Below are 56,847 nucleotides of genomic sequence, written 5' to 3'. Positions count from 1 at the left end.
AGACATTATTCCAGGCCGCTGGGAAACTGGTACGCAGAGTTTCGAAGGGCTAGCGGGTGTTGTTGCGGCGATTGACTACATTGCTTCACTTAGCGGAATGAGTTCAGATACCCCACGTCGTGAGAAACTGGTTGAGGCGTTTGCACGTACAAAAGCGCATGAGATGCAGCTTAGCCAGCACTTCTTAACGCGTCTAGCAGAGTTTAAAAAGATTAAGCTTTTTGGTATCGAGTCACTTGAGAGACTCGCTGAGCGTACACCAACGTTTGCTTTGACATTTGATGGCATCGAGCCACGTGCCGTGTCGGAATTCTTAGGTAAAAAGCACATGTGTGTATGGGATGGCAATTTTTACGCCCAAGGGCTTTGCGAGCAACTTGGCGTGATGGATAAAGGTGGTGTGGTGCGCATTGGTTGTATGCATTACAACACCATAGAAGAACTAGATAGCTTGTTTGATGCATTTAGTGAGCTATTAGCATAATACAAAGTGGGAGCTACGGCTCCCACTCCTAATTTAGGTTTCTTGCTCTTCAATAAATGCATTGAGCTTAGCAATGCGATGACTCATACCTTCAATAAGCTTATCTTTGATTTTTTCTCGGATCACATTGGGCAAGCGTGTTAGTGCATCTGGGGTTATCGCCAATATAATGCTGTCTTTTAACGCTTGTGCGCTGGTGCTGCGCTCTCTGTTAGTGATAAATGCGCCTTCACCTAAAAATTCTCCAGGACCAACCTTACCTAAATCATGGGCGGCATCCTGTTTAAAAATCAAAAACTCACCGCTTAACACAATATACAGGCGATTGTCTTTTTCAAAGCGTTTGAAAGCATGACGCTCTTGCTGCACCAGATATAAGTGGCCAAAAGACTCGAGTAACACTTGGCGTTCGGCAAGCGTAAACTCTTTAAAAAACGCTACGCGATTAATGATCTCTAGTTGTTTAAATAGTGGGACATTTTCAAGTAACTTCATGCAGACTATTCGTAAATCAAACTTATTCTTGAATATTGCGTTCTTTTAACTTGCGCGTCAACGTATTGCGCCCCCAACCTATCTTTAATGCCGCATCTTGCTTATGACCATGGCAGGCATTGAGTGCGGATTTGATCAGTCGTGTTTCTAATTGTGCCTGTACATCTGGCCAAATATGGTCTTTTCCTTTACGTAACTCTGAGTCTAACCACGTTTGGAATGCGTCCAGCCAATTACCATGCTCTAAGGTGTCAATCTGTTGTGGCTTTTCTAGCTCTTCGGGCAGATCCGCGGGGGTAACAAGTTCGCCCGGCGCCATTACGGTTAACCAACGGCAGGTGTTTTCCAATTGCCTAACGTTGCCAGGCCAGTGATATGCTTGCATTTTTTGCAGTGCATGTTTGGAGATGATTTTTGGCTCGGCTTTTAGCTCTTTGGCGCTTTTTGCAAGAAAGTGATCGCACAGTGCGGCGATATCTTCAGGGCGTTCACGTAAGGCTGGTAGTTTTAACCTGACGACATTTAGGCGGTGAAACAAGTCTTCACGGAATTTACCTTGCTTTACCAATGTCTCTAAATCTTGATGGGTAGCAGCGACAATACGGACATCGACTTTCACGCTGTTGTGGCCACCAACCCGATAAAACTCACCATCGGCAAGTACACGTAATAGCCGAGTTTGTACGTCCAGTGGCATATCACCGATTTCATCTAAAAATAAGGTGCCACCATCGGCTTGCTCAAAGCGGCCACGGCGCATGCTGTCAGCACCAGTAAAAGCGCCTTTTTCATGGCCGAACAACTCAGACTCGACGAGATCTTTGGGGATGGCGGCCATATTGAGCGCGATAAAAGAAGCGTCTTTGCGCGGACTGTGATTGTGCAGCGCGCCTGCCACAAGCTCTTTACCCGTACCTGATTCGCCGTTAATCAATACGCTCATGCTTGACGCGGAAAGTTTACCGATAGCACGGAACACTTCCTGCATAGCAGGGGCTTCACCAATTATGTCGGGACTATTGGCTTTTTCACTGTGTCGCTTTTGTTTTTTAGTTTGCTGGCCTGCACGAAATGCACGTTGCACAAGGGAAACAGCTTCATTTAAGTCGAAAGGTTTGGCGAGGTATTCAAACGCTCCCTTTTTAAATGCGTTGACCGCAGAGTCTAAGTCCGAGTGCGCGGTCATAATGATCACCGGTAGGCTAGGGTAGAGCCCTGCAATTTTATCTAACAAGGCCATGCCATCGATACCAGGCATGCGTACATCTGAAATCAGCACCGCGGGTTGCTCATATTCCAGTGCCGTCAATACATCTTGACCACTGGCGAAGCTCTCGGTTTCAAACTCAGCTCGCTTTAATGCCTTTTCTAAAACAAATCGGATTGAAGCGTCATCATCGACTAACCAAACTGATTTCATTGCACGTTTCCTGTTTCGGTGTTGTCAAAGGGAAGGTAGATACTGAACTCAGTGTGTCCTGGCCAGCTATCGCATTCGATAAACCCTTGATGTTGCTCTACCAAAGTTTGCGCGATAGAGAGTCCAAGTCCAGATCCACCTTCTTTATTCGTGATCATCGGAAAGAATAATGTCTCTTTTACCTCATCGGCGATCCCCGGACCGTTGTCGCTGATACGGATGAGCAATGCTTTTTTCAATAGTCGCTCACCATGATGAAGACGGTGTTTAATGCGCGTTGTTATAGTGATCGTACCATCATGCTGTAGCGCTTGTTGAGCATTGCGCAGCATATTCAGCAGAACTTGCTGAATTTTGGCTTGATCTATCACGATGGCTGGAATACTGGGATCATAATCTTTTACCAAGGTGATATCCGCATCGCGCTCCAAGGTGGTTAACTTAATCACCGATTCTAACGCCTGATGGATATTACACGGTTCTTTTTGTGGTAGCTGATTGGGTCCAAGCAATCTATCTACCAATTCGCGCAATCTATCTGCTTGCTCAATAATGAGCGTGGCACATTCTTCCCGTTCTTGTTGATCAGTTTCGTATTGCAATAATTGCGCCGCACCGCGGATCCCACCAAGTGGATTTTTTATTTCATGAGCAAGACCGCGAATGAGGTTTCGAGCCGCTTGAAATTGGTGCATTTGATTGGATGCTTGGTCATAACGCAGGGCATCATCAACACGGCGACATTCCACTAAAATATACGCCTTGTCCGCAAGGTAAACTCGTCTGGCATGCAGACTTAGTGTTGCAACACGATTATCTACGAATACCACGTCTACCCTGTGTTGCTGACAGTCTACGCCATCTTGTAGCACGTATTTAGAGAGCCTCGGTAAGTCAATATGATGATGATTAAACACGCTATCAATCGCCAGTCCGACAAGCCGTTTAGTGCTGAGTCCAAGTAGTTCACTGCTGCTGTAATTGGCATAGTGGATCATTAAATTTTGATCGAGCACTAAAATCGCGGTTGAGAGAGATTGCCAAATTTTATCCAAGTCAATCGAGTTATGTTGATCCATTTATGTTCACCGTGCACCAATATGGTGCAATGAGAATAGCACAGCTTTGTATGCTTTGAAGTAAATTATCACCTAAGCTCAGAAACTAGGGGTTTTCGAACTCGTATCCTAAACTTGTTATTAATAAAGCATGCCAACTTTAAGGTGCCGAGATTATTAGTACTTTGTGTCAAAAAATACATCTAGCTTGTGCCTGCGGGGGGAGCCTTTTTATCGCTATTTGTATGAGCGGTTGTGACTTTCAAGGCACTAGGTATGTTACCGAGTATACAGGCTGCTTCCCTCCTCACACCGCTAATTTACATCGAGCGACGAATGGCGAGAAAACCACCCTTACAGGTGTAATGCGAGTCGTTCAACCTAGCTGGCGAGATAAATATTTATTGCAAACAAAGGCTGAAGTCTACTATCAAGTCCAGGTGGGTGAGCAAAGGTTGTGGATTGACCATCTTGAGTTGTCAAATTCAGCCTCTCTAATACCAGAGGGGATAAGCATGGCGTGTTTACAATTACTAGTTGAAAGCCAGTGTAAGTAGAAAATAAACCATTAATTATTCACGGTATTTCGGTGCAAAAAGAATTTCTGGGTATCGCTTTGGGCAACTAACGTTCCCTTTTGGTTAAACACTTTGATAACCAAAGAATGTTCGCCGCGATTGATGCCACGTAAAGCGAACTGGGTATTCGTTTGTTTTGGACCTGTCGCTACACCGTCGAGAAACAGTTGGACACTCAACCCTTGGGTAAATCTTGGTTCTACTGTGCCCGTCACGTATACGCTGCCACTATTGTCGCGGATTGTCTGTTCATGCTCTGGAGAAGTGATTTTGGCTGTATATCGGATAGTTGGCGCGGTATCAACTTGCTCGAGGATTTGGGTATCAACACTTGGCATGGTTAAGGCGTTAGCGTTAAGTTTGACTTCTTTTGATCCAAGTCGTGGGACATCCGAATAAACCCAATGGCCATTTTTGTCTTTCCAGCGATAGATTTTTGGATTGGATTCTGCTGCAGCATCAATGCTTGTTAGGGCTAGCGTCATGCTAACCGACATTATAAGAAACCACTGACGCACCACAACTCTCCACAGTAAACCACTGTTCATACTTTAGTATAGAGCAGCTGGAATTGCGAGTTACAAATGAATAATTCCCATAATGAGAACATAAAATGGACTTTATTTAAGTTTTTGAATTTCATCAAAAAAGCCCGTAATTACGGGCTTGAGAACACATATGATTAAGAGTGCCAGAAACGCATAACGAGTTTTGGCTCTACAAGCTCAATACCGCAGCACTGAGCGCAGTAGTTGGATAGCGATTAAACGCTGTAATACATTTCGAACTCAACTGGGTGAGTTGTCATGTTTAATTTTTCAACTTCTTTCGACTTAAGTGCGATATATGCATCGATTAGGTCATCAGTGAATACGCCACCTTGAGTTAAGAACTCACGGTCAGCATCTAGAGAAGCAAGCGCTTCATCAAGTGATGCAGCAACCGTTGGGATTTCTGCTGCTTCTTCTGCTGGTAGGTCGTACAAATCTTTATCCATTGCATCACCAGGGTGGATCTTGTTGCGGATACCGTCAAGACCTGCCATCAACTGCGCTGCGAAAGCTAGGTATGGGTTAGCCGCAGGATCTGGGAAGCGTACTTCGATACGACGACCTTTCTCTGATGGGATCACAGGGATTCGGATTGATGCTGAGCGGTTACGTGCTGAGTATGCAAGCATAACTGGCGCTTCAAACCCTGGTACTAGACGCTTATAAGAGTTTGTTGCTGGGTTAGTGAATGCATTGATTGCTTTAGCATGCTTAATGATACCACCAATGTAGTAAAGCGCTTCTTCAGATAGACCGCCGTACTTGTCGCCTGCGAAGATGTTTTTGCCGTCTTTAGCAAGTGATTGGTGGCAGTGCATACCTGAGCCGTTATCACCAACGATTGGCTTAGGCATAAAGGTTGCTGTTTTACCGTATAGGTGCGCCATGTTGTGGATAACGTACTTCATCTCTTGGATTTCGTCTGCTTTGGTTACCATAGTATTAAAGCGAGTCGCAATCTCATTTTGACCAGCAGTTGCTACTTCGTGGTGGTGTGCTTCAACAACGTGGCCCATCTCTTCAAGTACTAAACAAGTAGCTGCACGCCAATCATTAGACGAATCTACCGGTGCTACTGGGAAGTAACCACCTTTTACGCCAGGACGGTGACCTGTGTTACCACCTTCGTAGTCTTTGTCTGAATTCCAAGACGCTTCTTCTGAATCGATTTTGTACATTGAACCAGACATATCAGTTTTGTACTTAACATCGTCAAACAAGAAAAACTCTGGCTCTGGACCGAATAATACGGTGTCTGCAATACCCGTTGAACGCATGAACTCTTCAGCGCGTTTAGCTACTGAACGTGGGTCACGCTCGTAGCCTTGGTGTGTGTTTGGTTCAACTACGTCACAACGAACGATAAGTGTTGTTTCTTCTGCGAATGGGTCTAGCTTGACACTTTCTGCGTCAGGCATAAGTACCATGTCGGATTCGTTGATGCCTTTCCAACCAGCGATAGATGAGCCGTCAAACATTTTGCCGTCTTCAAAGAAGTCTTCATCGGCTTGATGATGTGGGATCGATACGTGTTGTTCTTTACCTTTTGTATCTGTGAAACGTAAATCGACAAATTTTACGTCGTGCTCTTTAATAAAATCTAAAACCGATTGTGACATGTGTCCTCCGACTCGTTGGGTTATTTTTTGCTGCAATGTACTGCAATTGCACACAAGTAAGCTTGATCTGTGCCATATTTTTAAGTTTTTGATAAATATTGATTTTTAACTTTTGGGAAATTTAAGGATTAGCTTGTTGCACTAATTTGGTGCGTAAATGTTTCATGATGGTGCGCAATATTGGTGCAAGCAATTCCCTGTGATAGTCACTTTATCTTCGAGTAAGTGTTTGGAGTATTGGTATAGATTATGAAGCGCAACAAAGCAAAAATTAATTTAATTCGATAGCTGGGATCAGGGGTCGTGTTTTAATAAAAAAAGCAAGGCGCCTTGAGGGAGGCGCCCTGCCTTCAGGGAGTTAATTTTATCGAAGCTAGTTACTTCTCAGCGAGTATAATGCGGGCTTAGTAACAACCCCGCTGGCGGCTAATATTTTTGCCAAGCTTGATAGGACAATACCGCGACTGGCTGCATTGAATTAAGGCCTTCGTCTGCGCTCGGTCCACGACCTAAGTGAAAAGTAAATCCTAGCATCGGCATAAATTCAGGGGTGATGTAAGTGGTATTGACTTGTGGCGTTTCAACTTTACTTCTAATCACCTCTTCGGAATAGCCAAATAGGGCGGTTTGCGACTCCGGCGTTTTTTCATTTTCATAGATCTCAAGCAGCATAGGTATCGGAGTGAAATCATCAAACTCCACCCTATCCTTGATATAGTGCACTGCTTTTGAAACGTAAAGCTGCTCTGCATTGGGGTAAGGCAACGGCGCAGAGAGAATAGTAAAGTTTAAATTAAACATCGCCACGAGCGTACCTAGTGTGAGTGCTAGCGTAGAGATAATCGTGATGGTAAATACTTTTACTTTACTCAGAGAGTACAGACTGGCACTCATGTCTTTGACAAGCATATTACTTTCCTCGCTTCCATCATGGACTAGAACGTGTCAACGACTGCGTTGGCGTTAGTGTGTGATTGAGGGGCTAGTATTTTGCCATCTAGAAGGTGTAGTTTGCGTGTCGCCATATCGGCATATCTAGGGTCGTGCGTCACCATACATAATGTCGTCCCTTCTAGGTTTAGCGTTTTCAACATGTCCATAACGGCATCACCATTTTTTGAGTCAAGGTTACCTGTAGGTTCGTCAACAAGCAGTAATGCGGGGTTACCGACGAGTGCGCGGGCAATAGCAATCCTTTGCTGTTGCCCACCTGAAAGCTGGTTTGGGCGATGTTTTGCGCGGTGTGCCATATCTACTTTTGTCAGACAGCTCATTACTGCGTGATCAATATCGGCATTGCTCATTGGGTTTTTACGATAACGTAATGGCAGCGCGATATTATCGTATACTGTCAGCTCATCAATTAAGTTAAATGACTGAAAGATAAAGCCAATTTTTTCGTTTCGAATATGTGCAGCCGCCGCTAAAGTTAATTGGCTAACCTCAAGATCTTCAATTTTATAGCTACCATCTGTTGGCATGTCTAACAGGCCAAGTATTGACAGCAGGGTAGATTTACCGCATCCAGAAGGGCCACAAATTGACACGAAATCGCCCTTATATATTTCCAAGTCAATCCCACGCAATGCGTGAGTTTCCATTTCTTCGGTACTAAAAACTTTGGTGATCCCTGACATGGTTAAAATAGTTTCTTTCATAATCGTATCCTAATGATGATTTATTATTGAATGATCCGTACTTGTTTAGCGTTTTTATAAGTACTTGTATCAGAGAGTATGATTTGCTGATTTGGGGTGACACCGCTTTCAATTTGCAAAAATTTGCCTGCATCAATACCAAATGACACTAACTGAGGGGTTGCGATGTCATTGTTTAACACAAAGAGCGTTTGCTGGCTGTGTGATTGGGTGTTACTTGGACGCTCAACATACAGTGCGTTCTTCAACTGGTGTGTGCTAATTTGCGCATCTACGTTAAGTTCGGGGCGCGCAGAATCAGGTACGCTATTGACAAAAGTGAGCTCGACTTCAATGGTGCCCTCTTGTACTTGCGGGCTGATCCTTGTGACTTTTGCAGGGACTTGTTCGCGGCGTGTATTGACCATAGCAAATTGACCTACCTGAATTTGTTCTGCCTTAGACTGAGATACTCTGACCAGCGCTTGAAGGTCGTTGGTGCTGCCAACTTGAGCAAGTTCTTGGCCGGCTACAACACTTTGTCCAAGTTCAACTGCGAGCCGTTGCAACACACCTTCTGTACCTGCTCGGACTGTTAGTTTCGCTTCTCTTTCTTTTAACCGGGCGAAAAGAGACTGAGCTTGGTTGATCAGTTCTTGCGAGATGGTTAAATCTTCTGAATGCAATAGCTTTAGCTGTTCTATACGTGTTTGCTGTAGTTGTACTCTTTCTGACAGCTGCTGTTCTTCAAGCTCTGCGATTTTTACATCAATGGCGGGAACAACACCTTGGTCTCTGAGTGTTTGCTGAGCTTCTCGGCGCATGACTAACGATTGATGCTCACTGGTAAGTTCGGCAAGGGTGGCGACTTCCATTAATAACTCGCGCTGGTTTGCGAGCTTTTGTCTGCGAAAGTTTGCTTGTTGACGGTTCAGCTCCATTTCAGCACTTTCTAATTGCTGTAAGAGATCGGGGTCCTGCATCTTCAAAATGATGGTGTCAGGCTGAACTTCACCACCGGGGCGTACTAAGATTTCATAGACCGTAGCTGGATCTTGTGTGGTGATCAGTTTTTGTTTATTAGAGCGAAGCACACCATAGCCGTCAACGCTAACATCTAAATCACCTTGCTTAACTTGTCCAACAATGATGGCTTGTCTTGGTAACTTGAACTCGTCCGATGTTGAGAATAGCTTAAGGCTAAGCCAAGCAAATATCAGCACTAGGGGGATTGCGACAATAAGCCCTACTTTGTGTAGCGGCCTTGCTTGTTTTTGTTTTATTACATCCATCATCAGTTACCTTACTGTAATCGGTTAACCAATAAGAGCAAACGATATGCCAAATTTTATCCTATTGTTTTTATTGGTATTTAATTTTTTTGCTTTACCGAAAGGTCCGATTGTGGACGTGAGAGTTCAAAAACTGGACTGAGTATATTGGGTCAGTTAAGTGGCACCGGAAAGGTGAGTTGGCAAACCGCTCCCTGTTTATCCTGACGATTGCTCAGGCTAATGGAACCAGACATTTGCTCGACGAAATAGCGGCTAAGGTAAAGGCCAATACCTTCCCCCGTTTGTTTGGTGGAGTAAAATGGCACAAATAAGTTATCGTGGTTGGCAACGCCGGTACCTTCATCAAGCACCTCCAAGATAGCAATATTGTCTTTGGTATATAGCTTCAGTGTAAGCACAGAGCCCGCGGGGCTCGCTTCTATGGCGTTCTTGATGATATTGATTAGCACTTGATTAAATAGGGTTGGGTCAACATGGAAGTAGACCGGAGAAAGTTCAATTTGCCACGCTACATCGGTGAAAAGGCCTTGAATGGTTTTGCTCACTTCTAACCCCGACAGACGTTTTATCTCTACTTTTATTGGTTGGTTGAGCTGGCTGTATTTATGGATAAAATCCTGCAAATGGAAGCACCGCTCAAGTACGATATTAAAGGCTTCGTGATCCCTTGGGTCTTTTGCGCGAGTTTGTAGGCGTTCCAGTATGGCTGACACCGGGGTGAGGGAGTTTCTTATTTCATGACTAATTACTCGGATCAAGCGTTGCCAAGCTTGAAGCTCCTGATCGCGCAGTGCTTGCTGAATATCGATACAAACAACAAGATGATATGACCTGCTTTGCTGAGTAAAAGTGCTGTGTCTCACTTGCCAGCGTTTATTGCTCTGTATATCGATGAAATGCCACTGTGGAGAAGGAGTTAACCCTATTGCCTCTGGGTGGCTATATCGTAAGGTTTGCCATGGTTTTTGAAATAGGTGAAAGCAGGCGTCATTGCCAAAGCACAGTTGCATACGCTGGTCGAAAATAAGTATCGGGGTATTTAGCACACTGATAAGTTCAGCAACGAGAAATGATTGCATATCGTCGTCGGTTTTTTCATTTTGTAGCATATCGGATATAGCATTCAGCTGATTGTGCAGCTGGGCGACAACGCCCGAAGAAAATGTCGGCTTGGCTTTTAGGCTAAAGTCGCGCTTGAGCCACGCTTCGGCTTGGTAGCTACAGCGCTCAAACGATAGCTTACAACGATCATAAAGCTGCTTTAGCAAAAAACCTTGGCAGAAGACTAGGGCAGCGATTAAGAGTAAGGTGGGTAGAGGCATGGAAATAGGTATGTTAATCCCCATTTGCCAACTGACGACACAAACTCCCGCAATTTCAATGGCGATGAGTAGTAAAAACTTAACTACGAAATAGCGCGCCAAGGGTTCTTTAAATAAGTGCATATTTTTCGAGGCGTCGGTAGAGTGATTGCTTGGTGATCCCTAGTAATTCAGCAGCTTGTTGTTTGTTTCCTGCCGTATTAGTCAAAGCCTGAGCAATCAGTTGTTGTTCTGCTTGCTCCAACGTGATGAGTGGGAGCTTGTTCGCACTTGGTTGTGAAGGCGTGCTCATATGTAATTGCTCGGGGTCGATTTCATCCGTTTGCGTTAATAACACTGCGCGTTCGAGCAAGTGCCCAAGCTCTCTGGTATTACCCGGCCAATCGTACTGTTTTAGCTGATTTAGTGCTGTGGGTGTAAGCCTGCATTGTGTTTTTCCATACCGCTGACCATGGGTTTTGATAAAGTGTTCCGCTAATAATTCAATGTCTTCAGGACGTGTACGCAAGGGGGGAATTTCGATTGTGAAGGTATTGATGCGGTAGAAAAGATCTTGGCGAAACTCAGCTTGAGCGATTAACAGCTCTAAGTTTGCATTCGTTGCACTAATGAGCCTCACGTCTGCGACTTCAGTGACGCTTGAGCCGACGGCTTCATATTCTCGAGACTCTAGCACTCGCAGCAACTTACTTTGTTGTGCAAGCGGAAGAGTGCCGATTTCATCCAAAAATAAGGTACCAAGATCCGCTAATTTAAACCGTCCTGCACGGTCTGATTTGGCGTCAGTAAATGCGCCTTTGGTATGGCCAAAAAGCTCACTTTCAAACAGTTGCTCAGGGATGGTTGCCATGTTAACGGAAATAAATGGCTGCGCTGCACGCTGCGAGTGTTGATGTATCCACTGGGCTATTAAGCTTTTACCAACTCCATTCTCTCCAGTTAACAGAATATTGGCATCCGTGGGAGCCATGACTTCTAATTGCGTCATCAGGTGTTGCATGGCTTTGCTGCGCCATAACACAGCTTTAGCATCTCCAGCGAGCGCATGCTGAAGAGCTTGGCTTTTATTTTTTAGCTTATTGAGCTGTAACTGGCCCCTAATAACTTGTTCAAAGCGCTGGTTTTTCCATGGTTTTTCTAGAAAGTCTACGGCGCCTAATTGCATGGCTTGGACCACAAGCTCAGTATGTGACCATGCGGTCATAGCCACAATAGGGATGGTATTGCCAAGTTGCTGTTGCTGTCGTAGAAACCTGAGTCCTTCTTGCCCCGATGTAGAGTCTAACTCAAAGTTCATATCGAGTAGGATCAAGCTAGGCTGGTGTTGTTCAAGAAAGCTGAGTGCTTGCACTGGATTTTCAACTTCTTCGACGGCTAGACCTAAATCTTCCAATACAAATCGCGCAGCTAATCTAACTTCTCTGTTGTCTTCTATTAGCAATATTTGTGGTTTAGCACTCAAAGTAAGCTTCCTTGATTTATTATTTTCCTAATCATTCTATTACTCTCCGCGAAGTGCATGTAATGCGGGGCGGGCAATAATATTTCTCGAAGATAGTAGCGTAACACCCGTGACTAAAGTGATTACAGTGGCAAGTGAAATTAGCCAATGGACAGCACTATCTATTGTAATAGGTACAAGCGTATCTTGAAGTGTTGAAATACTCAATAACACTATGATAGAAGCGCACGCCGCAGCAGTAATAGGGCGCAAATTATCTCGTAATACCAGTTTAAATACGGCAATCGGTGTTGCACCAACTGACATTCTCACGCCTAACTCAAACCGACGTAACGCCACGCTGTACTTACATACACCGTAAATACCAAGTGCCGCAAGCGCAAGTGCAAATATCGATAGCATCAAAGTAAACATACTAATGACACGAGCTTGCTGTAAGTGCGTAGCTAAAAGCATGGCCGTGGACTGAAAGTTATAGACGCGCATTTGTGGGTGGATACCTGTGAGTGCCTGATTTATTTCCGCTCGACTAATGGTGGCATGTGCGTGAGTTTCAATTAACACAAAGGGGTAACCAGTTGGCACTGAGGGGATGAAAACCCTTGCAATATCAGGTTGTTTGGGAAGATAAATGTCCTCGACAACACCAACTACTTCAACGCTTTGTTGGCCATTTCGGGGGTATAGTTTAGCGCCCAATACTTGTCCTTGCTGGCGTAATTGCGTAGCTAGGGTCTGATTGACAATGACAACAGGTGCATTATTAATGGCTTCCTCATGAGTAAAGGCCCTACCGTCGATAAGTGTTGCCCCAAAGGCGTCAAAGTATGGCCAAGTACCAGTGGTACTTTGATATTCAAACGAGTTTTTTTCGATACCAGGTTCAAATTGCATTTGACGATTTGAAAAGCCCGGTAGCCAATAGGAAAAAGGGGGATAACCGCCAATGCCTACTTTGGTTACCTGCGGTAACTTTGCTAATGAGTCAACGGCGGATAGAAGCAGTTGTGAGCGCTCCTCGCGGCTCATATGTTGTAGCAAAGTACCTAAGTTTAGTGCTACTTGATAGGTATTTTGTTCTCGTATTCCCGTATCACGTTGCAAGTTTTGCCAGCTTGTTTGGAATATCCCCAGACAAATAGTGAGCAGTGACAGGCAAACAAATAATTGAAATGAGATTAATAAGGTGCGGGTCATCGCGGAAATCTGAACGCCAGTACCTTTACCACTACTTTGCAGCTGTTGAATAATATGACGGTAGTTAAGCTGACGGCTTACTATCCAAGAAAGTAGCAAACATAATAAGATACTGACAGTAAAGGCGAAAGCAATAGTATGCGCTTCGAGTTGCAGCTCTTGCAAACGAGCGAGCGGGCCGACAACCTCTGATTTTAGTAGCCTTATGATCCCCTCAGCGATTAAAAGCGATAATGCTGCTGCGCTGATAAATAACAGCCCTAATTCTATCGCAATGTGGAAAAATAGATGATTAGGCTTGGCACCTAAAGCGGCTTGAACGGCAAAGCTTTTTTGTTGCTCGGCGGCACGTGAAAGCACTAAATTACAAATATTACTTAATGCGATTAATAGTAATACAGAGCTTCCGAGTAGCATCATTATACTCACTTGTGATGCTTCACCAATAATACGAGTTTTCATCGGTACAAATTCAAGTTGTACTTTACTATTAGCGAAAGTTTGCTCGCCAGCAGTTTGTTGTTGTAGTTGTTCATTCAGCCAGTTTTCAAGAGAAAGCTTTGCGCGACGTGCATGTTGTACATCATGTAACTTTAGCAATTGATATGTCTGGATATTATTCCTTTGCCATGTTGGTGTTGGAGAATCATTATAGTCATAACTGATCCATACATCGGTGTGCCAGTTAGGTGTGGATAATACCGGCTCAATGAATCGCTCGTCGGTGACGCCAACAATTTTAAAGCTCACCCCTTTAAATACCAATGTTTGGTCTAGAACGTTTGTATTTCCGCCGAAATAACGTTGCCACACTTGGTGTGAAACGATCGCGACAGGTTGTTGGCTATCTATCCCTTCATCTACCGAAAAATACCGTCCCAATGCCAGTGGCACATTGAGTATCGACATAAACTCGGGGGTGATCGCGCCAGTATTAAATGTTGGACTGCTCGGTAAACTTTGTTCAACATCAATACTGATATTCTGAATGGCCATCACTTCGATATCAGAAAATTGTGCTTGCTTGTCATACGCCTCTAAGCTGCCAGCATGAGGAATAAAATTGCTTTGCTTCACTTCATTATTGTCATCTACCAACGCGCCACGCATTAATACCAAGCGCTCTGCATCTGGATAAGGAAGCGGAGCTGCGAGCAATTGATAGTTTAGGTTATACATCGCTACCAGCGCACCGAGTGTCAGCGCGAGCGTAATTATTATTGTTAGGGTGTAACTGACATGGCTGCGAAGTTTTTGCCAGGCCATTTTAAGTGAATGCGTTACCATATTTACTCCAAATCCACGCACCTTGTGTATCGGTATGCTGTGATAGTTATTCTACTCTACAGGGGAGCAGCAACGCCTATGCCAAACTTACCTTATTGATATTAATGATATTTGTCTTTTATTTACAAGTGTTCAGTCCATAATCGGACGATAAAAGACCATAAATGGACTATAGCTGCGATCAGACCGTACAGAAGCCAGACTAGGTTGTTGATTTATACACGGACCGATCAGGATTATTGAAAAAAATGTTGGATAAACTTTCATCTGTCACATTAATAGTAGATAATACGCGACCTTTAATTCTCAATCGGGCAATCTCAACGCGCATTTTTGCGTAGATCGACTAGGATCACTGAGGGCCAACTTCACTGAGTAATAATATGAGCATCGAAAAGTTAAGAAATATCGCGATTATCGCGCACGTAGACCACGGTAAAACAACGCTTGTAGACAAGCTACTTGAGCAATCAGGTACACTACAGCAGCGCGGTGGTAATGAAGAGCGAGTGATGGATTCAAACGATCTTGAAAGAGAGCGTGGTATCACCATCCTTGCAAAAAATACCGCAATCAAGTGGAACGACTACCGTATCAATATCGTAGATACTCCGGGACACGCCGACTTCGGTGGTGAAGTAGAACGTGTTCTTTCGATGGCTGACTCAGTATTACTACTAGTTGATGCACAAGAAGGTCCGATGCCACAAACGCGTTTCGTAACGCAAAAGGCGTTTGCTCAGGGTCTTAAGCCTATTGTTGTAATCAACAAAATCGACAAGCCGGGTGCTCGTCCTGATTGGGTAATGGACCAAGTTTTTGACCTATTCGATAACTTAGGTGCAACTGACGAACAGCTAGACTTTAAAGTGATCTACGCATCAGCAATCAACGGTTGGGCAACACTTGACCTAGATGAGCCGTCTGACAATATGGAACCAATGTTCCAAGCTATCGTAGACGAAGTTGAAGCGCCTAACGCGGATCCTGAAGGTCCGTTCCAGATGCAAATTTCTCAGCTTGATTACAACTCATACGTAGGTGTTATCGGTGTTGGCCGCATCAAGCGTGGTTCAGTTAAGCCTAACCAACAGGTGACTATCGTCGGTGCTGATGGTAAGACGCGTAACGGTAAAGTAGGTCAAGTACTTGGTTACTTAGGTCTTGACCGTCATGAGGTTGAGCAAGCAACTGCAGGTGATATCATCGCAATCACAGGTCTTGGCGAACTGAAAATTTCTGACACTATCTGTTGCCAGAACAATGTTGAAGCATTGCCTCCGTTATCTGTTGATGAACCAACAGTAACAATGACTTTCTCTGTAAACACGTCTCCATTCTCAGGCCAAGAAGGTAAATACGTCACCTCGCGTAATATCCTTGAGCGTCTAGAAGCTGAGCTTGTGCACAACGTTGCACTACGTGTTGAAGAAACCGATAACCCAGATAGCTTCCGTGTATCTGGTCGTGGTGAACTTCACTTGGGTATTCTGATTGAGAATATGCGTCGTGAAGGCTACGAGATTGCAGTATCTCGTCCAGAAGTAATCCTACGTGAAGTTGATGGTCAGCTAGAAGAGCCGTACGAAACAGTAACCATTGACTGTCAAGAAGAGCACCAAGGTTCTATCATGGAGCAGCTTGGTCTGCGTAAAGCAGAAATGACTGACATGTCTCCAGATGGCAAAGGTCGTGTGCGTATGGACTTCATGATGCCTGCACGTGGTTTAATTGGTTTCCAAACAGAGTTTATGACGTTAACGTCTGGTTCTGGTTTGATGTACCACACGTTCTCACATTACGGTCCACACAAAGGCGGTAACATTGGTCAGCGCAAGAATGGTGTACTAATCGCGAATGCACCAGGTAAAGCGCTAACAAACGCACTATTTAACCTACAAGAGCGTGGTCGCCTATTCATTGGTCACGGTGTTGAGGTTTACGAAGGTATGATCATCGGTATTCATAGCCGTGACAACGACCTAACGGTAAATGCACTTAAAGGTAAGCAGTTAACTAACGTACGTGCAGCAGGTACTGACGAAGCACAAAACCTTGTGCCACCTATCGTGATGTCGCTAGAACAAGCGCTTGAGTTCATTGATGATGATGAGCTAGTAGAAGTAACGCCTGAAAGCATCCGTATTCGTAAGAAATTACTGACTGAAAGCGAGCGTAAACGCGCTAGCCGCCAAGCTAAATAATAGTTAACCTGGACTTGGGATAACAACTTATCTCGAAAGCAGGTCACTTAGAATACAAAAAACGCCGCAAAAATTGCGGCGTTTTTTTGTATTCCATTTTCCAAACCTAAAACAAACCGTATTCTTCCGTTTCTTCGGGCTCATAGCTTTGTAAATGTTCAGGGCGGAAAATGGCACTAGGGTCAATCAATACGCTGTGGCGTTTTCCCATCTTGACCAAACCTTTCATTAACTTTTTGGTTTGAGCATCTATCTCAAAACCTATACTGGTCATTTCCTGCAGTGATTTAATATCGCTTTCGTCACAGTGAACGTTATCTTCGACCTTGTCGACTAGCAAACCGATATGCGGACTTTGGCCATCTTGAGTGGTAAAAACAATAATGGGTTTATGGTCGAGCATGATTTGGTCACGGGCGGATTCAAAAAGTCGCATCAGCTTATTAAAGGTGGTGCTCTTTTCACGAGCGAGCGTTTCTATGGCCTGTTGTTTTTGCCCTTGTGCGCACATCATCAACAGTTTATCTGCTAATGAATGGAGTTTTTCATGTGGTTCTTCGAAGCGTTTTAGGAGCGCTTTTAGGTCGTCATTTTCAGTTTTGAAGCCGTAAAACCACTGACCAAAGGCGCATTGTTTAGGATCTTTAGCTTTAGTGAAGGGAACATCATTAAAAATACTTGCTTCTAAAGCGTGCAGCCATTCTTTATGATCTTCTTCTCGTTGTTTGAGCATATCCACAAGCTCTTGATTAGTCTCATAAGAAGAACGTTTATTGAGGATGATCCCTAAATCGAATATGGGAGTGGGTATTCCCATATAATCCTTAACACCAAGAAAGCTTGGGTTGTCATTAGGTAGGTCTGTTAAGTTTTCTTCGTAGCGCTCAGTTAATAGAATATCGAGGATTTGCAGTGATATTGTTTTTTTCCCGACGCGAAAGTTAATTAAATCCATGTTAGCCTCGCATATGGTCAGTATCAACTAAGCATAGAACATTATTGGAAAAAGGAACGGTAAACTGGCAATTTCTTTTGCGCTGGCTGGAGCATAAATACCTCTTGAATAACGGCGTTATGCTCCAACTCCTGTTGTAATGCGGTTAGTAGGCAGTCACTATCAATGGGCAGGTCACATTGCTGGATTGCAGTCGTTAATAAGTAGGCATTGAGATAGCCTTCGAATACCTGCTCATTTTGGGACAGGGTGGTATTACGAATTGCCTCGCGAAAAGTGTCACAAAGCTTACCTTTACAAACCGCAGGATCAGGCACCACTTCGGTGACCAATACCTTTGGCGTGCCATTTAGTCTGGCAAACAGCTCATTGGAGGAGGCAAATGAAACCGTAGCGTATTGTGTTTCAAGGCCAACCTCTATCGCACGATTAATAAACTTGGACAGTGGCGTGTAGGTGCCGACCATAGCTAGGCCCTCTATTTGATGCCGCTGCGCTTGTCCAAGGGCTCGCTCTATATCATCAGTATTGCGCCTAAAACGTGTTATCACAACGGGCTTTAATCCACGTTCAGAAAGCGCTCTGGTGAGGCTTTTTTCTACGGTTAGACCAAATTCATCGGCTTGAATGAGTAAACCCACCCGCTGTAGTTTTTGTTCATCGATAAAGTAGCGGATGATATCTTGTGCTTCTTTATTGTAGCTAGTGCGAAGGTTAAACACTTTGAAAGTATTAGGATCTTGAAGAAACTCAGCGCCAGTATATGGCATAAGAAAGGGGACCTTAGAATGCTCCAAAATAGGCTTTATGGCATAAGATGTGGGCGTGCCCATAACACCAAATAATGCATCGACTTTATTTTCATAAACGAGCTTACGAGCATTGGTTACGGTTTTGTGTGGCTCATAGCCATCATCCAACACCTGCAACTCAATTGCAGCGGCGTCATCGGCTTTATGCTGGTTATAAAAGTTAAAATGTAGCTCGGCACCAGCCCTTAGTTGTTGACCTATCTCTTTTGCAGGCCCGGAAAGTGCGGTGGACATACCAATTTTCACAACAGGTTGAGCGGAAGCTGTAAAATTTAGTACAGCAGAAGCAAAAACGAATAGTAAAAATTTAACACCGAAAATACTCATATACTTGCCGCACTGTCTCTCTAAGCGTTGTGGTGAGGGCTTTTTTACCAGATAACCCAAGCAAATTAAGTACGACTTGGGTCGAATGTTGCTGTAATATTAGACGAATTACTAATGCTTTGGAAACTTTAGTTAAGTTTTTAAGCAATCGAGGATCGGTTGTGATCAGCTGCCATAAAAAAGGACATACTTGTTGCTCGACCGGATTGCTGTTACGTAGATAGCACAAATAATCCAGCTGTTCACTAGTTATGCTTTTAAAGGGCATTGTAGCTAATATAGCGGCAACCACCTCAGTATCAAGTTGTTGATAGTGCGAGCGTAACTGATAGAAAAAAGCTTGTTTAAATACTTGAGTATAGGTGTTGTCTAATTCGCCTCTGACTTTTTTAAGCATCAAAACTGCGTACTCGCCACTGGCTTTATCTTGCTTAAACCCCAGTTTCATTGGCTGATAGTGACGCTGTGACCAAAACGAAAGCAACGGCGCTGTAAGACCAAAACTGGTTCCTATGTAACTGATATCTTTTGATAATGTGGTTTCAAAGGAAGCCAGTAGGCGGCGGCCAATTCCTTGCTGTTGTACATCTGGGTGTACGGCTATTCTAACGACTCTAGCGCTTTTTTCGGTGACAAAGCGGTTGTCACCAAAGCTTGTCGTTAGCTGCTGCGCCATGAGATGGCCTGCGGGCCTTCGCGTTCCTACCAGAATATCTCCTGCGAGATCTGCAGCGAGTCCGCCTTCGATAACAGCAAGGCAAATGCCTACTAGCTCGTTATTGCAAAATGCGCCCTGTAAGTGGAGATCGGGTGCATCTAATAATTGCCTTAAATCATCCACGCTGGTTTGATAATGTGCTAATGCGAGTAGTGAAAATACTTGCTCAAGTAACGAGCTATTTTCTAACAACTCACTCTGTGCGATAGCACGCATTGTGGTTGGCGAGGTGAGTTGGGGTGATGTCGCTTTACACTCGAGTACAAATAAATCCCTGATCTGCCGCTCCAACGGATCATCCGATGCGTAGCGAATAGGAGTCGACAAGGTGAAGTTAAGATAACTTGGGTAATGTGATTCCAAGTAGCGCTTAAACCGCAATGTGTAGCCTCTACCATTACCCTCATAACCAACTATGGTACTGGAAAAAATGCAGCGAAAGCCAAATTGAGCGACTTGTATTAAAAATGGAACTGGCAAGGCGGCTGCTTCATCCACCAAAATAACCGTATTGCTATCAAGCGTAGAGGCTTGTTGTAGTAACGCATCTGGTGCCAGATAGCTGAGATTAGCCAGCTTCTTCGTTTTTACATCAACCTCGGTATTGAGTGCTTGAGCAAGCATGTCAAAGCAACTATGTAGAGCATGGAAATGGCGGCTACAAATAACAAATTGTTGTGTAGGGTGCTTTGATGCCAAGAGGCCCAATAGCGCGCTCTTCCCCCGACCTCTATTTGCGCTCAGTAATACAGGTGTTTGCCGGTTTTCCAATGCTGTGGAGAGTTGTGCCAGTACGTTTTGTTGCTCTTCAATACCGCAAACCGCTGAACTTGCAGCAAGATACGCTGAGGGCAGTTGAACCCCAAAGTGCTCGCTGATATGCCAAGCTGGTTGTTGCTGCCAGAGTTGCTGCCACCTTTTTAAAAAGTAGCTATGTTTGGGTATTTGCCCCTCAGAGCACCAGCGGGTAATTGCAGGGTCTAGCCAGTGGTCGAGTGCATCTAATTCGGGAAGTAACAACAGCAGTAAGCCGCCTGCCTTTACAGTGCCCGCCGCAGCTGCGATTTTGTTAGGCACAATACCACTAAAGCCGTCGTAGACTAAGTTGCTAAATTCTTGTCCGAGTATTTGGTGTAAATGATCAGGCCAAACGGCATTTTCTAATGCCTTACTGCTACTTAGGATAAGATTATCGTTTGAGTTTGCTAGTAGCTGCTGACACTGCGCGTAGCACCAAGCTTGGCTGCCGGTGATAAGCAAGAGTTGCCGATGGCGCGCATCGGCAAGCTGAGAGCGTAATAGCGGCAGATTAGAGTGCTTGAAGTCTTGCATAGGCGGTTACTAACCACTTACTACCAACATCATCAAAGCTAACTTGAATGCGTGACTGAGCACCAGCACCTTCATAGTTAAGCACTGTGCCTGCACCAAATTTGGCATGCAGGACACGCTGGCCTAAATTAAAGCCGCTATCTTCAAAAGTCGCATGACTGATTGATGGGCTGAATCGACCCGAGTTAGCAGGGCGAGAAATTTGTGTTTTAATCCGAATTTCTTCCATGCAGTCTTCAGGAATTTCACGTAAGAACCTTGAAGGGCTGTGATGTTTTTCTTGACCATACAAGCGGCGGCTTTCTGCGTGGCTAATGTAAAGCTTATCCATGGCACGCGTCATACCGACGTAGCACAAGCGGCGCTCTTCTTCCAAGCGGCCCGACTCTTCATTACTTTGCTGCGATGGGAACATGCCTTCTTCCACCCCAACCATAAAGACCAATGGGAACTCGAGACCTTTGGCTGAGTGCAGCGTCATCATTTGTACTGCGTCTTCATGCTCGTCAGCCTGGCCTTCGCCTGCCTCCAAAGAGGTATAGGCTAAAAAGCCTTGTAATGGTGAGGTAAAGTCTTCATCGATAGGAAGCTCATACTGACCACAAGCACTGATCAATTCTTCCAAGTTCTCCACTCGAGCGCGGCCTTTTTCGCCTTTTTCGGCTTGATACATTGCCATGAGACCTGACTGCTCAATGGCTGTCTGTGCTTGTTGTGCCAGTTCAAGTTCTGCAATTTTATCGTCGAGCTGCTCGACTAGTTCAATAAATTTTGTCACCGCTGTAGCAGCTCTTCCTGCTAAATGCTTTTGCGCAAGCACGGCTTTGGCTGCATCCCAAAGTGAGAGTGATTCGTGACGCGCACAATCGCGAATATGGCTTAACGTTTTATCACCAATACCACGGGCAGGCGTGTTTATCACACGCTCAAATGCTGCGTCGTCATTGCGATTGCTGATTATACGGAGGTAAGACAGGGCATCTTTAATCTCTTGGCGTTCGAAGAAACGCATACCGCCATAAATACGGTATTTTAACCCTTCTTGAAGTAGGGCTTCTTCTAACACTCGGGATTGTGCGTTATTTCTGTAGAGTACCGCGCTGTCGCTGAGCGCATTGCCAGCCTGTAACCAAGATTTAATTTTGCCAACCACAAAGCGTGCTTCATCAAGTTCATTAAAAGCGGCGTAAATTGAAATTGGCTCGCCTTGGTTTCCGTCAGTCCAGAGACTTTTACCCATTCGTTCCGCGTTGTTTTCAATGAGCGCATTGGATGCTTTTAGAATGGTTGCAGTAGAACGATAATTTTGTTCAAGTCGGATCGTCTCGGCGTTAAAGTCGTCCAGAAAACGTTTGATGTTTTCTATTTTTGCACCACGCCAGCCGTAAATACTTTGGTCGTCATCACCTACGATCATGATATTGTTGTCACTACCTGCCAGCAGGCGCAACCACAAATATTGAATGCTATTGGTATCTTGGAACTCGTCCACTAGCATATGGCGGAAGCGTTGTTGATAGTGACGTAGCAAGGTAGGTTGTTGCTGTAATAGCTCGTAGCAGCGCAATAGGATCTCAGCAAAGTCAACAAGACCAGCTCTATCACAGGCATCTTGGTAAGCACTATATACATTCAACATCAGCTGTTCATTGACATCATATGCTTGAATATCTTTGGGTCTTAACCCTTCGTCTTTACGCGCGCTGATGTACCAGCTTAACTGCTTAGGTGGCCACTTTTTCTCATCGATATTCATGGCTTTGAGCAAACGGCGGATCATTCGTTGCTGATCATCGCTATCTAGAATTTGAAATGATTCTGGTAATTTAGCTTCACGGTGGTGAGCGCGTAACATGCGGTGGGCAAGGCCGTGGAAAGTGCCTATCCACATACCACCAACAGGGCCATTGAGCGTCGCTTCAACACGAGCACGCATTTCTTTGGCTGCCTTATTGGTAAAGGTTACCGCGAAAATACTAAATGCAGAGGCCTGCTCAACTTGCATAAGCCAAGCTATACGATGAACGAGTACTCGTGTTTTACCTGAACCCGCACCTGCGAGCACTAGCATGTTTTGCAGAGGTGCTGCGACTGCATCGCGCTGTTTGTCGTTGAGGCCGTCGAGTAATTCTGATACGTCCATTGCTTTGCCTATTTGCTCAAATGATGGCAAGTATACCGAGTCGCTGCCGTAAATCCCAGCATATCGCAAAGCAAACCTAATTGAGTAAATGTAACATTATGATTTATAAAGAAACATAAACTGGTTTTTTATACAGTATTTATGTTTATTTTTGCAAAACGTCCTTCAACCGGTTTTGTACTTCTGTTACCAATAAATCGGGCTGGAACTTTGATAGAAACGCATTACAGCCCACTTTTTCGACCATGGCATGGTTAAAGCTGCCACTGAGTGAGGTATTGAGAATGACATAAAGGTCTTTCAGGCGACTGTCGTTGCGAATTTCATAGGTCAGTCGGTAGCCATCCATGACGGGCATTTCTGCATCGGTGATCACCGCAAGTAACTCTTTTTGTACGTCTATACCTTCGTCGGCCCAGTGCTTTAACACGTTTAGCGCCTCTTGACCGTCAGTTGCCGGGATGATTTCTATGCCCAATTGTGCCAAGGTCTCGGCAACTTGACGACGAGCGGTCGGCGAATCATCGGCATGTAAAATTTTACGGCCATGAAACTCATTGATGATATCTTTATCTAGAATGTCTTGCGGGATCTCAACTTTGTATTCAACGATTTCGGCAAGTACCTTTTCTACATCGATGATTTCAACGATGTGTTCAGCGCCGTCACGTTTTATTTTAGTCAGTGCGGTGAGGTAATGGTTACGGCCAACAGACTTAGGAGTTGGCATAATATCGGACCACGTAGTATTGACGATTTGGTCAACTTTACCAACTAAGAAAGCCTGCACTGAGCGGTTGTACTCTGTGATCACTAAGTTACAGTCTTTGTCTCGGTCGCATGGCGGCATGCATATCGCTTGTCGTAAATCGATAACCGGAATAGACTCGCCACGGATGTTGGTTACGCCACACACTTTAGGGTGTGCATTGGGCATTTTGTTAAGATGAGGGAGCTTAACAACTTCTTTTACTTTAAAGACGTTGAGCGCAAAAAAGTGGCGGCTATGAAGATGAAACAATAGCAACTCTAGGCGGTTTTCACCCACCAGTTGTGTGCGTTGATTTACTGAGGCCAATACGCCAGCCATGTTAACCCCTCATTACTTCTTGTAACCTTTTCTAAGACTATATCAAAGAAGTCGATATGTCGTGTTGTTTTTTGGCTAAAATCTGCAGTAAGGTAGCAGTATGTATTTGATAGGGAAGCAATATGCCTATAATTTTTAAGCGTTTAGTTGTTTTGATGCGGGCTCATGTGGATAAGGCCAGCTGGCAACTGTTATTTATGGCAACGCTCATTCATATGTTGGTGACTTGGGGGTTGTTATGGCTCAGCAATGAATCGGCATTATTGCCACTGAGCACGTTCTTTTATTACTACGTGGTGACGACTTCAACAGTTGGCTACGGAGACTTTAGTGCAACAACGGATTTTGGCCGTTTAGTCGTTGCCATTATACAGATCCCATTTGGCCTTGCGCTATTTGGTGTGTTATTGGGAAAAGCTGGACAATTTGTGACGTATTGGGTGAGAAGAGGCATGACAGGGGAAAAAGATTTTGCACATTTGCAAAACCACATCGTAATTTTTGGTTGGCATGATGTGAGAACGAAAAAAATGGTGGATTATATTCTAGGTGACAATAAGCGCGAAGATAGAAAAATCGTATTGGCGGTCACCGAGGCCATGGAGCATCCGCTGTTGAGTTATCCGGAAGTCGCATTTGCGCGTTTAACCAGTTTTACTGATGACGAACAGTTAAGCCGGATCAACATCGAGCGGGCTGACAAAATCATCATTGATGGCGATGATGATAATCAGACATTTACCACCGCGCTAAAGCTTAGCCGAGTAGTAAAACCCGAAGCGCATATTAGCGCGCACTTCTTGGACGATAGCAAAGCACTGCTTTTAAGAGAGCATTGTAAAAATGTTGAATGCTCAGCATCTATGTCTGCTGAAATCTTAGTGCGAGCCATGCAAGATCCTGGCTCAAGCCGAGTACAAGAGGAATTGCTGTCGACGCTACACGGCGATACGCAATTCAGCTTAGCCTTACCAGCAGAGGTAAGCTGTTTAACCTTTGGTGATATTTTTGGTTATTTTAAACAGCATCATGATGCGACGCTGCTCGGTGTTGCGCACGATATAAATGCGCTAAATATGGATCTAAACCCACCTCTGGATTACAACATTACAGGGGGAGATATTTTGCACTATATTGCACCGCAACGGGTGCTTGCATCAGAGGTTGACTGGTCATCACTATGTTCGAAGAACTCTTCTTGATGATTGCAATTGTATGCGCTTACTTACTTCCTGTCGCTTTAGTTGCAGGAAGCAAGCGCAGCAAAGGGCATGAAAAAAACGGCTGGCTGATAGGAACGCTACTATTTTCTTGGGTCGCTTTGCTGCTATATATCAGCATAGTGCCTAAACACGGACGACAAAAAGGCAAAGCAAAACGCTAGCTTTGCCCCGACATCTCTAAAATAATCTGCCACTCAGGTTCGATGATGGGCATGATGGATAATCGCCCCCCTTTTTTTAGAGCCAGTTCGGTGAGCGCAGTGTTGGCTTTTATCGCCTGCAGGGTCACCGGGCGTAGGTGCTGCTCGTATGCTAGAGTGACGCCTACCCAGCGAGGGCTATCGGTGCTTGATTTGGCATCATAATAATCACTGCTTAAGTCAAATTGGTGTGGATCTGGCTCTGCTGCTTTCACCACTTTGGCAATACCGACAACCGCAGGCACTTTACAGCTTGAGTGGTAAATAAACACTGAGTCACCCACCTTAACCTCATCGCGCAGGAAGTTTCTTGCCTGATAATTACGAATTCCCTCCCAAAAAGTTTGCTGCTCAGGCGCGTTTTTTAAGTCATCAATGGAAAATGCATCGGGTTCTGTTTTAAACAGCCAATAAGCCATATAGGTTAGTCCAATAGTTTGAGTTATGATGTATTATACTCATTTGAGCAATATACTTGGTTTGCTACCAGTCCGTGTCTTACTTGGATTTGGTAAAAGTATTATCTCATTATAACGACTATCGCCAGTTCTACTAGACGTTCGGAGTGCAACATGAGTCAAGTGTTACAAAATCTGTTGGATTTACTCAGCCTTGAAGAAATTGAGCAAGGGATATACAGAGGTCAAAGCCAAGATCTTGGTTTTCCTCAAGTGTTTGGAGGTCAGGTGATGGGGCAGGCGTTGTCTGCGGCAAAGTACACCTTACCAGAAGGGCGCTTTGTTAACTCGCTGCACTCTTACTTTTTGCGTCCTGGTGATGCGAGTAAGCCCATTGTCTACGATGTTGAAAATATTCGTGATGGTCGAAGTTTTAGCACACGTAGGATCAGTGCCATTCAATATGGTAAGCCGATATTTTACATGACAGCCTCTTTCCAAGGTGACGAGCCTGGCGTTTCTCATCAATCTTTGATGCCGGATGTGCCAGAGCCTGAAACGTTAAAGTCATCACTCCACTTTTATCAAGAACATGCAGACCTCATTCCTGAATCACTTCGAGCTAAATTTACGCAAGAAATGCCGCTGGATATGCGCCCTGTAAACTTTCAAAATCCATTTAAACCCAAAAAACAGGATCCGGTGAGAAATGTTTGGTTTAAAGCCAATGGTGACATGCCAGACGACAGAAGGATCCATAACTATTTACTGGCTTATGCCTCTGATTTTGAATTCTTACCAACGGCACTACAACCACACGGTTTGTCGTTTATGCAGCCTAATATGCAAGTTGCAACAATAGACCATGCGATGTGGTTCCATCGTCCGTTTAGAATGGATGAGTGGATTTTATATAGTGTTGATAGTCCAAGCGCGTCTAATGGCCGGGGCCTAGTACGTGGCCAATTTTTCAACCGCCAAGGTGAGTTGATTGCATCGACCATTCAAGAAGGCGTGATGCGTCAGCGCTAATTTGTTGGAAAGTGTTCGGCGATTTGCTAACGGTGATCTTACCTGCTGCTTCCAGTAGCATTAAGCGAATCACAAGCTTACTGATTTAATAACTTATTGTTAATAAAGGAGCTATAGTTTTTTTGATAGCCACTCCTCTAGTCGTTTACACCACTTTTTCTGATGCGGCGCTCGGTTTGATATTTCAATGTCTTTAACACCCCAGTCTAGATGTAGCGTGATTGTATTGTTCTCAAACAAAAATTAACACTAAAGTCAGCGAAATTAATCTACATTAATATCAACAAAACGACTCGTCGCGTCGCAGACAGACGCTTAAGACTCTAGGAGAATGATAATGAATAAACCGCTCGCCACAGTAATTGCATTGACGTTTGTCGGATTAACCGCGGGTTGCGCAACGGAAGCATCAAGAACGGTAGAAGCGCCAAAAGTGGCCTCATATAACCAGGCTTACAATGGCCCAAAAAGCCAGTTAGCGGTTGGTAAGTTGCAAAACCGTTCAGCTTTTCATAATGGTGTGTTTAGTTCAGGACCGGACCGCTTAGGCTCTCAGGCAAAAACTATTCTGACCACACACTTACAGCAGAGCAATCGCTTTATTGTTTTAGATAGAGAAAACATGACTGAGATCGCCCAAGAAGCTGGGTTTACTGGTACAAAACAAAGCATTAAAGGTGCTAACTTTGTTATTACGGGAGATGTTTCTGAGTTTGGTCGAAAAGAAGTAGGTGATAAACAGCTATTCGGCATTTTAGGTAAAGGAAAATCGCAAATTGCTTACGCTAAGGTAAATCTTAATATCGTTGATGTGACCAGTTCAGAAGTTGTTTTCTCAGTGCAAGGTGCTGGTGAATACAGCTTGTCTAATCGTGAAGTGGTTGGCTTTGGTGGCACTGCTGGGTATGACTCAACGCTTAACGGCAAGGTACTTGATTTAGCCATTCGTGAGGCGGTTAACAACTTGGTTAGCGGCATCGAGAAAGGCGATTGGAAGCCTCTATAAATAATCTCACAGCTAATCTAAATCTTAGGTAAATTATGAAGCAAACGATATTTGTGGCGACTTTACTATTGATATTATCTGGGTGTCAGAGTACGGCACCCCAATATTATTACGGTTCTTACGAACGTAACCTTTATGAGTTCTTTCGAGGTGACGGACAGTCCCTTGAGGAGCAGGTCAGTCAATTAGAGTCAAGCATAACGCGCGCCGAAGCAGCTCAGGTCAGCCCAGCACCAGGCATGTATGCGCATCTCGGTTACTTATACTTGATGCAAGGGGATGACAGAAAAGGGTTTGCCTATTTTGAAAAGGAAAAACAACTGTATCCTGAGTCCAAGCAATATATCGACTTTTTACAAAAAAATGCGCAGGGAGAATAACATGAAATGGATTAAAGCGGGCTTGGTGCTTTTGACTTTTGCCTTATTGAATGGCTGTGCGACGGCACCTAAACAGGATTACAGCGCTTTTATTCAAAGCGATCCTAAGTCGATACTGGTGTTACCGCCTGTCAATAATACCAATGAAGTTGTAGCCCCTTTTGGAGTAATGGCGACAGTGGTGAAGCCACTTGCAGACTCTGGCTATTATGTTTTTCCAGTATCTTTGGTCAATGAGACTTTTAAAAATAACGGCTTAACTGTGGCTCATGATGTTCACAGTGTCGCGATAGACAAGCTCTATGAAATCTTTGCTGCCGACGCTGCTTTATACATTGAGATTCAAGATTATGGTACGTCATACGTTGTATTGGATAGTGACACTACCGTCGCACTATCGGCAAGGTTGGTTGATTTAAAAACTGGCCAAGTAATTTGGCGTGGTAAGTCACAAGCTTCAAGTAGTGAAGACAGAAGTGATCATGATAGCAGTTTGGCTGGAGCATTGATTGGCGCGGTGCTAAACCAAGTGATTGAAAGCACTTCAGATAAAGGATTTGAAGTTTCGCAAAAAGCGTCACAGAGATTGTTATCAGCGGACTCAAGCAATGGTTTGCTTTATGGCGTGCGCTCACCTAAGTATGGGCAAATTGAAAAATAAGCCATATTCTGACTGTGCTTTCTTATCGGCTGATTGCTGCTATATTCAATTAGACTTTGATTGACAGGTGATCCCCTATGGCAATAATTAGTGAATTTAGACTAGGTTACTTTTGTTGGATTGAACTGTGTTCAAGCGACTGGCAGTCAGCTAAGCCTTTCTATAGCCAACTATTTGACTGGCAAATTCTTGACCAACCTATTGGTGAAGATTGTTATTACACCATGTTGCAAAAAGAAGCCGATGATGTCGCTGCTATGTATCAGATGACCGCTGAGCAACAACAAGGGGGCATGCCCAGTCACTGGCTTGCTTATGTGGCGGTAGACAATGTCGATGAATGTCTAAACAAAGCCAACGAACTCGGTGCGGAAGTGCTTGCAGGCCCACATGATGTCCCAGGGGCAGGGCGGATGGTAATGTTAAAGGAGCCAGGTGGAGCGGTTTTTGCGTTATGGCAAGAGGGGGGTCATATTGGCACACAACGTCATCTTGAAGCGAATACTCCTTATTGGTTTGAGCTAGTGAGTAAAAACAGTGACAAAAGTCGTGACTTTTATTCTGCATTATTTGGTTGGCAAATCGAAGTCAAAGACATGGGAAATATGGACTACACTTTGTTCAAAGTAAATGAGCAACCCGTCGCTGGCATGTTAGAAATGACGGCTGAATGGGGTGAAGACATTCCCCCGCACTGGATGATTTATATTGCGGTATTGGACTGCGATAGTAAAGCTGAATATGCCCAAAAGCTTGGCGGAGAAATTTGTGTACCGCCGACAGATATACCAGAAGTTGGTCGCTTTAGCGTGATAACCGATCCTCAAGGGGCGGTATTCTCTATCATAGAATCTGCCATGGATGATATTTCAACTTAATGTATTTCTAATTCAATCACTTTGCCATGGCAAGTGGCAAAGTGATCAGAGAGCCGGTTTAGAATAGTATCGCGCTCGCCACTACTATTTAGTTGCTTGATAGACGCTGTTAATTTCGGCAGTAGGTCTTGGTGTTTATGATTGATATAGTGATAAATAGGATAACTCGCATCTCGTAGCCTACGCACATAAACTGTGGCGAGTCCTGACTGGCATAGCGCACCCAGCGCAAATAAGTCATCAGCTAAAATTTGCTCAACATGACCTTTTTTAAGCGCTTGAAACGCAGAAACATCGTTAGAGACCGCGTTACATGTCAACTTTTTTCGTTGGCAAACTTGCTCCGTTATTAAACTGCCTTGTATTACCACATAGTCTTGCTGGGTCGACAAAGTACAATGCTCCTTCTTGAGACAAAACACCGCCATTTGAACGGTTGCAAGTGGTTCGGGTATTTGCAGTAAGTTAGGATAGGCATTTGCAATAGCGCTAGTGCGTCCTGCTTCCGCATCATAAAACCCTTGATCTACATATTCTAATCCGCGCTCACTGGGTAATACGACAAGTGTGGGTGTGATATCCAAAGGTGTGTATATCTTTTGCATGAGTTGTGCGATTTGCTGCTGGCCAAGCTGATAAGCGACCAGCTCACTGACATTGATTTGGTAGGCAAAAGTCGCCTTGTGGATGAAGAAAAGGAAGAAGATGCTAAGTGCGAGTTTCACAACATATCCTTACGGTTGTCAGAGTTATAACTGTAGCAAAGTTGTCAGAAAGTGAAAAAGTACATCATAAAAATGAATTCAGTCAGGATTGACCTTGAGTTTAGTAAACTCATACCAATTGTAATAGTTTGAGCGTATAAATTGTGAGGAGAAGGATATGACACTACATGTTTTGGTGACTGGTGCTAACCGTGGGATCGGATTTGAGTTTTGTAAACAATACTTATCTCTAGGCTGCAAAGTAACGGCGGTTGTGCGCAAAGCATCAGCAGAACTAGAATCTCTAGGCGTGGATATCATTGAAGATATAGATGTTGCAACGGAAAATGGCGCGAAAAAGCTATTGGCGGCATTGGGGTCGGAGAAGATAGACATTCTTATTAATAACGCTGGGGTATTTCACAATGAAACGCTAGCGGAAATGGATTTTGAAAATATCGACCACCAATTTAACGTTAATGCGTTAGGACCAATTCGAGTCACTCATGCACTGCTCGATAACCTCAAAGCAGGCAGCAAAGTTGCCATGATCACAAGTCGTATGGGTTCGATTGCAGATAATGGTTCTGGTGGTTACATTGGCTATAGAATGTCGAAAGCAGCATTAAACGCGGCGAGTGTGAGTATGGCTCACGAGCTGAAAAACCAAGATATCGCTGTTGGACTATTCCATCCTGGCTTTGTGCAAACGCAGATGGTGGGATTTGCAGGTGATATTGGTCCAGATGTTGCGGCGGAACGTTTAATTAAGAGAATTGAACACCTAACTATCGAAAACAGTGGTGGTTTTTGGCACTCCAATGGTGACACGCTTCCTTGGTAATTAAGGTGGGCGCATCGTCGCCCCTTTTCAGCCATCAGCCATCTAACTGTGCTAATATAAAGCAAATACTCAGATGGTAACCTTTGATGGAATTACAACAAGACACCCCATTATCACTGCCGCTTTTTTTGTTAGACGACAACATCGAGAATCGTGATATCGACTCTCCAGATGCTGAAGTATCAGTGATGTTGAGTGAGAACCTCCTTGCTCATTTGTGCCAAAACCCAAAAGAAGATGAGAATATTAGCTTGCATATTGATGACTATGCGCTCAACAACATTAGTACGACAGTGACTGAGTTGATAGGGGCGGAACATCAGTTGCAATTGCTTATTAATCGAGGGCCTATTCTCAGTGCTGTCCTGAGTACTAGTAGCGATGCATTGTTTGTTTCGCCTCCAGTAGAAATGATGCCGACTTTTGATCTTGGGCTGGATGACGACGAGGGCGAGTAAATGTCTAAACGTGCACTGTTTTGTGCGGTGGTTGTCGCCGTGCTTTCTGGCTGTGTGGCTTTGGGCGTGTCTAAATATGATGATATGTTTGGACCGGAACAACCCCAAGCACGAATCGAACAATATCACCACGGCGGTGCACGTTACTTACAAAGCGTGAAACCCATTTTGGAGTCGCGTTGTGTGGTTTGCCATGGTTGTTATGACGCACCCTGCCAGCTCAAATTGTCATCTCCAGAAGGAATAGATAGGGGATTATCGAAAGAGTTAGTGTATGACGGCACGCGGTTGTTAGCACAAACACCAACCCGGCTGTTATTCGATGCTCAAACCACGACACAGTGGCGCGAGCGTGGTTTTACCCCAGTGCTGAATGAGCGCAATCAATCTGAATACAGCAACCTAGCTGGAAGTGTGCTTTATAATAGCTTGCTGTTAAAAATGTCTCATCGTTTTCCTGAGCAAGGCATCTTGGGTAAAGAGTTTGATTTCTCTTTAGATCGAACGCAGTCTTGCCCAACCATGGATGAATTCACTACCCTTGCAAAACAACAGCCTCATGCGGGTATGCCCTACGGCTTACCAGCGCTCACGCATGATGAATTCAAAACCTTGGAAGCCTGGCTGCAAAGTGGCAGTAAAATGAGCCAGATTGCAAAGCCAAGTGTTGCAGTACAAAAAGAAGTGAAAAAGTGGGAACAATTTCTTAATCAGGATTCCAATAAGCACCGCCTTGCTGCGCGTTATATTTTTGAGCATTGGTATTTAGCCCATATCTACTTCCCTCACTTGGATGACCCTGCGTTTTTCCAATTAGTACGCTCAAGCACGCCGCCTGGCCAGCCAATCGCACTGGTGAGCTCGGTACGTCCGTTTGACGATCCTAAGATCGATAGGGTGTATTATCGATTGATGCAAGTGCGTAGTACCATTTTGTCGAAAACTCACATGCCACTGGCATTGAACGACGCTAAGCTATCACGGTTACATCAGCAATTTTATGCAGCGGATTATCACGTGGATGAACTGCCAGGTTATGAGCCAGAGCTTGCAGCAAACCCATTTAAGGTATTCAAAGATATTCCGGTCAATTCTCGTTATCAATTCATGCTGGATGAGGCCGAGTTAATTGTAAAAGGCTTTATCAAAGGCCCTGTATGTCGAGGTCAAATAGCGCTTAACGTCATTAACGACCATTTTTGGGTGGCGTTTGTTGATCCTGAAAAAAATAGCAACGAAGCGGTGAACCAGCTGCTGCTTAAACATGATGAAGATTTGGTGCTACCTGCGGCTGAGCAAAGTAATGCGTTACCGCTTTCCAGTTGGGCTAAATACGCCACTAAGCAGCAGGATTACTTACGTGCCAAAACAGAGCTTGCAGATAAGATGTTTGCCGATGGGCAGCGTCTCAATATGGACTTGATTTGGCGTGGTGAGGGAGAAAACCCGAATGCAGCATTAACTATCTTCCGTCATTTTGATAGCGCAACGGTGGTTAAAGGTTTTATCGGCCAGCCTCCCAAAACAGCTTGGGTATTAGACTATGCTTTGTTCGAGCGCATTCACTACTTGCTGGTGGCGGGTTTTGACGTGTATGGCAACATTGGTCATCAGCTTATCACACGCTTATATATGGACTTCTTGAGGCTTGAAGGTGAGCAAAACTTTTTAAATCTGCTGCCACTTAGTCATCGTCAGGAAATTAAACGCTATTGGTATCGTAAGTCACACTTGAGCTTAAGTGAGTTTATCAATCGCAAATCACTAATCGGTGCGCCAACGGGGATAAAATACGAAACGGACGATCCAAAGCAAGAGCTATATGACAAACTACATGCTGTGCTTAAGCCCGTTCTAAATAGGGATTATGACTATAAAGCCGTCGGCAAGCCACTGCAGGCACTCAATAGCATGTCCGTTAGGGCGATTAATTTGCTTCCACAGGTCTCGTTTATTATTACTAAGCAAAGTGACGGTTCACATCAAGCGTTCTCGCTATTACACCATAATGCCCACTACAACATCTCCAGTTTGTTAAATGAAGAAGGGCAAAGAGCGTATACAGAAGACACTGCGACGATTGTGCCAGGCTTTATCGGAGATTACCCAGAGGCAATTTGGTATTTAGAAAGCGAGGCTGCACAAGAGGACTTTGTCTCATCATTTAGCCACATGAATAGTGAGTCTGATTACCGAGCGCTACGAGCGCAATATGGGATCCGCAGGACTCACCCAGAGTTTTGGCGTTACAGTGATTTAATCCACGACATTGCCAAGCAAACACGTGGCGTTGAATATGGTTTATTTGACTATAACCGGTTAGAAAACCGCTAAAAAATGGAGTCTTCGGACTCCATTTTTTATGTGCTTTTCCTATAGTTGACTAGCTGCTTTTACCGCAGCTAGTAGCACGCTTTCATCCAGTCTCACTTTGTAATTTGGGTTTGCATATTGAAATTGGATCAAGCCTTTCTTATCGACTACAAATACCGCCGGCACCGGCAAGGCAACTTTATCGTTCCCCTCAAAATCAACGAAATTTACGCCCAACTTGTTGCGATAAGCAAGGGCTGTTTTATCATCTAGAAAATAGGCGAGACCTAACGCTTGGCTCATACGCATTTTGTTATCAGACAACAGTTGGTAGTGAGGGGATTCAATTGTACTTTTTGCCAGCGCCTCAGGTGAGTCTGGTGCGATTGCAATAATTTGTGCTCCCATTTTTACAAGCTGTGGTTCAACTTCTTGGATCCCCGCGAGCTGTCTTGAACAGTACGGACACCAGCCACCACGATAAACCACCAGTACGGTGATATTTTCTTTATAGCGTGTCGCGAGGTCGACAGTTTTACCTGACTTATCTTTGAGTTGTAATGCAGGGGCATCAATGCCTGGAAGGAGTGGACTCACTTGCTCAGGTGCTGCGGCAATATTAGTGATTTCAGCTGCGCTGACAAAGGCTGAACAAGCCAAAGCAAGCGATAAAATAAAATGACGCATAAAAAGTTCCTAGGGTTTCAAGTTGATATCGACTCAGAAGACCTAAGCGCTGGCGAAAATCTTTCACTTCGGTATGATATCGCTCGTAATTGATTTCCATGAAGAGAGAGCACAATGTCTGCAAACATCACTAAGCTTGTGGTTATGCTAGAAATGCAACATGCCATGAATACCAAAGTACACCAACAATGGTTTGAACAAGGGTTTAAATGGTACCGCGCAATTTGGGTTGAGTGTGCAGAAATGCTAGATCACTACGGTTGGAAATGGTGGAAAAAGCAAACGCCAGATACTGAGCAAGTGATTTTAGAGCTAGTGGATATTTTTCATTTTGGCTTGTCTTTACGTATCGACGGCGAAACGTCATTTGATCAATTAGCGACTCAGTTAGAAGCTGAATTGGCAAAGCCAACTACCGCAGAGGACTTCAAGGAAACCCTTGAATTACTTGCAAGTGCGGCTGTGACCAAGCGTGAGTTTGATGCCCATGCGTTTGCGGGATGTATGCAGCAAATCGGGATGTCTATTGACGATCTATACCGTGGATATGTCGGTAAAAACACGCTTAACTTCTTCCGCCAAGATCATGGCTATAAAGATGGTTCTTACATCAAGGTATGGAATGGTCAAGAAGATAACGAACACTTAGTTGAAGTGGTGAAAAGTCTTGATACAGCGCATCCAGACTTTAAAACACACGTGTACGACGGCTTAAAAGCTCGCTACCCTGCTTAATCCAAAATAGGTAGCAAGGTACGGTAATCAGAGACTGAGAGGTATTCAGTGATCTCTCGCTCTGGTTGCCGACTATCAGGATTAGCAACGGCAAGCAAGTGGCCAATGCCAAACTCTTTCGCAGCATTTAACACGCTAATGCTATCGTCCACAAATAAAGTGCGGGACTTATCAAAGCCCAAATCACGCTCTACCTGTTGCCACAACATTTGACTTTCCTTACTTACGCCATATTCATGGGTCGAAACCAACTTGTCGAGATACTTATCGAATTGGGTACGCTCAATTTTCAAACTTAGGCTGTTTGGGTGAGCGTTGGTCAATAAGATAAGCTGTTTTCCGCTCTCTCTTAAGGCTTCTAAAAACGCTGGTACATCCTCACGAATGGAGATCAAGTGTTGTACTTCACGTTTAAGTTCCATAATGGGGAGCTGTAGTTGCTCCTGCCAATAATCTAAGCAATACCATTCTATCTGGCCCATTACCGCGTCATAACGCGCGAGGATGTCGGCCCTTGCAGCCTCAAGGGTTAAGCCTTGACGTTTTGCGTGTGCCTTAGGCAGACGTCGAGAAAAAAGTGATTATCAAAATGGAGGTCGAGTAATGTGCCATCCATATCTAACAAAACGGTATCGATATTTGACCAATTTAGCATAGGCATTTAACTTCAAAGGCTTTATGATTAGGTTATTCGCCATGATAGCAAATAATGATCTATGTCACATAAAAAGCATCCCACACCACCAGAAATTTTAGCTTGCGACGTCGTGGCTAAAAGCAAATTGTTCACGGTAGAAGCACTTTCGTTATCCTTTTCGAATGGCGAGCAGCGAGAATACGAAAGAGTCCGTGGCGGTGGCCGTGGCGCAGTAATGATCGTGCCCATAACTGCTGATAATGAGCTATTATTAGTGAGAGAATACTGTGCAGGAACACATGACTATCAACTCGGCTTTCCCAAAGGGCTAATTGACCCAGGCGAAACCCCGGTGGAAGCGGGCAACCGAGAGCTAAAAGAAGAAGTGGGTTTTGGTGCAAATGCTTTCTCTGAACTCAAAGTAGTGTCACTGGCACCGAGTTACTTTAATGCCAAAATGCATATTTTGGTCGCTAGTGAACTTTACCCTGAACAGCTTGAAGGTGATGAACCAGAGCCACTGGTAGTAGTGAAGTGGCCGCTAGATAAATTATATGACCTGTTACACCAAGAGGACTTTACCGAAGCAAGAAGTGTCGCGGCACTACTGTTATTAAAAGCACATTTGAATCTGGAGGCGTAAATTGCGGTCCTATTTAGAGCCTTGCATCGCACTGGCAAAACGTGCCGGTGAAGCCATTATGGCAATTTATCAAGCTGACGATATTGGTAAAAAAGAAAAGTCTGATCACACTCCTGTCACTGCAGCAGATTTGGCATCTAATGAGATCTTAATGGCGGGTCTTGCTGAAATAGCACCAGACATTCCGGTAATGTCTGAAGAAACACCAATTCCACCATTGAGTGAGCGACAAGACTGGCAGCGCTACTGGTTACTCGATCCTATGGATGGCACTGGGGAGTTTATTCTTGAAAGCGGTGACTTTGCCGTCAATATTGCGCTCATCGAAAATAATCATCCTGTGTTAGGCGTCATTTACTGGCCATCTCAAGGGCTAACATATTACGCCAGCAAAGATGAAGGTGCGTTCAAACGTAGTGACTCAGGTGAAAGTAAACGTATTTTCGTCTCGCCACGAGAAACACTGACATTGGCAGTAAGTCGCAGACAAAAGCTTGAAGCGGTAAGTCAGTACTTAAATAGTCAGTTCGACACTGTGGCACTTGGGTCATGTTCATTAAAAGCCTGCATTATCGCAGAAGGTAAGGCGGATTGTTTTTTACGAGTAGGACCAACGGGAGAGTGGGATACTGGCGCGTCACAGATCATCGTGGAAGAAGCTGGAGGTTGTATTACCGATGCTGAGTTTAACCCGCTGACCTACAATCGACGAGAAACCACCGAAAACCCAGACTTTATTGTTATGGGGCACCCCGATTGGCAATGGCAAAAGTTGATCAGCCCACATCATCGAACGATAGAATAAGTAACGGCTTAAGTTTAAGGTTGTGGGATTTTTGCGCACTTGAATTGTTTTAAGCATTAAATCCCTTGCAATAAAATTTTAATCCATTATTATAGCGGCCTCTTGAAAAGGAAGTCCTTTTTAAGAATTTACAGGCGCGGGATGGAGCAGAATGATAAATCATTCGTCGGACTCGCTAAACCTGGAAAGAATCGAAGGTCGTCGGTACCCGACGAAGAATAGATTCACAAAAATATACAGGCGCGGGATGGAGCAGCCTGGTAGCTCGTCGGGCTCATAACCCGAAGGTCGTCGGTTCAAATCCGGCTCCCGCAACCAATTTTTAATTGGACTGTATAATCTAAAGAACTCTCCCGAAATTCATCGGTTCACTCTTCATAAATTAATAGTTCCCGCAACCAATTCTTAATTGGGCTGCACAATCTAAAGAACTCGTACAAAAGTCGTCGGTTCACTTTTCATAAATTAATGGCTCCCGCAACCAATTCTTAATTGGACTGCACACTCTAAAGAACTACTCCGAAAGTCGTCGGTTCACTCTTCATAAATTAATAGCTCCCGCAATCAACCTTTTTAGTTCAGTTACCTAAAATCGCCTCAATGGATAGTCAGTTTTTTCGATATATACAGAGAAATAAATCATCCACTTTTTATAATTCAAAGCCTGAGTGTTGCTGTTGTTTGATGCATTTCTTAAATTAGAATTGATCTTAATACTCACACCGTGAGCAACAACCTGTACGCGGGTTATGGAAACCCGCTGTTAAAGAGTGAATAGATTTAGCAAAGGCAGGTAAATCCGATTTGGCAGCTAGCAAGATCTGAGTGATTGCAACAAGCTGAGTTGTCTTGGCGAGATGCACATTTCATCGTGTCCTGACATCCGTAAACTCTCGTGTAATCACCTCCAGCTACTTCAGGCGTTGCTTCCTGAGGTAGTTTGTTATCTTGAGTTAGCTTTTTTAGCTGCTTTTTTTGAAGCTTTATTTTCATTTCCAATATCCTTTTTATAGATTTATTAAGTTTGTTATCACGAAACCGATAGCTTGTTCTGCTTAAAAATAATACAAAGAAGTTTTGTTGTAAAAAAATAATGAAATGTGATTACTTTGTTTTCTTTTGCATGGATGAAGATTATTTGTCTATAAATCTTTATATGGTCTAGGCTTTTACTATCTCTTATTTGAAGTGTATGAAGATGGATTTACATAGTATTAGAGTCAAAAGTTCGTTGCCTACGGCTGTGCTAACGATCGTGCTGTTATTTGTGTTTTTTGGTTTTTCATTGCTGCTCAATAAAGTGCAATCAGCACTTGAAATACAAACTGAGAACTATTTAAGAGCCGTGTCAGTGGTACTCAATGCGGATAGGGACTTTTATCAAGCTCAGGAAGCTTACCTCAAACTATTAGCTGGTGAAGATAAGTGGGTGGATTTTGAAGAAAACGCCGAACAGGTCAAACAGCGATATCAAAAATATATTCAGTTTATGTCGCTCCACCAAAGTGAGCTTGGTAGTTTTGCAACTTTTGATGTAGATTTCCAAAGCTGGTATCGCGTTACGGTGGCGAGTATCAAAGCCCCGACAGATAAGGCGCTTCAAATTAAGTCTGCCAAGTTATTTAGTGCGGTTCGTGATGTGCTTGATAGAGCAGGTGAATTAGCCGATGAAAAATCTGCTGCAAGTCGTGCGATAGTGGTTTCTGAGGTTATTCAAATAAAGTGGGGGCTTGGTGTTGGTGCTTTACTTCTTCTTGGTATTGCGTGCTGGATTGCCTATCGAATCCCTCGTCAGCTCGCAAAGCAGATAAATTTTGTTTCCGATAGAATCTCTGAAATCGCCTCTGGGGATGGAGATTTAACTGGTCGCATTGAAATCAAAGGAAACGATGAGTTTGCAAAGCTGTCGCTAAACTTTAATCATTTTCTTGATAGTTTACAGGCAATGGTTACAGCCCTTGTGCAAGATGGCGGTGAGCTATCGGCTTTGTCGTCAAAACTGAGTCGTTATGCAACGCAGAGTCATGACCTAATCGATTCGCTTGGTAAGTCATCACATACCATTGTTAGCGCGGTGCATCAGCTAAGTCACTCAAGCCAAGAAGTCTCGTCGGTGGCAGAAAACTCATTAAAAGAAGCTGAAGCTTCACATCGCTACGCAGCACAAGGTAAAACGGTGTTGGCAGATTCAAAACAAAAAATCACTCATCTAGCTGATAATATGGAAGCGGCACTTTCCAGTTCGTTAGCCTTACAAAAAAACTCTGAAAACATTACGCAAGTGCTCGATGTTATTCGCGGAATTGCTGAACAAACTAATTTATTAGCGCTCAACGCGGCAATTGAAGCGGCAAGAGCTGGTGAGCAAGGGCGTGGATTCGCGGTGGTAGCGGACGAGGTTAGGTCATTGGCTACTCGAACACAAGACAGCACTAATGATATTCAGAAGATGTTGGAAGCATTCTCACACAGTGTAGAGGACTCACAAAAGACCATTGAAGGCGGTAAGCAATATGTTGATATTGCGGTCGAAAGTTTTGCAAAGGCAACCGAGTTATTGGAATTAATTGCACAAAGTGCGGTTAAAGTGACTGAGCTTTCAGAACAAACCGCTCATGCAACTCAGCAGCAAAACGCAGTATCTACTGAGATTAGCAGTAGTCTAACCGATTTAAATGACAGAACATTGAATGGCGAGCGCTTGTCTGGAGAAACGCACCAAATTTCGGATGATGTACTGCGAGTCACCAGTAAATTGGTGGATGAATTATCTCAGTTTAAAGTCTAGGGTATTGTAAGGTGCGCTGTGCGGCACACCCTATAAAATCAGTCGTTTGAACAGTTATTTAACCTGAGGTTTGGATAAGGGATGTTCTAACTGGTTATTTAGCAAACTTCTTTGCGTAAGCCTCGGCTTGTCTCCATACGCGCAGGGTATTGCCGCCTAAAATCTTTTTGATATCAGCGTCGCTGTAGCCTCTATCTAAGAGACCTTGCACAAGATTTGGATACGTTGACACGTCTTTCAGGCCAACAGGTAGTGAGTCACCCACACCATCGTAATCTGATCCAATGCCTACGTGATCTATCCCTATCAACTTAACGACGTGATCAATGTGATCTAGCACTTGATCAAGTGTGGCAAATGGGAACGGGTTTTTCGCTCTAAATGCTGCCCTAAAGTCGGTGCGATCTTTATCTTTAGCTTCTTTTTGTGCTTCATCACGCTTGTCATACCAAGCACCTGCTTTTGCCGTCACAAAGCTCGAACCAAAGTTAATTTGGATTACGCCGCCATTCTTTGCCAAGGCTTTGAGCATTTCGTCATCCATATTGCGCTCGAAACCAGGCGTGTATTTACGAAGAGATGAGTGTGAAGCGATGACGGGCACTTTTGAAATATCCATTACCTGATAAAAGGCGTCATCTGAAATATGTGATACATCAATGAGCATACCAATTTTATTCATCTCAACCACAAGCTCTTTACCAAATGGGCTTAAGCCTTTCCATTTACGGCGTACGTCATAAGATGAGTCAGAAATATGGTTGCTTTGCGAGTGTGCTAAGGTGATATAACGGACACCACGATCATAAAAATGCTTAAGGTTTTTCATCTCACCTTCAATGGGTGAGCCATTTTCCATACCCATCGCGATAGACATAATACCATTGTCAAATTGCGTATATATGTCGTCGGTAGTGTATGCCATCGCAAATTTATCTGGTGCGCGGTGCGCTAAGGCTTCCATACCGTCAATCAGTTGATTAGCGAGTTGATAGCTTTTACCTTTACCTTCAAACTCTAAATTAGCAGGAATATAAATAGACATAAATGGCGCATTAAGACCGCCTTTTACCGCGCGAGGGTAATCAAAATCACCGCTTTCGGTTGCTTGGCTAACATCATCCCATTTACTTTGGATGCGATATGGAACGTCGATGTGTGTATCAATTAGGATGTTATCGTGAGCGAGTTTAACTGCGCGCTCAGAGGCTTTGTATTCAGTTGCATAGGCGGTAGAAACAGCCAGCGCTAGGGCGCAAAGAGCAGTGCCGAGCTTCATAAGATTACCTTTCCTTTATAGTTATAGAATTTTGATTGTAACAACTCTTGTCACTTCGACAACTCTTTACGATTAGCGATAACTATAAGGAATAAAAGGTTTTCCTAATACTCGTAATCCTCCTGTGCTTGCATTGCTTGAAACTGTTGTTTGCTAACTATATTCACCGATTCATGCAATTCCGAGAAAACGATCAGCGCTTCTCCGGATTTTAGTTGTGCTTTCACTTGCGCTACTTTGCTCTCGGTGCTGACTTCAGTATCGCCATAGTCTGTTCCTTCACGAAGCACATAGTGCTCAATAAGGTTGTCCAGTGTCTCTTGTGGAAGTTGTTGATAGGGAATGAGCATACTACTTAGCCTTACTATAAATTTGTTGTAAATACTGTGGAATAACGCTTTCTAGCCAAAACCTAGGTTTAAAGGGGTTACTTCCCGAAATAAACCCTACGTGACCACCGTGTGGGCTCACTGCGAGCGTCACTGGTGAGTTAACCTGAGCGGCTGTAGGCACAGCTTGCGATGATAGCATGGGGTCATCTTCGGCGTGTATTAGGAGTGTTGGTGTTGTGATCTGGGTTAAGTAGGGCTGCGAACTTGCTTGCGCGTAATAATCTTCCGCACCGTTAAAGCCATGTAGTGGTGCAGTTATCTTGTCGTCAAATTGCCATAGGTCATTAATGGCATAAAGAGCAGGCTTGTCTATCCTAATTTGCGATTGGATGGTGTCTAGCTTACGTGAAAAAGACTTCTTCATCCTGTCTAGCAAGTATTTTTGATAGAGCTTAAAGCAGCTCTTTCTGATCACCTGACAAGAGGAAGAAAGGTGATAAGGTGCTGAGACGACGACGCCAGCCTCAAGACCGCTTTGCGATTTGGTTTCTCCCAAGTATTTGGCAAGTACATTACCACCGAGCGAGAAACCAACCGCAAATAATGGCCGTTTAGGAAAGCGGGCTTTTAGCGTGTCTATAAAAAAGCCAAGATCTGAGGTTTCACCGCTATGATAAGCTCTGGCTTGGCGATTCACTTCACGTGAGCAGTTGCGAAAGTGCATCAGTACGGCATCAAAACCATGGTGTACCAACGCTTTTAATAGGCCTTTTGCATAAAAGCTGTTGATATTGCCTTCTAGCCCATGCAACACAACAACCAACGGTGCCGATTTATCCCCGTGTTTTGCCCATGCAAGTTCTAAAAAATCATCGTCTGGTGTGTCTAGTGTTTCATAGTCGACGGGCACCTGTAATCTCGGCCTAAAGAATCGCGGAAGTATGGTTTGGGCATGGCGGTTGCGCATCCACCAAGCGGGTTTAAATTCGTAATTATTGGCTGTTATTGTTTTCATGGCTTGATTCATAATAGAAACTGCGTCTTTTTGAAGATTGCTCGCAAAGCAAAGAAAGGAAGCTATCCAGTTGCAAAACAGGTTTTGGCCAGTTTAACGTATTATCAGGTGAGGGTTAAGCAAATAAAAAGCACCCGACCAGTAAACTGATAAGGTGCTTTGTGCGTCGTGCTTAATTCTGCAAGTTGGGGAACTACATCGAGCCGATCTTCTACTACTTATTCTTCAATCGCCCCAAGGTAATACATTTAAATCTGTTCTATTGTTCGTTAGGTACTTCAGCGTCCATGACTTTTTTAATGAAAAAGTAGACGTAATAACAGCACAGCAAAATTACAATCCCTAAAAAGCCAAAAGACAGAAACAACACAGGGTCGGAAAAAAAGTCTCTAAAGAATACGTTCATGGCTGTGCCTCCTAATTTGTCGATGAGTAAATAGTAGTGGAGGTCTGAGGGGCTTGATATGATCAAGATCAAGTTTCAATCCTGAGTGAAATTAAACCTAGGCAAAGGCTTGATCTCGATCAGGTTTTATATCTGAGTTGGGTAAATAACAGGGCTTATATTGATTTAATGGCTTAGAAGTCAGTCTTATTGAATAAAGCGTCGTACTCACTCTGACTCAAATAGAGCTGCACATTGCTACTTGATTGCAGTGGCGCAAACGAAAATCGCTGTAATGTCTCCAGCAATAGCGCTTGTTGACGCTTTTCAAGCTCAAGCTCTGCAGCCAGCATCGCTGAACGCAACTTTTGATAGTCTTGGTAGTCTTGATGATGTGTTTTTAGGGTATGGCGGATCGCGCGTTGGGGTTGTAGCACCGCTTGGTCAAATTGCTTAGCAGTCTTTACCAGTGCGGCTAGGGTGTCGGGGGTAATTGTCAGTGCTAAAGTGTCGAGGTAACAAAGTAACAAACAGAGGTTGATATTTTTGTCTGCAGCATCTTGCAAATTCAGCAGCCGCGATTGCATTTGCGGGCGGCTGTAGAATTCACAGGCAAACTGCCAAAAGTCTTTACGACTTAGCATATCTCTCCAGTCTCATCGAAATGGTTTTGCTTTTCTTCTAACTCTTCCAGTGCCATTAATAAGTTTTCTTCTGTGTCATTAAGCTCAGGGGTTATCTTGGCTTGTTTTGCCAGTAAGTCACTTAATTTTGCTTTGTTCTCGTCCGTGTATAGGCTGTTTTCAGCCAAAGCTTGCTCAATTTCATCTGCTTGCTCAGTGAGCTTGTCGAGCTGTTTTTCGAGCTTTTCAATCGACTTTTTCAACGGTTGAATGGCTTTTCTGAACTCGGCTTCAAGACGCTTTTGCTCTTTACGATTGGCATTAGAGTTTTGCTTTGTTTCAGCCTCTGAGGCGCTTGGTTTCGCTTGCTCTTTATTGGCATTCATAAGCCATTGGTAGTAGGCATCTAAGTCATAGCCGAACTGAGAAACGGTCCCATTATCAACTAAATAGTACTCGTCAGCGGTATTTTTCAGCATGTGGCGATCGTGGGAAACCGTTACCATTGCACCCTCGAAACCTTGTAAGGCCATCACAAGTGCGTGTCGCATTTCTAAATCTAGGTGGTTAGTCGGCTCATCGAGTAACAGCAGATTAGGCTTTTGATACACTAGCATTGCAAGTACGAGTCGTGCTTTTTCGCCACCAGAAAACGGCGCAACGGGTTCGAGGGCCTTATCACCATGAAAAGCAAAACCGCCCAAGAAATCGCGAATAAGCTGCTCTGGTACTTTAGGGTCTAGACGTTGAATATGGGTAACCGCACTGGCCTCAAGATCGAGAGATTCAAGCTGATGCTGAGCAAAATAGCCTACATTTAATCCTTGGTGTTGAAACACTTCACCAGCTTGTGGAGTTAAATCGCCGGCAAGTAACTTGATTAGGGTCGATTTACCTGCGCCGTTGCGGCCAAGTAACGCAATACGGCTACCTGGGACGAGGTTAAGCTTGATGTCATGCAAAATGGTAACGTCACCATAGCCCGCTTTGGCTTGCTCTAGTGTCATCAATGGATTAGGTAAGCTTGTTGGATCTGCAAATTCAAAATTAAATGGTGAATCTGCATGAGCGGGCGCGAGCATTTCCATGCGTTCAAGGGCCTTCACACGACTTTGCGCTTGTTTTGCTTTACTCGCTTTCGCTTTAAAGCGGGTAATAAACTTCTCTAAATGTGCAATCGTTTCTTGTTGCTTTTCGTAAAGCGCTTGGTGCTGTGCCATGCGCTCTGCTTTTTGACGCTCAAACTGAGAATAGTGACCTTTATAGACGTTGATCTGCTGTTGGTCGATATGCCAAATCTCACCAACAACAGCATCTAAAAATTCGCGGTCGTGAGAAATAAGCACTAATGTACCCTGATAGGCGCGCAAAAAGCGTTCTAGCCAATAAACAGCATCCAAGTCCAAGTGGTTAGTTGGCTCATCCAGAAGCAATAAATCGGCATCGCGGATCAGCGCTTGCGCAAGGTTCAAGCGCATGCGCCAACCACCAGAAAAGTCGCTAACGGCAAACTCTATCTGTTCATTGCTAAAACCAAGGCCATGGAGTAGTTCACCCGCTTTGGCTTCAATACTGTACCCTTTGATGTTTTCTAGCTGTTGGTGTGCTTTTGCTTGTAGTTCACCATCACCATCCCGCTCCGCTTGTTGTAGCTGCGTTCTCAATACATAGTATTCAGGGTGTCCCTGTAGTACATATTCGAGTGCGCTAATGGAGAGTGCTGGGGTTTCTTGTTTTACCGATGCAATAGACCAATCTTTTGGAATAGAAAAATCACCAGAATCGAGTTGCAGCTCGCCTTTTAGCAGCGCAAAGAGAGAAGATTTACCACAACCATTGGCACCGACAAGACCCGCCTTATGTTGTGGGTAAAGCGTTGCATTAGCTTGTTTTAGCAGTGTTTTACTGCCACGAAGTAGCTCGATATCAGAAAGTTGGATCATAATTCTAAAAGCCTGTCTAAATTGCGCGCATCATAACATGGATCCAATCACTTACTCCAAGCGTATCATGACAAATAAAATTAGGATAAAATGACAAACCTTAGACTCAGTGTTCATTAGAGGTGTCGAGTTGAAAGTTAAGAAGCGTTTTATTGCAGGGGCGAGTTGTCCAGAATGCCAAAAAATCGACGTAATGATGCTCTACAAAGAGCATGATGTTGAAAAAGTTGAATGTGTTGAGTGTGGCCATGTAATGTCACAGCCGAAAGACGCGGTACAGGCTTCTACACGCCAGTTTGAGCAAGTCATTGGGGTGTTCAAACCGGAGTGAGTTTTCATCCCGGTTTTCAATTAGTCTGTTAGTAGTGCGGTGGTGGTGGCTCTTGATGTTGAGGCATTAAACCCGGATCGCGGCCTTCTTTCATTTTCTCAGCCAATAGCTCAATTTGTCGTTGCATTTTAGCCAAGCGCTGCTGATGTGCCTTCAACTCTTCATTTAAGGTTTCGATTGTATCTTCTTGAAAGGCAAGCTTAGCCTCAAGCTCAGTAATTCTGTTTTCGATTTCATTCATGGCTTTTTCACCTGCGCAAATTTTTCCAGTAGTCCGCTGGAACTTTCGGTTAACAGTGCAGTGTCTCGGTCTTGAAAAGCAACGTCAAATACAACCGCAGACTTGGGGCGGCTCCCCTCCCGGGGTTGTACACGCCAAGTTTGCAGTCGTTCGCCATCACTTACTCGCCATAAAATAAGCTCACGGTTAGGTGAGCCGGTAGCCAAGAGCGTAGCGTCTTGATTAAAGCGCACTGCACTGAAAATTTTCTGGCGAGCAATATACTGTAATTGTGCTTTGAGATCACCAGAAGTTAGTTGCCAAATACTCGCTTTTTTCATGCTATCTGCGGTAAAAGCAAATCTTCCTTGGTCATCTAATGCAACTTTGGTCACGCGACTTGGGTGATTAAAGCGATGGATCACTTGCCCCGTTCTAGTATCCCAAAAGTAAGCGGTATAGTCGTTGCCTCCGGTTAAGGCAAAGTGGCCATTGGGAGACATGGCAATAGAATTGATATTTTCTTGATGTCCAAGGAACTCTATTCGCCTTCCGCTTTCTAAGTCGAGATGAACGACAACGTTATCGCTACGGGCGTAGAGTAAATATCGGCCCGCATTGCTAATAGTGATATCTCGGATAGTGCCAGACTCGATCTCGAAATACCCTAGATTTTGACCGTTTTCGACACTCCAGATAGCGAATGTCTTATCAGTGGCTGTAACGGCTGTGGAGTTGTCATTGGCTAAAGCTAGTGAGTGAATAAGGTCGTCGGGCGCATCAGAGTGACGCCATTGAAATTTGAGGCCTTGCTCTTGATTATCCCAAAGTACGGCCCCATGCTCTATGGAAGAAACTAGGCTGTAGTGACCATCCACAGAGATCGCAGCAGAAAATGCGCCTCTGCTGGCATGTTCTACGGTCATAACGGCTTTTGAAGTATCAGGGCCACAGCCGGTTAAGGTGAAGCAACTGAGCATCGCGCATGCAAAGAGGAGGCTTGTCCACTTAATGTTGACGAGTTTGACCATAAATTAGGTAAATCCTCCTTAACTCCGAAGTCTACAACAGGTAGACTAAAGGCACTAAAAACAAGATATTATTTTGATATTAGCGTATTAAAAGCGTAATGTCGTTACGCGATAATGGCAAGCAAATGCATATTGGCATTCTGATCAGAGAATGTTAATGTGGCTAGCACCTTTTCTTATTAATATAAAATTAACAATGGCACCGCATATCAAGCTCTCTTGCGCGAGCATTGGTGTTTTGATAGTAGGGACTGTCGGAGAGTTGAGAATGAAACAGACGATTAAATTGTCACTCGTTGCTGCTTCAGTGTTAGCACTAGTAGCGTGTAATAAAAAAGCTGAAGAGCAAAAGCCTGCTGAAGTTAAGTTGGATACTGAAATGCAACAGCAAGCATACGGTATCGGTGCTTCAGTTGGTAACTTCTTGCAAAAAGATTTAGCAGACAAAAAAGAGCTAGGTATCGAACTAGATCAAGAGCTGCTGATGCGTGGCTTTAAAGATGCACTTGCTGGTGAGGCCAAGTTAGACGAAGCTAAAATTCGTGAAGTGCTAACTGCGCTAGATTCTTCTGTTCGTGAAAAGCAGACAGCAAAAGCTGAAGCTGACGCGAAGAAAAATAAAGAAGAAGGTGATAAGTTCCTAGCCGAGAATGCGAAAAAAGAAGGCGTTACAGTAACTGATTCAGGCTTACAATATGAAGTGCTAAGCGAAGGCGATGGTGAAAAGCCAGTTGCAACTGACATGGTTAAAGTACACTACAAGGGAACTTTACTAGATGGCTCTGAGTTCGATAGCTCTTATGCGCGTAATGAACCTGCAAGCTTCCGCCTAAACCAAGTTATCGCTGGTTGGACTGAAGGTCTACAGCTAATGAATGTTGGCGCTAAGTATAAGTTTACTATTCCAGCGGATCTTGCATACGGCACTCGTGACCTTGGTAAAATTCCAGCTAATTCAACATTGGTATTTGAAGTTGAGCTGCTAGATATTGAAGGTGAAGCTGAAGAAGCTGCTGAGTAATTTGATATTGCTTGCAACGAAAAAGGTGAGATAGCTATCTCACCTTTTTTGTATGCTGGTTCCCGCAAATGTAGACTATTCTGTGTGATTAGAATAAAGGTTATCGATAAGTTCATCTTCCAATTGGAAGCGTAACTCAAGCGTCTCACCTAATACAGACAAGTCGTTATCGAAGTCTGCTAATTCTTGCGTTTCTTGATTTACTTCAGCGTACTTGTCGTTGAAATCAAGTGCGGTATCAGTCGTCTCTGTGATCCGTGGGTACAACGATTGTGCTAATTTTGCACTCTCAGGGCCTTTTTCTTTGCAGGCCTCAACAATGTTGTCATAAATTTCAAAATGACCAGCTGAAAGGTAGTCCATCAAAATCTGACAGAATGACTGAATGTCAACCTGCTCAGGTAGTGCTTTACCATTTCGAGTTGGTGAGCATCCTGCAACTTTATAATATAAAACCAATAGTTCCTGACGCTCTGCTAACCATGCATCAATTACACTATGGCTGCCTCCCCATTTCTGTTGGGCTTGTTCTAACTGCGAAAGCATAGTGATTCTCCTTAAGCGGGTTACCTACCTCTATGGAAAGGGAAACGGGGCAAAAGGTCAACCAATTTTTTCTGTAAAAGCTGAAAAAGATCAAAAGATTATTGGTTTGATTATCGGGAATGTTAACAAATTCAGGAGGATAAAAATAAAAAAACCACCGAGAGAAACTCAAGGTGGTTCAAAATAGCAGTTTAGCTTGTTGCGTAATGTTGTTATTTTTCTAATTGAAGGTGTTTTGTTGTTATTTTTCTAACGCGGTAATTTTATACCAACCTTTTAATCGTGTTGCAAACAGTTTAATCGCTTGTTTCGATGATTTTTACACAAGCTTATGAATTTGTTCCTAATAAAGTGTGATTTAATCTAGATCATAGCGGGACGCTGGTAACGATAGTTTAGATAGTGCCCATGTGCACTTAGTGATACAATCCGCACAATTGAATTTAAGTATTGGAATAGAGACGCTATGAGCGAATTAAAAAACGATCGTTATTTACGAGCGCTATTAAAACAACCAGTTGACGTCACACCAGTATGGATGATGCGCCAAGCTGGTCGTTATCTACCAGAGTATCGTGCTACCAGAGCCCAAGCTGGTGACTTTATGAGTCTTTGTAAAAATGCAGAGCTGGCTTGTGAAGTGACATTACAGCCACTGCGTCGTTATCCACTTGATGCGGCGATTCTGTTTAGCGATATTTTGACTATTCCAGATGCAATGGGACTTGGACTTTACTTTGAAACCGGTGAAGGTCCAAAGTTTGAGCGTCCTATCCAATCGTTAGACGACGTTAAAAAACTACCAAAATTAGATCCAACCGATGAGCTCGGCTATGTAATGAATGCGGTGAGTACAATTCGTCGTGAGCTTAAAGGTGAAGTACCACTTATAGGCTTCTCTGGCTCACCATGGACGCTAGCAACTTACATGATTGAAGGTGGTAGCAGCAAAACATTCGGTAAGATTAAAAAGATGGCGTTTGCGGAGCCGCAGACACTGCACTTACTGCTAGATAAAGTGGCTGATTCGGTTATCGACTACCTAAATGCGCAAGTAAAAGCGGGTGCGCAATCGCTAATGATCTTCGACTCTTGGGGTGGGGTGCTAAGCCCACGTGACTACAAAGAGTTTTCACTACAATATATGCACAAAATTGTAGACGGTCTTATTCGTGAAAATGACGGTCGTAAAGTACCTGTGACATTATTCACGAAGAACGGCGGTCAATGGATTGAAGCAATTGCAGCTACTGGGTGTGATGCAGTTGGCCTTGATTGGACGATTGATATCGCCGATGCAAAACGTCGTGTAGGCGATAAAGTTGCACTACAAGGTAATATGGATCCTTCAATGCTACACGGTACTCATGAGCGCATTCGTGAAGAAGTTCAGCATATTTTAGCTGGCTTTGGTGAAGGTAACGGTCACGTATTTAACCTAGGCCATGGCATTACACCTGATGTTAACCCAGAAAACGCGGGCGTGTTTATCAATGCTGTACACGAGTTTAGTCGTCAGTACCATAAATAAGCTAGACCAATCACAGTCAGTGTAGGCGAGCTAACTTTAGGTTTATAAAACTTTCCTTGTCTCTAAATCTAGAGGCAAGGAAAGTTTTTCTCACCTCAACATAGACCACTTAATAAAGATAATTGGTATAAAACATCAGTGATTGGTGTTCTCAGTTATTTACTCACTGTAGGTTGAGCGCCATCGGAACCACCACCTTGTGGTTTAATCGTCATCTGGACATACTGAGCTCTAGGTTGAGCACCATCACCCCCATTGCCACCACCAGAAACTTGCTTGAGCATTGTTGGCTTAAGGTTGATGATGTTTTTCTTCTTTAATTTCATATTGTTTTCCTTTTTTATATAAATATATGAACAGACAAAATATGGTGTGATTAGCGACTTGGCTGATCGCCATCACCAGTAGATGCAAAAGGTTTTAGGTATGAGTCAGGGTTGTGCACTTTCACTTTGGATGGTTGAACACCATCACTTGTGATACCGCCATAAACCTGTTTTAGCTGCGATGTGAGGATGTTTTTTAACTTTTTCTTTTTTAATTGCATTGTCATTTCCTTAACCTTGTACCTGTATTGGTTTCAATACGTTAACTCAATTGAATTTTGATAGCAATAAGCTTTGTGTTAAAAAATGAACAATAGCAAGGCGGCGCAAAGAACGATTATGTGGTGGTTAACTTATTGATTTAAAAGAAAGGCAGTCAAATAGAAGGAGACTGCCTGTATTGGAAGTATAGGTGTTACTTAAATAAGGCGTCGATGGTGCCTTGAGCAAGTGGGTGGTACCCAGGTCGTGCTTGTTGGTAAACACGGTAAGCCCAGTCACGCTTGCCATTGTTAATGAGTGATTTGTATAAATTCACGATAAGCTTGCGACGACCGATACTTACCAGATGTTTTTCAAGATCTGGGTAAATAGCCTGATAGTCGTTACCTACTGCTAGCATATACCAAGCAAATGCGCGTTCAGCGTTGGTCGACTGCGTCAGCTTAAATGCTTTGTCCAATGCTTCCATACGCTCAATGGCGAGATCTCTTGGTAAGTTATTAATAAAGTGCAGCCATTCATGTACTGTCCACGAATCGGTCGGTAAGTCTGCAAGTGTTTTCTCGTCTTTTAGCCAAGCTTGAGTGAGCGCATCCACTTTTTCAAAAGCATCAGAAGTTGGGTTCGGTGCATCGCTTGGCAAGCCTGGCTCATAAATCCACTCTTTGGCTTTTTCTAAGCTCACGATACCAGGATATTGCTGTAGCAAGTTTTTGTCTAAGTAAGCGACAAATTCATCAGTAGTCAGAGACTTAAAAGAGAAAGTGCTAAAGTAGGTTTTAACAAACTTGTCGAACTTGTCACGACCAAACTTTTCTTCTAAATAAATAAGGAATAATTGACCTTTAGTATAAGGTACAGAGCTAAACGCATCGTCAGGATCGCGGCCATTAAGCTCTAAATTCATACGTGTATCAGGAGCGGCGATGGTTTTAAGTTGTGCACGCAGGCCGGCCGCGTCAAGCGCTTGCTCCATCACCGCGCGGTCACGACCGAATACTTCTTCCATAATGCGGTTTTCTACGTAAGAGGTGAAGCCCTCATTTAGCCACAGATCTTCCCATGTCGCGTTGGTCACTAAGTTTCCAGACCAAGAGTGTGCTAACTCGTGGGCGATTAGATTTACCAAGCTTTTGTCACCAGCAACGACGGTTGGCGTGATAAATGACAATCGCGGATTTTCCATACCACCAAATGGGAAGCTAGGCGGCAACATGAGCAGGTCGTATCTACCCCAAGCGTATTCACCATACATGGCATTGGTTTTGTCGATCATCGCTTGCGTATCGTTAAATTCTGCGACAGAGGCATCGAGGATTTGTGGCTCTGCAAAAATTGCAGTTTGGTGTGACATTTCTTTATATTCAAGGTTACCTGCGCCAATTGCAATTAGGTATGGTGGGATAGCTTGTGGCATATCAAACCAATAATCGCCATCTTTGATCAATGCACCGGTATTGTCCGCACTCATAACTGCTCGTACATCTTTAGGTGTATGTACACGAGCTGAGTAAGTCACACGCATTGCTGGCGTATCTTGCACTGGGATCCAACTACGAGCATGAATAGCTTGAGACTGGCTATACATAAATGGGTGAGACTTACTTGCGGTTTGCTGCGGTGTTAACCACTGTAGGCCTGATGCTACTGGCAAGCTGTTGTAGTAAATACGCGCTTTCTTAGCTTGCTCTTTAAAGTGAATAGTTAACTTTGCACCTTTCACATCATCGCGCTTGGCGAGATCAAACTTGGCAGTATGCCATTTATCATCTTTACCTTGGTACATCACTTTGTCGATTTCGAGGTCACGCGTATCTAGTACCAGTGTTCTTGCTTGGCGGTTTTGCCAATCAAGCGTGTGTTCAACAAAACCTTCTAGTTGTTTATCTTCAAAGTCAACGTCTAGGTCTAAATGCAAGTGTGTGGTAATAACGTCGTTAAGATTGGCGTAAGTGTGTTGGTCAACGGCTGCGTTTACATCAGCAGTGTGGACAAGGCCAGCCATGGCAAGGCTGAGCGTAAGTGCCGAAAGTTTAATCATAATGTTGCTCTTATAAAAAGAATATTCCCAATTAGAGCGGCTAACATAACTAATTTCTGACCATTTAAATAGTCTAAGCCGATGGGTTACATAAAATGATGGGCAAGATGACGTTAATGCGTAAGTCAGGGCAATGCGCTACACTAGCGCCAGTTTAGTTAATATTGGCAAGGTGCTGCAGTGACAAGTTTGCAGTCTTATCACACTTTTTCGCTGCCGTCGGGTTGCGAGTCCCTTATTGTTATCACAGATCCACATACGCTGGTTGAGCTCGATTTCAGTCGTCCTTTCTTTTTAATTGGGGAAGGGAGCAATACTATTTTTCTGGAAGACTATGCTGGAACCGTTGTTAAGCTTGCGACCTTAGGTATCGATATTGCTCAACAAGATGACAGTTATATCGTTACAGTTGCCGCTGGAGAAAACTGGCACCAGCTCGTTACAAAGCTGCTTGATAAAGGAATTGATGGGTTAGAAAACCTCGCATTGATCCCTGGTACTGTTGGTGCGGCACCGGTACAAAATATCGGTGCCTACGGCGTTGAAGTATCGCAATTTATCACAGAAGTTAAAGGATTTGATATCGCCGAACGGCGCTTCACAACATTAACGAATGCAGAGTGTGAATTTGGCTACCGTGATTCAGTCTTTAAACATCGTCTAAAAGAGAAGTTTGTCATTACAGAAGTGACATTTACTTTGCCTAAACGTTGGCAGCCAACGCTAAGTTATGGCCCACTACAAAGCTTGGGTGATACAGCAACCGCACAAGAGATTTACGAAGCGGTGATAGTTACTCGAAACGGTAAATTGCCCGACCCTGCGACACTTGCAAATGCTGGGAGCTTTTTTAAAAACCCAGTAGTTGATAGGGCGTTTGCATCTCAGTTGCAAAGTAAATTTCCAGAGATGCCAGCGTTTGATGTAGACAATGACCATGTCAAACTCGCGGCTGGCTGGTTGATTGACAAAGCGGGTCTAAAAGGCTGCCACCGTGGAGCCATTCGTGTGTATGAGAAACAAGCATTGGTACTTGTTCATAGTGGTGGCAGCACTGGTGAAGACTTAAAACAGTTAGTGAGCCATATTCAGCAAACCGTTTGGCAAAAATTTGCTGTGTTACTCGAGCATGAAGTGCGCCTTATAACAAAGCATGGTGAATGTCAGTTGCAAAGTGTGGAATATCATGAAAAAGCCTGATCATAAAAAGCAAACGATTTTAGCGGCTTTGAACAAAGGAGAGTTTGTCTCAGGGCAGGAGTTGGGCGAGCAATTGGGTATTAGTCGCGCGGCTATTGCAAAGCATATTGCGGCGTTGCAAGAGATGGGCATTGATATATTTCGAGTAAACGGCCGCGGCTATAAGCTCAATTATAGCTTACCGCTTATTCATCAAAATAAGCTGAATGCCCTGTGGCAACAGCAATTTCAAAGTGAGTGTCCAATCGAATATCACGCAATTATAGACTCAACGAATAGCGAGCTGGTGCGCCGTTTGCAGGACAAGCAGAATATGGGCTCAGGCCATGTCTTGGTGGCTGAAATGCAGCAAGCTGGTAGAGGCCGTAGAGGTCGAGTGTGGCAATCGCCCTTTGGTGCTAACCTTTATTACAGCTATTACTGGCAGTTTGATGCTGGTATGCAAGCGGCGATGGGCTTATCCATAGCTGTAGGACTTGCGGTATATGACGCGTTAAAGGCCCTGTATGGTATTTCCGTTGAATTAAAATGGCCAAACGACATTTATCTCAATCAGCAAAAATTGGCGGGGATTTTGGTTGAGCTAGAGGGGCAAGTGGAAGGACCTTGCCACCTCGTGATTGGGATTGGGCTAAATATATGTATGCCAGAATCTGCTTCTAAACACATAGACCAAGCCTGGACAGATCTGCAAACGCACTTAGGCCAAATTGATAAAAATCAATTAGTGGTGCAGCTCACTCATTCTTTGTCTGAGCGGCTTGCCCAGTATAAAGAGTCTGGACTGAGCGAAATGGTGACCGAGTGGAATAGCCTAAATGCTTTTAAGGGGGACGCAGTTACACTGAGTACCGGACAAAGAGAGTGGTGTGGGATCTGTGAAGGCATCGATATGCAAGGTGGCTTATTACTTAGGCAAGATGGTGAGCTTAAAGCTTTTTATGGCGGTGAGATCTCTTTAAGAAAGGGGACATCATGAAGCTGTTAATTGATGTAGGCAATACTGCGGTCAAATATGCCATTGAGCAGGAAAGTAGTATTCGTCTAGTAAAAGAAGGGGATGTTGACTGGCAGAGGCTAACTGCAATTATTTGCTCTCAGGTTGGAAAGGGAGCGGGATTACAGTGGGTGGAAAGCCGCGCCTCCGAGTTTGGTCTTGTGCTAGAACAAGCACAAGTATCAGCAAGCCGCGCAGGGGTAACATGTGCCTATCCTACATTTCAAAACCTAGGCATTGATCGATGGCTCACCGTCTTGGCGGCGCATGATCTGTATCCTGAACAAGATGTCATCGTGATTGATTCAGGCACAGCTACTACGGTTGATGTAGTAACTGCAGAAGGCAAGCATCTGGGTGGGTGGATTGTTCCAGGGATTGATTTGATGATCTCTAGTATTACAGCACGTGCAGAGCGGGTATTTTGTGATGAGAACACGCCGTTTGCCGCAGAATTTGCTAAAAATACACCAGAAGCGGTGAAAAATGGTGCCTTAGCCGCAACGCTTGGGCTTGTGCACAGCGCAAAGCAGTTACTTAATAATGAGTCTGCACTGGTATTATGTGCAGGTGGATATGGAGAACTTATTAAAAACCATATCGAGTCAGCGGTTTTCGATGACCTCTTGGTATTCAAGGGTCTGTCAGTTTGGTGGAAAAACCCACAATAACTGTAAAAATGTCATGGGATTGGCTTAAAACTGAGCGTTTGAACAATAAATTTAAGATTTTTTGCATATTCCTGTTGCATCGAGTCAATGGTTGCTCTAATATCTCGCCCCGTACTAAAGCAGTGCCGACTTAGCTCAGTTGGTAGAGCAACTGACTTGTAATCAGTAGGTCATCCGTTCGACTCGGATAGTCGGCACCATCTTTTTACCCTATCTTGTATAGGATGCTTTAGGAAAGAATTTTACGTGGAGGGGTTCCCGAGCGGCCAAAGGGATCAGACTGTAAATCTGACGGCTCAGCCTTCGCTGGTTCGAATCCAGCTCCCTCCACCACTTTATTCTTGACGGTTAGAGGTAGTTAAGAACAGGTTCCTAAAGCGGGCATCGTATAATGGCTATTACCTCAGCCTTCCAAGCTGATGATGCGGGTTCGATTCCCGCTGCCCGCTCCAGTTCGTCTGGCGTGCTGATATAGCTCAGTTGGTAGAGCGCACCCTTGGTAAGGGTGAGGTCGGCAGTTCAAATCTGCCTATCAGCACCAGTCTCCGAAGAATCTTCTCAAATACTTCCTTTGAATTGTCGAAAAAATATTTATAATAGACTGAATAATTCTAATCCACACTCGTCGTGGATTATTTTTATATGTAATCTAGATACACAAAACTTATAGGTTTCGTCATGGCAAAAGAAAAGTTTGAACGCGTAAAACCGCACGTAAACGTAGGTACAATCGGCCACGTTGACCACGGTAAAAC

55 protein-coding genes, 5 tRNA genes and 2 pseudogenes (1 of these 62 only partly in view) are annotated in these 56,847 nt (G+C 44.0%); 29 read left to right on the top strand and 33 right to left on the bottom strand.

Features of this window, described 5'->3' with window-relative positions; all coding sequences use genetic code 11:
• Window positions 1–484, top strand: the final stretch of a protein-coding gene (locus DRB05_RS03175) for a cysteine desulfurase-like protein (RefSeq protein WP_128725649.1). It extends 752 nt beyond the left edge of the window; 484 of the gene's 1,236 nt are visible here — the last part of the coding sequence; its start codon lies beyond the left edge, outside the window; the stop codon is at window positions 482–484.
• A 33-nt stretch (window positions 485–517) separates the two neighbouring features.
• Here the strand turns inward: DRB05_RS03175 and DRB05_RS03170 are convergent, their stop codons facing one another.
• The 3 genes from DRB05_RS03170 to glnL are packed head-to-tail and all read right to left on the bottom strand — an operon-like array spanning window position 518 to window position 3,478.
• Window positions 518–979: a cyclic nucleotide-binding domain-containing protein gene (locus DRB05_RS03170; RefSeq protein ID WP_128725648.1), complete on the bottom strand. Its 462-nt coding sequence runs from the start codon at window positions 977–979 to the stop codon at window positions 518–520.
• 22 nt (window positions 980–1,001) lie between these two features.
• Complete coding sequence (ntrC, locus tag DRB05_RS03165; protein ID WP_128725647.1) at window positions 1,002–2,399, bottom strand: nitrogen regulation protein NR(I); 1,398 nt, start codon at window positions 2,397–2,399, stop codon at window positions 1,002–1,004.
• Window positions 2,396–3,478: a nitrogen regulation protein NR(II) gene (gene glnL / locus DRB05_RS03160; RefSeq protein WP_128725646.1), complete on the bottom strand. Its 1,083-nt coding sequence runs from the start codon at window positions 3,476–3,478 to the stop codon at window positions 2,396–2,398. Before glnL ends, ntrC begins: the two co-directional genes overlap by 4 nt.
• A 224-nt stretch (window positions 3,479–3,702) precedes the next feature.
• On the opposite strand from glnL, the gene DRB05_RS03155 reads away from it, so the two are divergent.
• Entirely contained in the window at window positions 3,703–4,014 is a 312-nt protein-coding gene (locus tag DRB05_RS03155; RefSeq protein ID WP_128725645.1) for a hypothetical protein, read from the top strand.
• 11 nt (window positions 4,015–4,025) lie between these two features.
• Here DRB05_RS03155 and DRB05_RS03150 read toward each other — a convergent pair whose 3' ends face one another.
• From DRB05_RS03150 to DRB05_RS03115, 8 genes are all read right to left on the bottom strand, one after another.
• Entirely contained in the window at window positions 4,026–4,553 is a 528-nt protein-coding gene (locus tag DRB05_RS03150; protein WP_240036197.1) for a DUF4124 domain-containing protein, read from the bottom strand.
• Between the two features lie 245 nt (window positions 4,554–4,798).
• Window positions 4,799–6,205, bottom strand: a complete 1,407-nt coding sequence (glnA, locus tag DRB05_RS03145) for a glutamate--ammonia ligase (protein ID WP_128725643.1) — start codon at window positions 6,203–6,205, stop codon at window positions 4,799–4,801.
• Between the two features lie 426 nt (window positions 6,206–6,631).
• Window positions 6,632–7,114, bottom strand: coding sequence for a hypothetical protein (locus DRB05_RS03140; RefSeq protein WP_235956602.1), 483 nt, complete (start codon window positions 7,112–7,114; stop codon window positions 6,632–6,634).
• 26 nt (window positions 7,115–7,140) lie between these two features.
• Window positions 7,141–7,863 (bottom strand): ABC transporter ATP-binding protein, encoded by a 723-nt coding sequence (locus DRB05_RS03135; RefSeq protein ID WP_128725642.1) that lies wholly within the window; start codon window positions 7,861–7,863, stop codon window positions 7,141–7,143.
• Window positions 7,864–7,886: 23 nt separating this feature from the next.
• Window positions 7,887–9,137: an HlyD family efflux transporter periplasmic adaptor subunit gene (locus DRB05_RS03130; RefSeq protein WP_240036196.1), complete on the bottom strand. Its 1,251-nt coding sequence runs from the start codon at window positions 9,135–9,137 to the stop codon at window positions 7,887–7,889.
• A 149-nt stretch (window positions 9,138–9,286) separates the two neighbouring features.
• Entirely contained in the window at window positions 9,287–10,582 is a 1,296-nt protein-coding gene (locus DRB05_RS03125; protein WP_128725641.1) for a HAMP domain-containing sensor histidine kinase, read from the bottom strand.
• Window positions 10,569–11,921, bottom strand: coding sequence for a sigma-54 dependent transcriptional regulator (locus DRB05_RS03120; RefSeq protein WP_128725640.1), 1,353 nt, complete (start codon window positions 11,919–11,921; stop codon window positions 10,569–10,571). Before DRB05_RS03120 ends, DRB05_RS03125 begins: the two co-directional genes overlap by 14 nt.
• 39 nt (window positions 11,922–11,960) lie before the next feature.
• Window positions 11,961–14,405 carry an ABC transporter permease gene (locus DRB05_RS03115; RefSeq protein ID WP_240036195.1) on the bottom strand — a complete coding sequence of 815 codons (2,445 nt, stop codon included), beginning with the start codon at window positions 14,403–14,405 and terminating at the stop codon, window positions 11,961–11,963.
• A gap of 383 nt (window positions 14,406–14,788) precedes the next feature.
• Between DRB05_RS03115 and typA the strand changes: the two genes are divergently transcribed.
• Window positions 14,789–16,609, top strand: coding sequence for a translational GTPase TypA (gene typA, locus DRB05_RS03110; RefSeq protein ID WP_125251358.1), 1,821 nt, complete (start codon window positions 14,789–14,791; stop codon window positions 16,607–16,609).
• 106 nt (window positions 16,610–16,715) lie between these two features.
• Here typA and DRB05_RS03105 read toward each other — a convergent pair whose 3' ends face one another.
• The 5 genes from DRB05_RS03105 to DRB05_RS03085 all read right to left on the bottom strand — a co-directional run bounded on the left by DRB05_RS03105 (window position 16,716) and on the right by DRB05_RS03085 (window position 23,986).
• Window positions 16,716–17,564, bottom strand: coding sequence for a CZB domain-containing protein (locus DRB05_RS03105; protein WP_128725639.1), 849 nt, complete (start codon window positions 17,562–17,564; stop codon window positions 16,716–16,718).
• A gap of 41 nt (window positions 17,565–17,605) precedes the next feature.
• The gene (locus DRB05_RS03100) at window positions 17,606–18,610 is read right to left on the bottom strand and encodes an ABC transporter substrate-binding protein (RefSeq protein ID WP_240036194.1); all 1,005 of its coding nucleotides are present in this window, start codon (window positions 18,608–18,610) and stop codon (window positions 17,606–17,608) included.
• A 73-nt stretch (window positions 18,611–18,683) separates the two neighbouring features.
• Window positions 18,684–20,753, bottom strand: a complete 2,070-nt coding sequence (locus DRB05_RS03095; protein WP_128725637.1) for a GNAT family N-acetyltransferase — start codon at window positions 20,751–20,753, stop codon at window positions 18,684–18,686.
• The gene (gene uvrD / locus DRB05_RS03090) at window positions 20,731–22,896 is read right to left on the bottom strand and encodes a DNA helicase II (RefSeq protein ID WP_128725636.1); all 2,166 of its coding nucleotides are present in this window, start codon (window positions 22,894–22,896) and stop codon (window positions 20,731–20,733) included. Before uvrD ends, DRB05_RS03095 begins: the two co-directional genes overlap by 23 nt.
• Window positions 22,897–23,041: 145 nt before the next feature.
• Window positions 23,042–23,986: a chemotaxis protein CheV gene (locus tag DRB05_RS03085; RefSeq protein WP_128725635.1), complete on the bottom strand. Its 945-nt coding sequence runs from the start codon at window positions 23,984–23,986 to the stop codon at window positions 23,042–23,044.
• A 122-nt stretch (window positions 23,987–24,108) separates the two neighbouring features.
• Between DRB05_RS03085 and DRB05_RS03080 the strand changes: the two genes are divergently transcribed.
• Both DRB05_RS03080 and DRB05_RS03075 read left to right on the top strand, forming a co-directional pair.
• Window positions 24,109–25,188: a potassium channel family protein gene (locus DRB05_RS03080; RefSeq protein ID WP_128725634.1), complete on the top strand. Its 1,080-nt coding sequence runs from the start codon at window positions 24,109–24,111 to the stop codon at window positions 25,186–25,188.
• On the top strand, window positions 25,188–25,370 hold the full coding sequence (locus DRB05_RS03075) for a hypothetical protein (protein WP_095728599.1): 183 nt from the start codon (window positions 25,188–25,190) through the stop codon (window positions 25,368–25,370). The genes DRB05_RS03080 and DRB05_RS03075 overlap by 1 nt, the downstream gene beginning before the upstream one ends.
• On the opposite strand, the gene DRB05_RS03070 is transcribed toward DRB05_RS03075, so the two are convergent.
• The gene (locus tag DRB05_RS03070) at window positions 25,367–25,828 is read right to left on the bottom strand and encodes an EVE domain-containing protein (RefSeq protein ID WP_128725633.1); all 462 of its coding nucleotides are present in this window, start codon (window positions 25,826–25,828) and stop codon (window positions 25,367–25,369) included. The genes DRB05_RS03075 and DRB05_RS03070 overlap by 4 nt on opposite strands.
• 153 nt (window positions 25,829–25,981) lie before the next feature.
• Between DRB05_RS03070 and tesB the strand changes: the two genes are divergently transcribed.
• The 5 genes from tesB to DRB05_RS03045 all read left to right on the top strand — a co-directional run bounded on the left by tesB (window position 25,982) and on the right by DRB05_RS03045 (window position 29,764).
• Window positions 25,982–26,839 (top strand): acyl-CoA thioesterase II, encoded by an 858-nt coding sequence (gene tesB, locus DRB05_RS03065; RefSeq protein WP_128725632.1) that lies wholly within the window; start codon window positions 25,982–25,984, stop codon window positions 26,837–26,839.
• Between the two features lie 337 nt (window positions 26,840–27,176).
• A complete protein-coding gene (locus DRB05_RS03060) occupies window positions 27,177–27,845 on the top strand; it encodes a CsgG/HfaB family protein (RefSeq protein WP_128725631.1) in 669 nt (222 codons plus the stop codon).
• 35 nt (window positions 27,846–27,880) lie between these two features.
• Window positions 27,881–28,225: a DUF4810 domain-containing protein gene (locus DRB05_RS03055; RefSeq protein WP_128725630.1), complete on the top strand. Its 345-nt coding sequence runs from the start codon at window positions 27,881–27,883 to the stop codon at window positions 28,223–28,225.
• 1 nt (window position 28,226) lies between these two features.
• A complete protein-coding gene (locus DRB05_RS03050; RefSeq protein WP_128725629.1) occupies window positions 28,227–28,886 on the top strand; it encodes a DUF799 domain-containing protein in 660 nt (219 codons plus the stop codon).
• Between the two features lie 77 nt (window positions 28,887–28,963).
• Window positions 28,964–29,764 (top strand): VOC family protein, encoded by an 801-nt coding sequence (locus tag DRB05_RS03045; protein ID WP_128725628.1) that lies wholly within the window; start codon window positions 28,964–28,966, stop codon window positions 29,762–29,764.
• Here the strand turns inward: DRB05_RS03045 and DRB05_RS03040 are convergent.
• The gene (locus DRB05_RS03040; protein ID WP_128725627.1) at window positions 29,761–30,489 is read right to left on the bottom strand and encodes a transporter substrate-binding domain-containing protein; all 729 of its coding nucleotides are present in this window, start codon (window positions 30,487–30,489) and stop codon (window positions 29,761–29,763) included. The genes DRB05_RS03045 and DRB05_RS03040 overlap by 4 nt on opposite strands.
• A 157-nt stretch (window positions 30,490–30,646) precedes the next feature.
• Here DRB05_RS03040 and DRB05_RS03035 point away from each other — a divergent pair, with 157 nt between their 5' ends.
• From DRB05_RS03035 to DRB05_RS03025, 3 genes are all read left to right on the top strand, one after another.
• Window positions 30,647–31,312, top strand: a complete 666-nt coding sequence (locus DRB05_RS03035) for an SDR family oxidoreductase (RefSeq protein ID WP_128725626.1) — start codon at window positions 30,647–30,649, stop codon at window positions 31,310–31,312.
• A gap of 86 nt (window positions 31,313–31,398) precedes the next feature.
• Window positions 31,399–31,770, top strand: coding sequence for a hypothetical protein (locus DRB05_RS03030; protein WP_010374501.1), 372 nt, complete (start codon window positions 31,399–31,401; stop codon window positions 31,768–31,770).
• Window positions 31,771–34,104, top strand: a complete 2,334-nt coding sequence (locus tag DRB05_RS03025) for a fatty acid cis/trans isomerase (RefSeq protein WP_128725625.1) — start codon at window positions 31,771–31,773, stop codon at window positions 34,102–34,104.
• Between the two features lie 39 nt (window positions 34,105–34,143).
• Here the strand turns inward: DRB05_RS03025 and DRB05_RS03020 are convergent, their stop codons facing one another.
• Window positions 34,144–34,770, bottom strand: coding sequence for a peroxiredoxin-like family protein (locus tag DRB05_RS03020; protein WP_128725624.1), 627 nt, complete (start codon window positions 34,768–34,770; stop codon window positions 34,144–34,146).
• Window positions 34,771–34,884: 114 nt separating this feature from the next.
• On the opposite strand from DRB05_RS03020, the gene DRB05_RS03015 reads away from it, so the two are divergent.
• Window positions 34,885–35,505, top strand: coding sequence for a dUTP diphosphatase (locus tag DRB05_RS03015; protein ID WP_128725623.1), 621 nt, complete (start codon window positions 34,885–34,887; stop codon window positions 35,503–35,505).
• On the opposite strand, the pseudogene yrfG reads toward DRB05_RS03015, so the two are convergent.
• Window positions 35,502–36,160 (bottom strand): annotated as a pseudogene (yrfG, locus tag DRB05_RS03010) (GMP/IMP nucleotidase). The gene DRB05_RS03015 and the pseudogene yrfG sit on opposite strands and share 4 nt — an antisense overlap.
• A 61-nt stretch (window positions 36,161–36,221) precedes the next feature.
• Between yrfG and nudE the strand changes: the two are divergent.
• The 3 genes from nudE to DRB05_RS02995 all read left to right on the top strand — a co-directional run bounded on the left by nudE (window position 36,222) and on the right by DRB05_RS02995 (window position 37,908).
• A complete protein-coding gene (gene nudE, locus DRB05_RS03005) occupies window positions 36,222–36,785 on the top strand; it encodes an ADP compounds hydrolase NudE (RefSeq protein WP_017219353.1) in 564 nt (187 codons plus the stop codon).
• A 1-nt stretch (window position 36,786) separates the two neighbouring features.
• Window positions 36,787–37,590, top strand: a complete 804-nt coding sequence (cysQ, locus tag DRB05_RS03000; protein WP_128725622.1) for a 3'(2'),5'-bisphosphate nucleotidase CysQ — start codon at window positions 36,787–36,789, stop codon at window positions 37,588–37,590.
• A gap of 241 nt (window positions 37,591–37,831) precedes the next feature.
• Window positions 37,832–37,908: transfer RNA gene (locus DRB05_RS02995), tRNA-Met, on the top strand.
• Between the two features lie 462 nt (window positions 37,909–38,370).
• Here the strand turns inward: DRB05_RS02995 and DRB05_RS02990 are convergent.
• Window positions 38,371–38,583, bottom strand: a complete 213-nt coding sequence (locus tag DRB05_RS02990; protein ID WP_128725621.1) for a hypothetical protein — start codon at window positions 38,581–38,583, stop codon at window positions 38,371–38,373.
• Between the two features lie 205 nt (window positions 38,584–38,788).
• Here DRB05_RS02990 and DRB05_RS02985 point away from each other — a divergent pair, with 205 nt between their 5' ends.
• Complete coding sequence (locus DRB05_RS02985) at window positions 38,789–40,378, top strand: methyl-accepting chemotaxis protein (RefSeq protein WP_128725620.1); 1,590 nt, start codon at window positions 38,789–38,791, stop codon at window positions 40,376–40,378.
• Between the two features lie 94 nt (window positions 40,379–40,472).
• Here DRB05_RS02985 and DRB05_RS02980 read toward each other — a convergent pair whose 3' ends face one another.
• The 6 genes from DRB05_RS02980 to DRB05_RS02960 all read right to left on the bottom strand — a co-directional run bounded on the left by DRB05_RS02980 (window position 40,473) and on the right by DRB05_RS02960 (window position 45,955).
• The gene (locus tag DRB05_RS02980; RefSeq protein WP_128725619.1) at window positions 40,473–41,657 is read right to left on the bottom strand and encodes a dipeptidase; all 1,185 of its coding nucleotides are present in this window, start codon (window positions 41,655–41,657) and stop codon (window positions 40,473–40,475) included.
• Window positions 41,658–41,761: 104 nt separating this feature from the next.
• Complete coding sequence (locus DRB05_RS02975; RefSeq protein ID WP_010607914.1) at window positions 41,762–42,007, bottom strand: YheU family protein; 246 nt, start codon at window positions 42,005–42,007, stop codon at window positions 41,762–41,764.
• A 1-nt stretch (window position 42,008) separates the two neighbouring features.
• Window positions 42,009–43,016, bottom strand: a complete 1,008-nt coding sequence (locus tag DRB05_RS02970) for a hydrolase (RefSeq protein WP_128725618.1) — start codon at window positions 43,014–43,016, stop codon at window positions 42,009–42,011.
• Between the two features lie 247 nt (window positions 43,017–43,263).
• Window positions 43,264–43,410 (bottom strand): hypothetical protein, encoded by a 147-nt coding sequence (locus DRB05_RS22720; RefSeq protein ID WP_010374526.1) that lies wholly within the window; start codon window positions 43,408–43,410, stop codon window positions 43,264–43,266.
• A gap of 173 nt (window positions 43,411–43,583) precedes the next feature.
• A complete protein-coding gene (locus tag DRB05_RS02965) occupies window positions 43,584–44,033 on the bottom strand; it encodes a TIGR02444 family protein (RefSeq protein ID WP_128725617.1) in 450 nt (149 codons plus the stop codon).
• On the bottom strand, window positions 44,027–45,955 hold the full coding sequence (locus DRB05_RS02960; RefSeq protein ID WP_128725616.1) for an ATP-binding cassette domain-containing protein: 1,929 nt from the start codon (window positions 45,953–45,955) through the stop codon (window positions 44,027–44,029). Before DRB05_RS02960 ends, DRB05_RS02965 begins: the two co-directional genes overlap by 7 nt.
• Before the next feature lie 130 nt (window positions 45,956–46,085).
• Here DRB05_RS02960 and DRB05_RS02955 point away from each other — a divergent pair, with 130 nt between their 5' ends.
• Entirely contained in the window at window positions 46,086–46,286 is a 201-nt protein-coding gene (locus tag DRB05_RS02955; RefSeq protein WP_010374531.1) for a YheV family putative zinc ribbon protein, read from the top strand.
• A gap of 28 nt (window positions 46,287–46,314) precedes the next feature.
• Here the strand turns inward: DRB05_RS02955 and DRB05_RS02950 are convergent, their stop codons facing one another.
• Window positions 46,315–46,527: a SlyX family protein gene (locus DRB05_RS02950; RefSeq protein ID WP_010374533.1), complete on the bottom strand. Its 213-nt coding sequence runs from the start codon at window positions 46,525–46,527 to the stop codon at window positions 46,315–46,317.
• Window positions 46,524–47,537 (bottom strand): hypothetical protein, encoded by a 1,014-nt coding sequence (locus tag DRB05_RS02945; RefSeq protein ID WP_128725615.1) that lies wholly within the window; start codon window positions 47,535–47,537, stop codon window positions 46,524–46,526. The genes DRB05_RS02950 and DRB05_RS02945 overlap by 4 nt, the downstream gene beginning before the upstream one ends.
• A gap of 268 nt (window positions 47,538–47,805) precedes the next feature.
• On the opposite strand from DRB05_RS02945, the gene fkpA reads away from it, so the two are divergent.
• Window positions 47,806–48,558: an FKBP-type peptidyl-prolyl cis-trans isomerase gene (gene fkpA / locus DRB05_RS02940; protein ID WP_193554554.1), complete on the top strand. Its 753-nt coding sequence runs from the start codon at window positions 47,806–47,808 to the stop codon at window positions 48,556–48,558.
• 75 nt (window positions 48,559–48,633) lie between these two features.
• On the opposite strand, the gene rsd is transcribed toward fkpA, so the two are convergent.
• Window positions 48,634–49,104 (bottom strand): sigma D regulator, encoded by a 471-nt coding sequence (rsd, locus tag DRB05_RS02935; protein ID WP_128725613.1) that lies wholly within the window; start codon window positions 49,102–49,104, stop codon window positions 48,634–48,636.
• Window positions 49,105–49,570: 466 nt separating this feature from the next.
• Between rsd and hemE the strand changes: the two genes are divergently transcribed.
• Window positions 49,571–50,635 carry a uroporphyrinogen decarboxylase gene (hemE, locus tag DRB05_RS02930; protein WP_128725612.1) on the top strand — a complete coding sequence of 355 codons (1,065 nt, stop codon included), beginning with the start codon at window positions 49,571–49,573 and terminating at the stop codon, window positions 50,633–50,635.
• A 155-nt stretch (window positions 50,636–50,790) separates the two neighbouring features.
• Here the strand turns inward: hemE and DRB05_RS22625 are convergent, their stop codons facing one another.
• The 3 genes from DRB05_RS22625 to DRB05_RS02925 form a co-directional block, all read right to left on the bottom strand.
• Window positions 50,791–50,961, bottom strand: a complete 171-nt coding sequence (locus DRB05_RS22625) for a hypothetical protein (RefSeq protein WP_161568669.1) — start codon at window positions 50,959–50,961, stop codon at window positions 50,791–50,793.
• A 50-nt stretch (window positions 50,962–51,011) separates the two neighbouring features.
• Window positions 51,012–51,182 (bottom strand): hypothetical protein, encoded by a 171-nt coding sequence (locus DRB05_RS22620; RefSeq protein WP_161568668.1) that lies wholly within the window; start codon window positions 51,180–51,182, stop codon window positions 51,012–51,014.
• 194 nt (window positions 51,183–51,376) lie between these two features.
• Entirely contained in the window at window positions 51,377–53,221 is a 1,845-nt protein-coding gene (locus DRB05_RS02925; RefSeq protein WP_162847779.1) for a M1 family metallopeptidase, read from the bottom strand.
• Window positions 53,222–53,404: 183 nt separating this feature from the next.
• Here DRB05_RS02925 and murB point away from each other — a divergent pair, with 183 nt between their 5' ends.
• The 8 genes and pseudogenes from murB to DRB05_RS02885 all read left to right on the top strand — a co-directional run.
• Entirely contained in the window at window positions 53,405–54,424 is a 1,020-nt protein-coding gene (gene murB, locus DRB05_RS02920) for a UDP-N-acetylmuramate dehydrogenase (protein ID WP_128725610.1), read from the top strand.
• Window positions 54,411–55,403: a bifunctional biotin--[acetyl-CoA-carboxylase] ligase/biotin operon repressor BirA gene (gene birA, locus DRB05_RS02915; protein ID WP_128725609.1), complete on the top strand. Its 993-nt coding sequence runs from the start codon at window positions 54,411–54,413 to the stop codon at window positions 55,401–55,403. The genes murB and birA overlap by 14 nt, the downstream gene beginning before the upstream one ends.
• Window positions 55,400–56,092: a type III pantothenate kinase gene (locus tag DRB05_RS02910; protein WP_128725608.1), complete on the top strand. Its 693-nt coding sequence runs from the start codon at window positions 55,400–55,402 to the stop codon at window positions 56,090–56,092. Before birA ends, DRB05_RS02910 begins: the two co-directional genes overlap by 4 nt.
• 124 nt (window positions 56,093–56,216) lie before the next feature.
• Window positions 56,217–56,292, top strand: a tRNA-Thr gene (locus DRB05_RS02905).
• A 48-nt stretch (window positions 56,293–56,340) separates the two neighbouring features.
• Window positions 56,341–56,425: transfer RNA gene (locus DRB05_RS02900), tRNA-Tyr, on the top strand.
• Window positions 56,426–56,469: 44 nt separating this feature from the next.
• Window positions 56,470–56,544: transfer RNA gene (locus DRB05_RS02895), tRNA-Gly, on the top strand.
• Between the two features lie 13 nt (window positions 56,545–56,557).
• Window positions 56,558–56,633 (top strand) — tRNA-Thr (locus DRB05_RS02890).
• A gap of 137 nt (window positions 56,634–56,770) precedes the next feature.
• Window positions 56,771–56,847, top strand: a pseudogene (locus tag DRB05_RS02885) (elongation factor Tu); the annotation flags it as partial.

The organism is Pseudoalteromonas sp. A757 (genome assembly GCF_004103285.1).
Classification (GTDB): domain Bacteria; phylum Pseudomonadota; class Gammaproteobacteria; order Enterobacterales; family Alteromonadaceae; genus Pseudoalteromonas; species Pseudoalteromonas galatheae.
The sequence above is the reverse complement of the archived record's forward strand: the minus strand, read 5'-3'. Positions and strand labels throughout refer to the sequence as shown.

What these genes read in the sequence shown, in the direction of transcription:
- DRB05_RS03105 (WP_128725639.1), bottom strand. Translation starts at nt 17,564, where the DNA reads ATGGATTTAATTAACTTTCGCGTCGGGAAAAAAACAATATCACTGCAA.
- DRB05_RS22720 (WP_010374526.1), bottom strand. Translation starts at nt 43,410, where the DNA reads ATGAACGTATTCTTTAGAGACTTTTTTTCCGACCCTGTGTTGTTTCTG.
- DRB05_RS02980 (WP_128725619.1), bottom strand. Translation starts at nt 41,657, where the DNA reads ATGAAGCTCGGCACTGCTCTTTGCGCCCTAGCGCTGGCTGTTTCTACC.
- DRB05_RS03025 (WP_128725625.1), top strand. Translation starts at nt 31,771, where the DNA reads ATGTCTAAACGTGCACTGTTTTGTGCGGTGGTTGTCGCCGTGCTTTCT.
- uvrD (WP_128725636.1), bottom strand. Translation starts at nt 22,896, where the DNA reads ATGGACGTATCAGAATTACTCGACGGCCTCAACGACAAACAGCGCGAT.
- DRB05_RS03015 (WP_128725623.1), top strand. Translation starts at nt 34,885, where the DNA reads ATGTCTGCAAACATCACTAAGCTTGTGGTTATGCTAGAAATGCAACAT.
- DRB05_RS03100 (WP_240036194.1), bottom strand. Translation starts at nt 18,610, where the DNA reads ATGTCCACCGCACTTTCCGGGCCTGCAAAAGAGATAGGTCAACAACTA.
- DRB05_RS03055 (WP_128725630.1), top strand. Translation starts at nt 27,881, where the DNA reads ATGAAGCAAACGATATTTGTGGCGACTTTACTATTGATATTATCTGGG.
- DRB05_RS02965 (WP_128725617.1), bottom strand. Translation starts at nt 44,033, where the DNA reads ATGCTAAGTCGTAAAGACTTTTGGCAGTTTGCCTGTGAATTCTACAGC.
- DRB05_RS03095 (WP_128725637.1), bottom strand. Translation starts at nt 20,753, where the DNA reads ATGCAAGACTTCAAGCACTCTAATCTGCCGCTATTACGCTCTCAGCTT.
- DRB05_RS03045 (WP_128725628.1), top strand. Translation starts at nt 28,964, where the DNA reads ATGGCAATAATTAGTGAATTTAGACTAGGTTACTTTTGTTGGATTGAA.
- DRB05_RS03035 (WP_128725626.1), top strand. Translation starts at nt 30,647, where the DNA reads ATGACACTACATGTTTTGGTGACTGGTGCTAACCGTGGGATCGGATTT.
- DRB05_RS03085 (WP_128725635.1), bottom strand. Translation starts at nt 23,986, where the DNA reads ATGGCTGGCGTATTGGCCTCAGTAAATCAACGCACACAACTGGTGGGT.
- DRB05_RS03155 (WP_128725645.1), top strand. Translation starts at nt 3,703, where the DNA reads ATGAGCGGTTGTGACTTTCAAGGCACTAGGTATGTTACCGAGTATACA.
- DRB05_RS22625 (WP_161568669.1), bottom strand. Translation starts at nt 50,961, where the DNA reads ATGAAATTAAAGAAGAAAAACATCATCAACCTTAAGCCAACAATGCTC.
- DRB05_RS03075 (WP_095728599.1), top strand. Translation starts at nt 25,188, where the DNA reads ATGATTGCAATTGTATGCGCTTACTTACTTCCTGTCGCTTTAGTTGCA.
- DRB05_RS03060 (WP_128725631.1), top strand. Translation starts at nt 27,177, where the DNA reads ATGAATAAACCGCTCGCCACAGTAATTGCATTGACGTTTGTCGGATTA.
- DRB05_RS03130 (WP_240036196.1), bottom strand. Translation starts at nt 9,137, where the DNA reads ATGATGGATGTAATAAAACAAAAACAAGCAAGGCCGCTACACAAAGTA.
- DRB05_RS02945 (WP_128725615.1), bottom strand. Translation starts at nt 47,537, where the DNA reads ATGGTCAAACTCGTCAACATTAAGTGGACAAGCCTCCTCTTTGCATGC.
- typA (WP_125251358.1), top strand. Translation starts at nt 14,789, where the DNA reads ATGAGCATCGAAAAGTTAAGAAATATCGCGATTATCGCGCACGTAGAC.
- DRB05_RS03115 (WP_240036195.1), bottom strand. Translation starts at nt 14,405, where the DNA reads ATGGTAACGCATTCACTTAAAATGGCCTGGCAAAAACTTCGCAGCCAT.
- DRB05_RS03030 (WP_010374501.1), top strand. Translation starts at nt 31,399, where the DNA reads ATGGAATTACAACAAGACACCCCATTATCACTGCCGCTTTTTTTGTTA.
- fkpA (WP_193554554.1), top strand. Translation starts at nt 47,806, where the DNA reads ATGAAACAGACGATTAAATTGTCACTCGTTGCTGCTTCAGTGTTAGCA.
- hemE (WP_128725612.1), top strand. Translation starts at nt 49,571, where the DNA reads ATGAGCGAATTAAAAAACGATCGTTATTTACGAGCGCTATTAAAACAA.
- DRB05_RS02910 (WP_128725608.1), top strand. Translation starts at nt 55,400, where the DNA reads ATGAAGCTGTTAATTGATGTAGGCAATACTGCGGTCAAATATGCCATT.
- DRB05_RS03050 (WP_128725629.1), top strand. Translation starts at nt 28,227, where the DNA reads ATGAAATGGATTAAAGCGGGCTTGGTGCTTTTGACTTTTGCCTTATTG.
- DRB05_RS03020 (WP_128725624.1), bottom strand. Translation starts at nt 34,770, where the DNA reads ATGCGTCATTTTATTTTATCGCTTGCTTTGGCTTGTTCAGCCTTTGTC.
- nudE (WP_017219353.1), top strand. Translation starts at nt 36,222, where the DNA reads ATGTCACATAAAAAGCATCCCACACCACCAGAAATTTTAGCTTGCGAC.
- DRB05_RS02960 (WP_128725616.1), bottom strand. Translation starts at nt 45,955, where the DNA reads ATGATCCAACTTTCTGATATCGAGCTACTTCGTGGCAGTAAAACACTG.
- DRB05_RS02985 (WP_128725620.1), top strand. Translation starts at nt 38,789, where the DNA reads ATGGATTTACATAGTATTAGAGTCAAAAGTTCGTTGCCTACGGCTGTG.
- DRB05_RS03080 (WP_128725634.1), top strand. Translation starts at nt 24,109, where the DNA reads ATGCCTATAATTTTTAAGCGTTTAGTTGTTTTGATGCGGGCTCATGTG.
- DRB05_RS22620 (WP_161568668.1), bottom strand. Translation starts at nt 51,182, where the DNA reads ATGCAATTAAAAAAGAAAAAGTTAAAAAACATCCTCACATCGCAGCTA.
- tesB (WP_128725632.1), top strand. Translation starts at nt 25,982, where the DNA reads ATGAGTCAAGTGTTACAAAATCTGTTGGATTTACTCAGCCTTGAAGAA.
- glnA (WP_128725643.1), bottom strand. Translation starts at nt 6,205, where the DNA reads ATGTCACAATCGGTTTTAGATTTTATTAAAGAGCACGACGTAAAATTT.
- DRB05_RS02990 (WP_128725621.1), bottom strand. Translation starts at nt 38,583, where the DNA reads ATGAAAATAAAGCTTCAAAAAAAGCAGCTAAAAAAGCTAACTCAAGAT.
- DRB05_RS02975 (WP_010607914.1), bottom strand. Translation starts at nt 42,007, where the DNA reads ATGCTCATTCCCTATCAACAACTTCCACAAGAGACACTGGACAACCTT.
- DRB05_RS02950 (WP_010374533.1), bottom strand. Translation starts at nt 46,527, where the DNA reads ATGAATGAAATCGAAAACAGAATTACTGAGCTTGAGGCTAAGCTTGCC.
- glnL (WP_128725646.1), bottom strand. Translation starts at nt 3,478, where the DNA reads ATGGATCAACATAACTCGATTGACTTGGATAAAATTTGGCAATCTCTC.
- DRB05_RS03170 (WP_128725648.1), bottom strand. Translation starts at nt 979, where the DNA reads ATGAAGTTACTTGAAAATGTCCCACTATTTAAACAACTAGAGATCATT.
- birA (WP_128725609.1), top strand. Translation starts at nt 54,411, where the DNA reads ATGAAAAAGCCTGATCATAAAAAGCAAACGATTTTAGCGGCTTTGAAC.
- rsd (WP_128725613.1), bottom strand. Translation starts at nt 49,104, where the DNA reads ATGCTTTCGCAGTTAGAACAAGCCCAACAGAAATGGGGAGGCAGCCAT.
- DRB05_RS03135 (WP_128725642.1), bottom strand. Translation starts at nt 7,863, where the DNA reads ATGAAAGAAACTATTTTAACCATGTCAGGGATCACCAAAGTTTTTAGT.
- DRB05_RS03070 (WP_128725633.1), bottom strand. Translation starts at nt 25,828, where the DNA reads ATGGCTTATTGGCTGTTTAAAACAGAACCCGATGCATTTTCCATTGAT.
- ntrC (WP_128725647.1), bottom strand. Translation starts at nt 2,399, where the DNA reads ATGAAATCAGTTTGGTTAGTCGATGATGACGCTTCAATCCGATTTGTT.
- DRB05_RS02970 (WP_128725618.1), bottom strand. Translation starts at nt 43,016, where the DNA reads ATGAATCAAGCCATGAAAACAATAACAGCCAATAATTACGAATTTAAA.
- DRB05_RS03125 (WP_128725641.1), bottom strand. Translation starts at nt 10,582, where the DNA reads ATGCACTTATTTAAAGAACCCTTGGCGCGCTATTTCGTAGTTAAGTTT.
- DRB05_RS03140 (WP_235956602.1), bottom strand. Translation starts at nt 7,114, where the DNA reads ATGCTTGTCAAAGACATGAGTGCCAGTCTGTACTCTCTGAGTAAAGTA.